This window comes from Vibrio sp. R10-SG3-ISO10, assembly GCF_059834185.1.
On the sequence record NZ_JCBDHG010000006.1, the window covers coordinates 1 to 49,331 of the forward strand.

General features: G+C 44.2%; 44 protein-coding genes and 1 pseudogene. 26 read left to right on the forward strand and 19 right to left on the reverse strand.

All coding sequences use genetic code 11. The features are described 5' to 3' along the window. Together AC6R16_RS03580 and AC6R16_RS03585 are read left to right on the forward strand one after the other, a co-directional pair. Window positions 1–577: SEL1-like repeat protein (locus tag AC6R16_RS03580; RefSeq protein ID WP_500673626.1), on the forward strand; the 577-nt coding region annotated here is incomplete at its 5' end. Window positions 578–801: 224 nt separating this feature from the next. Next, window positions 802–1,158, forward strand: coding sequence for a PilZ domain-containing protein (locus AC6R16_RS03585; RefSeq protein WP_425665836.1), 357 nt, complete (start codon window positions 802–804; stop codon window positions 1,156–1,158). A gap of 73 nt (window positions 1,159–1,231) precedes the next feature. Here the strand turns inward: AC6R16_RS03585 and AC6R16_RS03590 are convergent, their stop codons facing one another. Together AC6R16_RS03590 and AC6R16_RS03595 are read right to left on the reverse strand one after the other, a co-directional pair. Continuing rightward, a complete protein-coding gene (locus tag AC6R16_RS03590; protein ID WP_500673627.1) occupies window positions 1,232–3,565 on the reverse strand; it encodes an ATP-binding protein in 2,334 nt (777 codons plus the stop codon). Further along, window positions 3,552–4,526 (reverse strand): cytochrome-c peroxidase, encoded by a 975-nt coding sequence (locus tag AC6R16_RS03595; protein ID WP_500673628.1) that lies wholly within the window; start codon window positions 4,524–4,526, stop codon window positions 3,552–3,554. Before AC6R16_RS03595 ends, AC6R16_RS03590 begins: the two co-directional genes overlap by 14 nt. Window positions 4,527–4,711: 185 nt before the next feature. Here AC6R16_RS03595 and AC6R16_RS03600 point away from each other — a divergent pair, with 185 nt between their 5' ends. Both AC6R16_RS03600 and AC6R16_RS03605 read left to right on the forward strand, forming a co-directional pair. Further along, complete coding sequence (locus AC6R16_RS03600; RefSeq protein WP_500673629.1) at window positions 4,712–5,263, forward strand: sugar O-acetyltransferase; 552 nt, start codon at window positions 4,712–4,714, stop codon at window positions 5,261–5,263. A gap of 83 nt (window positions 5,264–5,346) precedes the next feature. Then, window positions 5,347–5,715, forward strand: a complete 369-nt coding sequence (locus AC6R16_RS03605) for a VOC family protein (protein WP_500673630.1) — start codon at window positions 5,347–5,349, stop codon at window positions 5,713–5,715. A 128-nt stretch (window positions 5,716–5,843) separates the two neighbouring features. On the opposite strand, the gene AC6R16_RS03610 is transcribed toward AC6R16_RS03605, so the two are convergent. After that, a complete protein-coding gene (locus tag AC6R16_RS03610) occupies window positions 5,844–7,742 on the reverse strand; it encodes a PLP-dependent aminotransferase family protein (RefSeq protein ID WP_500673631.1) in 1,899 nt (632 codons plus the stop codon). Between the two features lie 415 nt (window positions 7,743–8,157). On the opposite strand from AC6R16_RS03610, the gene AC6R16_RS03615 reads away from it, so the two are divergent. Further along, a complete protein-coding gene (locus AC6R16_RS03615; protein WP_500673654.1) occupies window positions 8,158–10,050 on the forward strand; it encodes a methyl-accepting chemotaxis protein in 1,893 nt (630 codons plus the stop codon). An 89-nt stretch (window positions 10,051–10,139) separates the two neighbouring features. Here AC6R16_RS03615 and azu read toward each other — a convergent pair whose 3' ends face one another. The 7 genes from azu to AC6R16_RS03650 all read right to left on the reverse strand — a co-directional run bounded on the left by azu (window position 10,140) and on the right by AC6R16_RS03650 (window position 16,209). Beyond that, entirely contained in the window at window positions 10,140–10,592 is a 453-nt protein-coding gene (azu, locus tag AC6R16_RS03620) for an azurin (RefSeq protein ID WP_500673632.1), read from the reverse strand. 129 nt (window positions 10,593–10,721) lie between these two features. After that, on the reverse strand, window positions 10,722–11,147 hold the full coding sequence (gene sufE / locus AC6R16_RS03625) for a cysteine desulfuration protein SufE (protein WP_500673633.1): 426 nt from the start codon (window positions 11,145–11,147) through the stop codon (window positions 10,722–10,724). A 5-nt stretch (window positions 11,148–11,152) separates the two neighbouring features. Then, entirely contained in the window at window positions 11,153–12,385 is a 1,233-nt protein-coding gene (locus AC6R16_RS03630; protein ID WP_500673634.1) for an aminotransferase class V-fold PLP-dependent enzyme, read from the reverse strand. Next, complete coding sequence (gene sufD / locus AC6R16_RS03635) at window positions 12,378–13,649, reverse strand: Fe-S cluster assembly protein SufD (protein WP_500673635.1); 1,272 nt, start codon at window positions 13,647–13,649, stop codon at window positions 12,378–12,380. The genes AC6R16_RS03630 and sufD overlap by 8 nt, the downstream gene beginning before the upstream one ends. After that, window positions 13,624–14,370 (reverse strand): Fe-S cluster assembly ATPase SufC, encoded by a 747-nt coding sequence (sufC, locus tag AC6R16_RS03640; RefSeq protein WP_500673636.1) that lies wholly within the window; start codon window positions 14,368–14,370, stop codon window positions 13,624–13,626. Before sufC ends, sufD begins: the two co-directional genes overlap by 26 nt. 4 nt (window positions 14,371–14,374) lie before the next feature. After that, window positions 14,375–15,838 carry a Fe-S cluster assembly protein SufB gene (gene sufB, locus AC6R16_RS03645; RefSeq protein ID WP_500673637.1) on the reverse strand — a complete coding sequence of 488 codons (1,464 nt, stop codon included), beginning with the start codon at window positions 15,836–15,838 and terminating at the stop codon, window positions 14,375–14,377. A gap of 2 nt (window positions 15,839–15,840) precedes the next feature. Further along, complete coding sequence (locus AC6R16_RS03650; protein ID WP_500673638.1) at window positions 15,841–16,209, reverse strand: HesB/IscA family protein; 369 nt, start codon at window positions 16,207–16,209, stop codon at window positions 15,841–15,843. 186 nt (window positions 16,210–16,395) lie between these two features. Between AC6R16_RS03650 and nrdH the strand changes: the two genes are divergently transcribed. The 6 genes from nrdH (at window position 16,396) to AC6R16_RS03680 (ending at window position 23,062) form a co-directional block, all read left to right on the forward strand. After that, a complete protein-coding gene (nrdH, locus tag AC6R16_RS03655; RefSeq protein WP_004746201.1) occupies window positions 16,396–16,617 on the forward strand; it encodes a glutaredoxin-like protein NrdH in 222 nt (73 codons plus the stop codon). Beyond that, on the forward strand, window positions 16,617–17,015 hold the full coding sequence (gene nrdI / locus AC6R16_RS03660; protein WP_500673655.1) for a class Ib ribonucleoside-diphosphate reductase assembly flavoprotein NrdI: 399 nt from the start codon (window positions 16,617–16,619) through the stop codon (window positions 17,013–17,015). Before nrdH ends, nrdI begins: the two co-directional genes overlap by 1 nt. After that, the gene (nrdE, locus tag AC6R16_RS03665) at window positions 17,008–19,140 is read left to right on the forward strand and encodes a class 1b ribonucleoside-diphosphate reductase subunit alpha (protein WP_500673639.1); all 2,133 of its coding nucleotides are present in this window, start codon (window positions 17,008–17,010) and stop codon (window positions 19,138–19,140) included. The genes nrdI and nrdE overlap by 8 nt, the downstream gene beginning before the upstream one ends. A gap of 13 nt (window positions 19,141–19,153) precedes the next feature. Continuing rightward, on the forward strand, window positions 19,154–20,125 hold the full coding sequence (nrdF, locus tag AC6R16_RS03670; protein WP_500673640.1) for a class 1b ribonucleoside-diphosphate reductase subunit beta: 972 nt from the start codon (window positions 19,154–19,156) through the stop codon (window positions 20,123–20,125). A 264-nt stretch (window positions 20,126–20,389) separates the two neighbouring features. Next, window positions 20,390–21,268 carry a 6-pyruvoyl trahydropterin synthase family protein gene (locus AC6R16_RS03675; RefSeq protein ID WP_500673641.1) on the forward strand — a complete coding sequence of 293 codons (879 nt, stop codon included), beginning with the start codon at window positions 20,390–20,392 and terminating at the stop codon, window positions 21,266–21,268. Between the two features lie 84 nt (window positions 21,269–21,352). Continuing rightward, complete coding sequence (locus AC6R16_RS03680; protein WP_500673642.1) at window positions 21,353–23,062, forward strand: protein adenylyltransferase SelO; 1,710 nt, start codon at window positions 21,353–21,355, stop codon at window positions 23,060–23,062. A gap of 62 nt (window positions 23,063–23,124) precedes the next feature. On the opposite strand, the gene accD is transcribed toward AC6R16_RS03680, so the two are convergent. Beyond that, on the reverse strand, window positions 23,125–23,994 hold the full coding sequence (gene accD, locus AC6R16_RS03685; RefSeq protein ID WP_239855633.1) for an acetyl-CoA carboxylase, carboxyltransferase subunit beta: 870 nt from the start codon (window positions 23,992–23,994) through the stop codon (window positions 23,125–23,127). A 100-nt stretch (window positions 23,995–24,094) separates the two neighbouring features. Between accD and AC6R16_RS03690 the strand changes: the two genes are divergently transcribed. Beyond that, window positions 24,095–25,033, forward strand: a complete 939-nt coding sequence (locus tag AC6R16_RS03690) for a LysR family transcriptional regulator (RefSeq protein WP_500673656.1) — start codon at window positions 24,095–24,097, stop codon at window positions 25,031–25,033. A 96-nt stretch (window positions 25,034–25,129) separates the two neighbouring features. Here the strand turns inward: AC6R16_RS03690 and AC6R16_RS03695 are convergent, their stop codons facing one another. Beyond that, the gene (locus AC6R16_RS03695; protein WP_500673643.1) at window positions 25,130–26,884 is read right to left on the reverse strand and encodes a Na/Pi cotransporter family protein; all 1,755 of its coding nucleotides are present in this window, start codon (window positions 26,882–26,884) and stop codon (window positions 25,130–25,132) included. Between the two features lie 332 nt (window positions 26,885–27,216). On the opposite strand from AC6R16_RS03695, the gene AC6R16_RS03700 reads away from it, so the two are divergent. The 13 genes and pseudogenes from AC6R16_RS03700 to AC6R16_RS03760 all read left to right on the forward strand — a co-directional run bounded on the left by AC6R16_RS03700 (window position 27,217) and on the right by AC6R16_RS03760 (window position 42,027). Then, a complete protein-coding gene (locus AC6R16_RS03700) occupies window positions 27,217–27,690 on the forward strand; it encodes a hypothetical protein (protein ID WP_500642015.1) in 474 nt (157 codons plus the stop codon). Window positions 27,691–28,287: 597 nt separating this feature from the next. Next, window positions 28,288–29,169 (forward strand): ubiquinol oxidase subunit II, encoded by an 882-nt coding sequence (gene cyoA, locus AC6R16_RS03705; protein ID WP_500673644.1) that lies wholly within the window; start codon window positions 28,288–28,290, stop codon window positions 29,167–29,169. A gap of 4 nt (window positions 29,170–29,173) precedes the next feature. After that, window positions 29,174–31,210 carry a cytochrome o ubiquinol oxidase subunit I gene (gene cyoB, locus AC6R16_RS03710; RefSeq protein WP_500673645.1) on the forward strand — a complete coding sequence of 679 codons (2,037 nt, stop codon included), beginning with the start codon at window positions 29,174–29,176 and terminating at the stop codon, window positions 31,208–31,210. Beyond that, complete coding sequence (gene cyoC, locus AC6R16_RS03715) at window positions 31,200–31,799, forward strand: cytochrome o ubiquinol oxidase subunit III (protein ID WP_500673646.1); 600 nt, start codon at window positions 31,200–31,202, stop codon at window positions 31,797–31,799. The genes cyoB and cyoC overlap by 11 nt, the downstream gene beginning before the upstream one ends. Next, the gene (gene cyoD, locus AC6R16_RS03720) at window positions 31,799–32,110 is read left to right on the forward strand and encodes a cytochrome o ubiquinol oxidase subunit IV (RefSeq protein WP_500673647.1); all 312 of its coding nucleotides are present in this window, start codon (window positions 31,799–31,801) and stop codon (window positions 32,108–32,110) included. The genes cyoC and cyoD overlap by 1 nt, the downstream gene beginning before the upstream one ends. Further along, on the forward strand, window positions 32,071–32,985 hold the full coding sequence (gene cyoE, locus AC6R16_RS03725; protein ID WP_500673648.1) for a heme o synthase: 915 nt from the start codon (window positions 32,071–32,073) through the stop codon (window positions 32,983–32,985). Before cyoD ends, cyoE begins: the two co-directional genes overlap by 40 nt. Window positions 32,986–33,802: 817 nt before the next feature. After that, window positions 33,803–35,059: a site-specific integrase gene (locus tag AC6R16_RS03730; protein WP_500673649.1), complete on the forward strand. Its 1,257-nt coding sequence runs from the start codon at window positions 33,803–33,805 to the stop codon at window positions 35,057–35,059. Window positions 35,060–35,077: 18 nt separating this feature from the next. Continuing rightward, on the forward strand, window positions 35,078–35,230 hold the full coding sequence (locus tag AC6R16_RS03735) for an EAL domain-containing protein (RefSeq protein ID WP_500673657.1): 153 nt from the start codon (window positions 35,078–35,080) through the stop codon (window positions 35,228–35,230). A gap of 191 nt (window positions 35,231–35,421) precedes the next feature. Beyond that, window positions 35,422–36,360, forward strand: coding sequence for a LysR family transcriptional regulator (locus tag AC6R16_RS03740; protein WP_457867456.1), 939 nt, complete (start codon window positions 35,422–35,424; stop codon window positions 36,358–36,360). A gap of 151 nt (window positions 36,361–36,511) precedes the next feature. Beyond that, window positions 36,512–38,449, forward strand: a complete 1,938-nt coding sequence (locus AC6R16_RS03745; RefSeq protein WP_500673650.1) for a TonB-dependent receptor domain-containing protein — start codon at window positions 36,512–36,514, stop codon at window positions 38,447–38,449. 31 nt (window positions 38,450–38,480) lie between these two features. Then, window positions 38,481–39,359, forward strand: a complete 879-nt coding sequence (locus AC6R16_RS03750) for an alpha/beta hydrolase fold domain-containing protein (protein WP_500673651.1) — start codon at window positions 38,481–38,483, stop codon at window positions 39,357–39,359. Between the two features lie 775 nt (window positions 39,360–40,134). Further along, window positions 40,135–40,999, forward strand: a pseudogene (locus AC6R16_RS03755) (phage integrase N-terminal domain-containing protein). Between the two features lie 410 nt (window positions 41,000–41,409). After that, the gene (locus tag AC6R16_RS03760) at window positions 41,410–42,027 is read left to right on the forward strand and encodes a LysE family translocator (RefSeq protein WP_172848862.1); all 618 of its coding nucleotides are present in this window, start codon (window positions 41,410–41,412) and stop codon (window positions 42,025–42,027) included. Window positions 42,028–42,244: 217 nt separating this feature from the next. Here the strand turns inward: AC6R16_RS03760 and AC6R16_RS03765 are convergent, their stop codons facing one another. Then, on the reverse strand, window positions 42,245–43,240 hold the full coding sequence (locus AC6R16_RS03765; protein ID WP_500673652.1) for a PstS family phosphate ABC transporter substrate-binding protein: 996 nt from the start codon (window positions 43,238–43,240) through the stop codon (window positions 42,245–42,247). A gap of 229 nt (window positions 43,241–43,469) precedes the next feature. Here AC6R16_RS03765 and AC6R16_RS03770 point away from each other — a divergent pair, with 229 nt between their 5' ends. Further along, window positions 43,470–45,467 (forward strand): putative bifunctional diguanylate cyclase/phosphodiesterase, encoded by a 1,998-nt coding sequence (locus AC6R16_RS03770; RefSeq protein ID WP_500642026.1) that lies wholly within the window; start codon window positions 43,470–43,472, stop codon window positions 45,465–45,467. Between the two features lie 148 nt (window positions 45,468–45,615). Here AC6R16_RS03770 and AC6R16_RS03775 read toward each other — a convergent pair whose 3' ends face one another. The 6 genes from AC6R16_RS03775 to pstA all read right to left on the reverse strand — a co-directional run. Next, a complete protein-coding gene (locus AC6R16_RS03775) occupies window positions 45,616–45,852 on the reverse strand; it encodes a hypothetical protein (protein WP_500642027.1) in 237 nt (78 codons plus the stop codon). A 191-nt stretch (window positions 45,853–46,043) separates the two neighbouring features. After that, a complete protein-coding gene (locus tag AC6R16_RS03780) occupies window positions 46,044–46,304 on the reverse strand; it encodes a hypothetical protein (protein ID WP_500642028.1) in 261 nt (86 codons plus the stop codon). An 80-nt stretch (window positions 46,305–46,384) separates the two neighbouring features. After that, entirely contained in the window at window positions 46,385–46,786 is a 402-nt protein-coding gene (locus tag AC6R16_RS03785) for a hypothetical protein (protein WP_172848857.1), read from the reverse strand. Between the two features lie 66 nt (window positions 46,787–46,852). Continuing rightward, window positions 46,853–47,329 (reverse strand): arsenate reductase/protein-tyrosine-phosphatase family protein, encoded by a 477-nt coding sequence (locus AC6R16_RS03790; RefSeq protein ID WP_172848856.1) that lies wholly within the window; start codon window positions 47,327–47,329, stop codon window positions 46,853–46,855. A gap of 31 nt (window positions 47,330–47,360) precedes the next feature. Then, window positions 47,361–48,101 (reverse strand): phosphate ABC transporter ATP-binding protein PstB, encoded by a 741-nt coding sequence (gene pstB / locus AC6R16_RS03795; RefSeq protein ID WP_500673658.1) that lies wholly within the window; start codon window positions 48,099–48,101, stop codon window positions 47,361–47,363. A 122-nt stretch (window positions 48,102–48,223) separates the two neighbouring features. After that, window positions 48,224–49,331, reverse strand: a 1,108-nt coding sequence (gene pstA, locus AC6R16_RS03800; protein WP_500673653.1) for a phosphate ABC transporter permease PstA, incomplete at its 5' end; no start/stop codon positions are given.

The following is a 49,331-nucleotide window of genomic DNA, read 5'->3' on the forward strand; positions in this document are numbered from 1 at the left end:
AGGTAAGCCTTGGTGGGAAGTCGTCCCAATTTATAGATATACGAAGTATCGAGAAATTTATTCTAAAGCTATTCCTGCTGGCGGTTATAGATTTTTGTTTTCGAATGTTGCTTGGGAGTCACAAGAAGAGAGAGTCAAATATCTAATTATGGCTGCGAAAAAAGGATATGCTCCTGCTATGGTAGACCTTTATTACAACTTAGTTGAGAGTAACCTTGAACTAGCTGATGAATGGGTAGATAAAGCTATCGACCTAGGTTATGCAAAGGCAGCTCAAACACAATATTTTACATATAGTTTAGGTCGAAAGAACATTGAGCCCGATGTGAAGAAAGCTTACTATTACAACAGGTTGTCAGGAGCCTTAGGAGGGGATGAAGACCCTGCTAATAGGATCACCCAAGAAAATGTTGTTGATGATTATGGTTATCCTATATCTGATGAAGAGGGTAATGCTGTAATGCGAGTACTGATTACACCAGAAGAGCAAGCTAAACTAGACCGCCAAGTAATTGAGCGTGTCAAAGACATAAAACCTAATATGTTCTTGGATGAAACATCTATAGATCTCTTCTAATCTAATCCATTATAAAGCCGCTCTCCCGAGCGGCTTTGTCAAAACTAACCAGCCTCACACTCTTACAACCTCAACCTAGCTGAAACCTTCAAAAAACCAATTCATTGCCGATATATTAAAGTGGAAGTAGAATAACGAGTGCTTATTTGCATCATTTTTTACGTAGAAAGGGTATACTTAAGGATTATACCTAGCTATGAGTAGCACGGAGCAGGATCAGGACCATGAGTAGCTATATACAGAAACGACAGTATTACCGTTTAAGATACCCGAAACGCGCTAGGCCTTTTGTTAGGCTCGGAGATGAGCTGTTTCAGGTAACGGAAGTTTCTGAAGGTGGTATTAGAATGGTGGTAGCCAACTCTAACACTATGTACAAAGGTCTTACGGTTAAAGGAATGCTTAACCTTAATGATGAGAGTCGCGTGGAAATTGAAGGGGCAGTCTTGCGATTTGATCGTGATGAAGTAATTGTTCAGTTACGTAAAGGCCCGACTTTCAAAATCATGGTTGATGAACAAAGAAAGATTCGAAGTAAATATCCCGTTTTCTTTGCTCGGTTAAGAGAAGCCGCAGCCTGATCTAACTAATAATATATAAACGGAGCCAGAAGGCTCCGTTTGTCGTTTTAAGGATACGTAGACCCTCAAAAGATTATGCATGTTTCGTTGATCGACTGAGCTCCATAGTAAGCCGCTGAGCTTGATGGAGATTCACCAACATACGATTGATCAGTTGCTGTAAGTGTTCGACGTTGGGTAGCTCATTGTTCTCACAACTCTCTTTAGCCAGGTTAGCCAGAGCCTGCACCTCTTCGAGTTCAAGCTCAGATGCAGATGTTTCTACTTGACGTAAAGCTTCAATTAATAACGGTAGATTTGAACTTGAGTAGGCATCAATGAGTTGGTCTGTGAGAGTATTGAGTTTTGCCTTTAACCCTATTAGCAACTCCAGCTTAGTAACGCGACTTAATGATGGGTCGTTGAAGGCAAAACTTGCAGATAACTCCTCTTCTGTCAGGGCGAGTTGACTCGCTGGGTGGCGAATCAAAGGTATGACAGTATCTCCGTTATTGTCATTATACGAACTTGCGATTATCTCCCTAGAAAACTGTTTTAGTGCTAGATCTAGGCTAGGTTTCTGAAGAGGTTTAGTCAGCACAAAATTAGCGCCAGCTGCGATAAGCGAGTCGTGAGCTTCTTTAAAGACATCAGCGGTGTAGGCGAAAATCACCGTATTGAGCTTTAGCGTTTCTCTGATTCGCTTGATGGTTTCAACACCGCTTAGGTTGGGCATGTGGTTATCAATAACAATAAGATCGAACTGTTCGTTCTCTAAAACCTCTAGTGCTTGCAATCCGTCTTCTGCCCAAGTGATATCTTGTGCGTAATCTTTAAGGAAACCTTTCGCGACGACGGCGTTAACGCGATTATCTTCAACCAAAAGTATGCGCTTTTTATGTAAAAGTTCAGAATCATTTAGAGCGGGTTCTCCGACGTTACCTAAATCCACAACGTCTTGTTGGACTTCCAAAGGCAAGAAAATATCGAACTTAGAACCGTAGCCAACTCGGCTTGAGACTGAAATATCGCCCTCCATTAAGTCGACCAATTTTTTCACAATAGAAAGACCAAGGCCTGTACCACCAAATTTTCGAGTAGTGGAAAGTTCGGCTTGCTCAAAAGGAATGAAAATATTGTTTAGCTTATCGTCCTCAATTCCTATGCCAGTGTCGCTTACGGTAAATAGTACGCCGATTGTGCCAGAATCGTTAACCTTGATGTCGACTTCGACTTTTCCTTGTTGAGTGAACTTAATCGCGTTTCCAATTAGGTTGAATAGCAATTGCCTTGTACGTGCGACATCCCCAACCAGTTTTAAATCATCGGACGGGTAATGCGGGATAGTCAGTGTGATATTCTTTTTTTGCGCCAAAGGTCGTAACGTGCTTTCCAAAGGTTGTACAAGCTCTCTCATTGAAAATGGAGTGTGTTCGAGTTCAAGCTTACCTTCCTCAACTTTAGAGAAGTCAAGAATGTCATTAAGCAGCGTGACCAAATGATTGCCTGAGTTAATAATTATGTCGGCGTGTTCTTTAGTTTTTAACTCTTTGGTGTCTTCACGAATCATCTGTGCGACACCGAGTACACCACTCATAGGTGTCCTTAGCTCATGGCTCATGGTGGCCAAGAAAATAGATTTAGCGTGATTAGCTTTTTCCGTTCGATCAATGGCCTCTTGATAAGCACGATTGTTTCTTCTTAATTCTTGTAGTCTGTGTATGTAGGTGTAAATGACGAACAAAAAAATCACGACGGCTAATACTGCGAGTAACTGAAACACTTTATTCTGAACACTGATCGCTTGTTGCCTTAGTTGTTTCTCGGTATGTTCGACAAACTCTGAATTTTGGGGCGATAGTAGTGCCGTAAAGAGTTCACGTCTTTGTGTGTCTACTTGTTTAAAGGTTGAAACCGTTGATTCCAATTTGGCGGGAATGTTATCCAGTTTCGAGTCTTGATGTATTTTCTTGGCCATGGCATCTCGCTCTAAACCAGAACTCTCGGTGCCGAGTTCTACATGTTCTAGAACTGATGTGAGTAAGGCATCTTTAACAATAATCAGCCCGACTACCTTATCTAGCGTTTCTGACAAACGCAGCAAAGACTGGTGGAACTGGGTCATGACTTCACTTGTTTGTTTTTTGTAGAGGCCAAATTTGGACGTTTCTTGGTAATGAGTGAGCAAATCTTTACTCTCCTTTTCCAGATTGACGATTTCAGCATTTAGAAAGTAAGGGTCTAGCTGGGGAGAGAGGGCATGATTGGTTACTGCGTCACGAACTTCAATGAGCTCATGACCTAAAGCGCTAACAGAGGAGGAGTATTGATTAATCTGCTTATGTTCTTGGTAGAGAAAGTACACTAGAGTGCCAATTGATAAAGACAATACTGAAGCGAGCGAAAACAAGATTTTAGTAAAGTTCATTTTCAAACTCCTCAAGGATGGCAGGCCGTTCGGCCGTCAAGGTATTTAAAAAAGCACTAATAGCGTCTACTTCTTTCGCTGTCAGTGAAAGTCCAAGCTGACTGCGCGCCATAATCTCAATAGCGTCTTCAAGGTTGTGTGTTTGCCCATCGTGAAAATAGGGTGGGGTTGTGGCGACGTTCCTTAGACTTGCTACCCTAAAGATATACATGTCTTCCGGCTTATTAGTATGCATATGACGGCCAGTATCAGCGGAACGCTCTTGTCCGTTGTACTCCTGTCCATACAAGCCAAATTTCATCACCATACCACCTCCGATATTGGTGCCACGATGGCAGCGAATACAGCCGTGCTGTTGGAAGAGTTTCCATCCTTCTATTTGCTGCGTGGTTAAGGCACTTTTATCGCCGGATAGATACTTGTCAAAAGGAGAGTCTGGTGTGACAAGGGCGTTCATAAACTCAACGAGCATAGATTTAATTGTCGCTTCATTGACTTCGACTTGCTGTTCATCAAAGAGTTGGGAATATTGAGGGGAGGTTGCAACATATTCGCTGATATCTTTCCAATTAGAGTTCATCTCAACGTTGCTGTGTATAGGGCCATCAATTTGGGCATTCAAAGAGTTAGCTCGTCCATCCCAAAAAAAGCGGTAGTTCAATGCTGCATTAAAAACGGTAAGAGAGTTTCTTTCTCCGCGCCCTTCGACACCAGTAGACACAGCGGTTGGCTCTGCCCCATTACTACTCAAATCATGGCATGATTCACAGCTGATTTGCCCATTGGAAGAGAGTCGCGGATCTTTGAATATCCGAATATTTGCTGAAAGAGTGTGATGTTGGTGCTCATCGTCATGGCTATGAGCGTTTTCTCCGCTATACAGTATTAGCCAAAATAGCGGAGCGATACCTACCAATGCTATGGCAAGTATTATGGCAACTGACCTTTGATTTTTTGTCATTTTTATTAGTCCGTACTTTCTAAGCCAAAGGTATTTTTTATGGTTATAGCTATAAATATAGTTTCATATTGGTATTGTGCTATAAATTTCGACTGAAAATAGGAAAGCTGTTTCTCTGTCTTTACTCTTTTTAAGCTTCTATAAAGCTGTTAGCTTCGCAGTGTCTTAATCAAAGAGTAGTTGTCATGTCTGAACTAGAAAAAATGATGTCAGGTCAGCGGTTTGATGGTGCTGATCAAGAAATCGATACGCTTCGAAATCATGCTTTAAATACATTGAAAAGCCTTAATCTAGAGATAGAGGCAAGCGAGAGGCAGAAGCTTCTTAAATCTCTATTTGCAGGCTTTGGTCATAGCGTTGTCCAATCTCCGTTTCATTGTGAATTTGGTAAAACCGTCGAAATAGGCGACAACACCTTTATCAACATGAATGTAGTTATGCTAGACGGGGCAAAAATTACTATTGGTGATAACGTACTGGTTGGCCCTAGCACGCAGTTTTACACAGCGTCACATTCGTTGGATTTTAATAAGCGAAGAGAGTGGGAAACGTACTGCAAACCGATTGTCGTTGAAGACGACGTTTGGATTGGTGGCAATTGCGTGATTAATCAGGGAGTAACAATAGGAGCTCGTTCGGTAATAGCGGCAAATTCAGTGGTGAACAGTGACGTGCCACCAGATTGCTTATATGGCGGAACGCCAGCAAAACTGATTCGGCGTTTAAATCAGGATTAATAATACTCGGCGGGTTTGACTCCTACTTGAACAAGTTCCAATATGCGAGAGGGGAAGTCGTAGTCTAATAATCGAGGGACCTTATGATTAGCCACATAGACCATATCGTTTTGACAGTTTCAGATATTGACGCGTCAGTGGCGTTTTACCAGCGCGTACTGCTAATGAAGGAGCTTACTTTTGCTGGTGGGCGTAAAGCCGTACAGTTTGGTAACCAAAAAATTAACTTTCAATTACTTGGACAAGAGCCAAGGAATAGGGCAAGGGCTGGCTCTGGAGATCTGTGTTTGATCTCTTCATGGACAATAGAAGAGGTCATCAATCATCTTAAAGCAGAGCAAGTAACCATCGTTGAAGGGCCTGTTGAGAAGTCGGGAGCGACAGGCGCGATTGAGTCTGTTTACTTTCTCGACCCTGACTCAAACCTGATTGAGGTCAGTATCTACCTGTAAATGTATAGATTAACAGCTGCTCAGTTTGGCGTTAATGTACTAAAGGAATCGACGAGAACGATTTTGTTTAGCTTAGCTCACTTTGTGTGAGCTAAGCATATTACTAATACTCCAATGCTTCTAGCTCTCTAACGAAAGGACCGCCCCTTAAGTGGCAGCTGAATTTGCCTCACAGCGTTCTTCACTCTCGGTTTATGCACAGTCGTATGTTTGATCTTTTTAAACAGTCGAGTATCAAATGCTCCTTCTTGCTTTAAGTCTTCACATAGACTGTCTATAAGTTGTTTATCGACATCCCACATCGTAAACAAGTGAACATAGTGTCGAACTTGATCAATCTCCTTACCGTCCTCGTAAGTCGTCACTGTGGTGCTTTCTTTTGCCAAAGAATAGCGGAAGATAATTTCTTCGTTCGGCTGGCAAAATATGAGTGACAACGAAAGCGGTGTACGTTGCAACCATAGCCCTTGAGGAAGAGGTGATCCTTTTTCGGCCCAATAATCAGCAACCAGCGCAAGTTGTTCCTGAGCGTATTGGGCGACTTCTTGAGCTTTCATTGTCAGCCTGATTTGCTCTTTGTAGCTATTGCGGGCGAAGTATTCCCATAACACTAATGGCGATAGCCCATTTCGCGAGCCTGCAAACGTCGTGTCTGGTGAACCAATATATTCTGGGTTATCCGGAGGAGAGACCATATACTGCTGCTTGGTCATATAGACACCCGTTGGCCACGGTGCTCCGGGAAATTTATGCCCACTGGTTACAATTGAATGCACCATTGGGTTAGTAAAGTCGAAATTAGGACCAGTATAGTCACCATGCTCTTTAAAGAACGATTGGTACTCATCACAATCTTTCGCCATTTTTATGAAGGGGACATAACTTCCTCCAAGCGCTCCGTCAATATGAAGCCAATAGCCAGTCCGAGTCTCATATCCATGAGTTAGGTCGTCTGGATCGATAGGTACTTCTCTTTTCCATAGTCCATTTCTTTCAAGGATTGGTTTTAGCCTGGCGGTAATTGTCGAAACATCATCGTATGCGCCTTTAAATGTTGTTCCGCAATTAAGGACTAGAAGTATTGGGTATCCTCTTTCAGCAAAGAAAGTGACGTATTGGATTAGTTTATCTACGTCTATTGCACCAGAGCCAGCAGGAAGCGCAGTAGTTGGTCCTTCTGATTCTACTTCAGCGGGCCAAGGCTTCCCCGGACTGACTGGGTTCTCATCAGGATAAAGCCGATTACCAAGTTCACCAAAGGTTTCTATTTTCTCTACAGCCATTGCTTTGACGATGGAGTAGTGAGTGTCTTCAGAGAAAAACGCCACCGGAGTGTATGCATGAGGAGTGTGGATTGGTGGAGAAGGGTGGTGCGCATACACTTGGCAATTTGAAATTGTTTCACCATCGTCGGTTTCAGCGCGTATTTCCTCTTCTAGCAGCATCACTCCGCTGAGATAATCTCGGGCATTTAACATGCCGTATAAATTGCCTTCCGTACTGCCCATAGTGAGTACATAGCCCCAATAGCTTTCGCCTACTCCTTTTTGGAAGTTGCCATCTTCATCTATGTATGGGCCTTGCGATGGCCACTGAGCGTTCCAAAGTGATGCGTAGTAATCAAGGACAGAGCGCTCGACGCACTTAGAGTTGATCGTATAGTTGCCATTGACGAATGGGTCTCCAACATTGTTTAAGCTGACGTTAAGAAAAGGCGCTAAGCGGTTTTTATAGCTAATATTCTCTTCCGTCTGATAGCCTAAAAACCTCTCTTTCTGTGAATCGACATAGGCTTGTATCTGTTCATAGACATTGTTTTGCTCACCGCAGTTTTGTCCTGTCGGTGGTAATTCGACGTCAAAGCCATTAATTGCCTGTTCGGTATAGTGAAAGTCATAGTTTCGTTCTGCGTATACCTCAATGGGATCAGCAGAAGGTGCGGTTATTTTACCTACAGCGAACTCTGGAACTTGCTCAACCCAAGGTGTTCGCTTCGGTCCATAGTTTATATTGTTATCGTTACTCATAATTTTGCTCCAAGATTTAAGTACTTAGTATCAGGAACAAGCAGCGAGAGTGTTTTTCGCTACCTAGCCAACACGAAAACTCGTGTATAGGTGAATATAGACACTGAGTAGGGGCTCTATATTTATAGATCTAAAAGTATCTATGAGATCTCATATATTCAGCATATAAATGAGCGAGTGGTAAATAAGAATGATTATTTATACATTTCGCTAGTTAAATATTGAAAATTCACTCATCTGCAACTAGATGTTCTATTGATAACTCAGTTGCATACTGTGCAGGAAAGTTATCGTTGGCTGGGTGATGGGTTGATTGCGCGCATACAATAACAATATGGCGCCGCTACATAACAACTAAAACAACCGAATGTCATTCATAATTCCATGTTAGCTCGCTTAGCAAGTGAGGTTTATGATGAACTTAGGCTTTAAATCAAGGATTTACATTGGCGTTGGCACTTTGGTTGCTGTGTCATTGATCGTATTAGGTACGCTGAACATCTTAGCGATGAGAGACAAGATGATTGGCGGCCTTGTTTCTAAAACATCAGACAAACTGAGTTTTCACGTATCAGAACTCGAGCAAATGATGCAATTCAAAACAAATGCCATTGCTCAAGGTGCCAAGAGCTTTAATTCCCGGCTTAGTGACACGGAAAACCAACACCTTGTTACTTTACTGGCAGAGAGCAGCTCTATTTCAAACGTCATTATGACTTATGATGATGGACGCACTTATATGTCATTAGATGGGACCAAGTTTGATTTTCGCACCCGAGACTGGTACCGAGCCGCAAAGAATGCTTCTGGTGTTTCACTAACCGATATCTACCAAGATCAAGTCACTAAGCAAAAAGTGGTGAGCGTAACCATGCCAGTGGTTGAGAGTGGTCAGTTTATTGGAGTTCTTCTGGGGGACGTCCAGTTAGGTGATGTTGTAACGGCAGTAAGTAACATGCGGTTTGCTGGTGGAGCGGCAACGCTCACCGATAGAAATGCAGTCTTTTTTGCCAGTGATGATCCTAATGATATTGGGCGAACGCCATCTCAAATTAGTCCGAACTTTCAGGAAATGGAGCAGATGTTCTTTGCCGAGCAGTCAGGACATTTAACTTTTCCATATTTAGGTATTCAGTTTGACGGCTACTTTGAGCGAGTGAATCTAGCTTCAGGCATGTACTGGACGTTAATGGTGTTTGTCGATCAGGAATCTGCCCTGACCGATGTTTACAGCGCTATGTACGAATCTTTCGCCACTGGTGGACTATTACTCCTCATAAGCTGTGGCGCTATTTTCCTCATTCTCCGTTACGCATATCGTCCGTTACTGAAGCTCAAATCAGCGGTTCTCGATCTTTCTCATGGTAATGGTGATTTGACTCAAAGATTGGATGTTAATGGCGATGATGACTTGGCGCAAATCAGTGCGGGATTCAATAAGTTTGTAGAAAACCTGCAACAAATGATGCTTCATATTTCTCATGCGAGTGAAAACATCTCTGTAAGTGTCGAGCAGCTTGGTTCTACAGCGAGAAGTAACGAGTCCAAGCTCATCTCTCATTCGAAAGAGACTGAGCAGGTCGTTACCGCGATTACAGAAATGAGTGAGAGTGCGCGAAATGTGGCAGAGAACGTTAATCAGTCAAATCGTATTACTGATGAAGCCAGTAAAGAAGCCATATCGTCTTTGAAAATAGTAAATAATGCGGTTGATACGGTAAGTGCACTCGTTTCAGAGGTTGATGAGATGTCCAACAGCATCATGCGCATGAATCAAGACGCAAACAAAATCAGCAATGTGCTCAATGTTATTGGTGAAATTTCAGAGCAAACAAATTTACTTGCCTTAAATGCCGCAATCGAGGCTGCTAGAGCTGGGGAGCAAGGGCGTGGGTTCGCCGTGGTGGCGGATGAGGTTAGGGCGCTTGCAGCAAGAACTCAGAACAGCACGATGGAAATCTCGGATATGCTCAGTCAGCTCCTAAGTGGAACGGAGAGTGTTGTTACTGCAATGGACGCGACTAAGAACCAATGCCAAGAAACGGCAGATAAAACGTCAGACGTTTCTCAAAGCCTCTCTATGATGAGTGACTCGGTCAAAGAAATTGATGATGTGAGTACTCAGATAGCCGCCGCAACAGAAGAGCAGAGTACCGTGGCTGAAGAGCTAAGCAGAAACATGTTGTCCATAAGGGATATTGTCGAGTCACTTGTCGATAGCGGACAAGAAACGGTACAGGCAGCAGAAAGGCTCAATGATACTAACGACGATCTTAAGCGTCAGGTAGCCAACTTCAAACTGAGTTAACTAAAAAATAAAGCTGGGAGAAGTACTCCCAGCTTTTTCCATATTACAGTTAGCTAAGCGAAATGTTCTAACAAAGCTTGAGTAGAGATTTACTTAAATTCGAATTTACCCTTCATGATTGCCCAGTGGCCAGGGAAAGAACAGAAGAATGAGTAGTCTCCACCAGCTTTCATTCTTTCTGTGCTAAAGGTAATGGTTGTTGACTCGCCACCACCGATGACTTTTGTATGGGCATAGACACGCTCGTCGTTTGGCTTAACATAGTCGTTGCTTGCTCCAGCAGACATACCTTCCGTACCAACTGCTTGAAGTGCAGCAGTGTCGGTGATAACGACGTTATGGCCCATTGATTGAGCTGGCAATTTACCCGTATGGTTGAGTGTCAACTTAACCTCTTTACATGTTGCTGGAACACTAAGAGTGCTTGTTGAAAACTGCATCATATCGTTGGCATCAACAGATACTTCACACTCGCTATTGGCTTGAGCTCCAAAACTTAAAGTCGCAAGGGCTAGGGCTGCAGTAAGTATACGAAAAGACATATTTAGATTCTCCATTATATTATGTTTTGTTTACATCCGACCTTTTCTCAAATAGCTCTTATTATCATCAATTGTCGATCGAAAAAGTGTGCGATTCTTTAAATAAATGTCTACAGATCTGGTTTAACTTCAAAGAGTTGGCACACCTTGTTGGTAAATGAAAGCTAGATTACGAACGGATTTTACAATCGCCTCTAAACCCTGAGTTCGCCCTGGAGTCAGATGCGATTTGATATCAAGTTGTTCGAACCAGTTGTGAATATCAAAACAAAGAACATCCTCAGCGCTTTGGTTGTTATAAGCCACTAAGACCAGTGACAGGACACCTTTAACAATAGAAGAATCACTGGTCGCATTAAGAGCAATTTTTCTGTGTTCATCTAACTTGCTACACACCCAAACTTGGCTTTGACACCCTGCTACTAAATGGTCGTCGTCTTGCTTTTCAGCGGGATATTCATCTAGTCGTTCACCAAGTTCGATAAGGTACAAGTAACGCTCTTCCCAATCTACGCAGCGGTTAAAGTTTCGGATCACTTTTTCAGGTGTCATCATATTAATCACCTTAGCAATTGGTTGATTCGACGCAGAGCTTGGCAGAGCTGGTCGATATCATGGGGTTGACTGTACATACCGATAGATGCACGACATACAGAAGATTGCCCAAGTCGTTTGATTAATGGCATCGCGCAATGGTGTCCGGTGCGAATGGCAATGCCATATCTATCTAAGAAGGCACCAACGTCAAATGAATGAAGCCCATTGAGGTTAAAAGAAACTAACCCTGAACGATTATTTGTGTCTCCGTAGATCTCGATGCCGGTAACTCGTGATAAGGAATGCTCCATGTACTGCATCAATTGCGCTTCATAGACAGCAATATTATCTAAGCCAATACTGTCTACGTATTCAATGGCAGCGCCTAAGCCTAATATACCTGCGATATTGGGCGTTCCTGCCTCAAACTTCCATGGAGCTTGACCATAAGATGTCCCAAGAGGCAAGGTTACTTGATCGATCATTGCACCACCGCCTTCCCAAGGGGCCATGCAGTCAAGGTGCTTTGATTTTGCGTATAAAACACCAGTCCCTGTAGGGCCGTAAAGTTTGTGAGCTGAGAAAGCATAAAAATCACAATCAAGGGCAGTCACATCGACTTGTTGGTGCATAACCGCTTGAGCGCCATCAACAAGCACAGGTACGTTCGCTTTATGTGCCAGTTTGACCACCTCTTTAATCGGGTTAATCTGGCCTAAGACATTTGATACATGGCTAATCGCAACCAAGCGAGTTTTGCGATTCAAAAGGGTCTTTAGTTCAGATAGATCAAGATGACCTTGGCTGTTCACTACCCAGACTCGAATTTTAACGCCGCAGATGTTAGAAAGAAGCTGCCATGGCACCAAGTTCGCGTGATGCTCCATCTCTGTGACGATGATTTCGTCTTCGGCATCCACTTTAGGTCTAAGGTAGCTGTTAGCCACTAGGTTAATCGCTTCGGTTGTCCCTTTAGTGAAGACAATATTGCTCGCCTCTTTTGCATGTAAAAAATCTGCGACTTGCTTGCGTACCAACTCCATATCTTCCGTTGCTTTAGCACTTAAGTAATGGGCTCCGCGGTGCACGCTGGCATAATCACGTTGATAGAATTGAGTCATGCGCTCGATAACAGAGTTTGGTGTTTGTGCTGTGGCTGCGGTATCTAAGTAGACGAGCGGTTTTCCATAGACTTCAGTTGTTAGAGCAGGAAAATCACTTGCCCATGGGCTTTCAAGATAGCGCAAATCAACCATGACGGATTTCTCCATGTAATGAGTTGTGTAGCTGAGAGATAACGTAATTTCGCAAGCTAGGATGGCGTATTTTTTCTGCCACTTCGCGAACGAACGCGGACATCAACATTTGCTCGGCATTAAAGCGATTGATGCCTCTCGCTCTCATATAGGCGATTTGGTTTGGGTCTAACTGACCAGTCGTTGCACCATGGCTACATTTCACATCGTCAGCATAAATTTCAAGTTGAGGTTTGCAGTTGACTTGTGCTTTGTCGCTGAGCAATAAACTATGTGTGTCCATTTGGCCATCGGTTTTCAATGCAGTTGGATCGACGTAAATCATCCCGTCAAATACGGCGTTGGATTGGTCACGACCAATAATCTTGTGCATTTGTTCACTTTGACAGTGAGGGGCGTTGTGCTTGAGGTAAGTCCTTGTATCAAAGGTTTGCTTATCGGTAGGCAGCGAGATACTGTTCATGGCAATGTCGCCATTGTCTCCACAAAGCTCACTGCTGGTTTGGGTTCTTAGCAATAGACCTGAAAGCAATAGCGAGGTTGAGGTAGCTTTTGCATCTCGCTGAAGGCGAATGTCGTTGTGCCCAAAATGATGCTGTTGAGGTGACTCTTCGATCAGCTTGGTGTGATGAAAACAAGCACCTTCTCCAACGTAGTTGGTTAAACGTGACAGCGTTACTCCACCACCTTGAGCGAGCGATATGTGATGCTCAATAACCTCAAGCTCTGAAAGTGGTCCCATTTCTATGTGATGACGATAACTGCACACTTCACCTTTCTGACCAGAGCTAATATGCAGTAGGTAGATCGGTTTATTGACTTGCGTATTGGGCTCAACTTCAATCAAGACTCCGCCAGTTGCGGTGGCATCGTTGAGATGAATGAATGCGTCTGGGCGAACTGATCGCGATAGCTCATACGTTTCCACTGAAGTCAGAACGTTGAGAGGAGTGACGCGAACTTTAGGTATCCAATCAGAGCACCTTGCAGAGAAATGTCCGTCGAAGAAGACGAGTCGGTAGGCGTCTAATCCTAAGCTTAATCCTTCATAAGAGATATTCTCGGCCGATTGAAGCATCGCTAATTGGAGTGGCAAGGCATTAAAATCATTGAGAGAAGTATATTTCCACGCCTCGTCTTTTGAACTAGGAATTCCTAATTCAACGGCCTTACCAAACTGCTTTTTTTGCCACTCTTGAGGTTGTACTAGATGCGCCAAAGAATCAAAACCGCGCTGGTTACTCTTCACCAGTAATCCACCCATAGCCTTTCTCCTCTAGTTCGTGTGCCAAAGTATGATCGCCAGATTTGACAATCTTTCCGTTATAAAGAACGTGCACATAGTCGGGCTTAATGTAGTTAAGAATGCGCTGATAATGAGTCACTAGAATAAAAGCACGTTTGCCATCTTGTAGGGCATTTACACCTGATGAGACTGCCTTTAGAGCGTCAATGTCTAGGCCAGAATCAGTTTCATCTAGAATACACAGGTCGGGAGAGAGCACTGCCATTTGCAAAATGTCATTACGCTTTTTCTCTCCTCCAGAGAAGCCTTCATTGACCGAGCGTTGAAGGAGGTCTGTTGGCATTTTCAGCAGTTGCGCTTTTTCCTCTAGCAAATCTTCAAAATCGAAGCGGTCTAGAGGAGGTTGGTCTCGATACTCACGGATTTCATTTAAGGCAGTATTAAGAAACAGCTTGTTACTTACTCCAGGTATTTCAACTGGGTATTGAAACGCGAGGAACACCCCTTCGCCAGCGCGTTCCTCCGGATCGAGTTCAGTCAGATCCTTGTCTTTAAAGACAATTTGTCCGGAGTCGACTCGGTAATCATCTTTACCTGAGAGTGTAGAAGAAAGGGTACTTTTACCCGAGCCGTTTGGCCCCATAATGGCATGTACTTCGCCTGGTTTTACCGACAGGCTAATGCCTTTTAGAATCGGGCTGTCTTCTACACTGACGTGCAAATCTTTAATTTCTAACATTGGATTATCCCACGCTATGTTCGAGGCTGATTGAAAGCAGTTTCTGTGCTTCAACAGCAAACTCAAGGGGTAGTTCTGAAAATACGTCTTTACAAAATCCGTTTACGATCATTGAAATAGCGTCATCTTCGCTGATGCCGCGTTGCACACAGTAAAAGAGCTGGTCTTCACCAATTCTTGATGTCGTGGCTTCGTGTTCAACTTGTGCTGATGGATTTTTTACTTCGATGTAAGGGAAGGTGTGAGCACCACAATCTGTACCAATTAACATGGAATCACATTGCGTGAAGTTTCTTGCGCCTTCTGCTGTGGGTAATATTTTTACCAAGCCTCGGTAACTGTTTTCGCTCTTACCCGCAGAGATCCCTTTGGAGATGATAGTTGAACGGGTATGCTTACCAATATGTATCATCTTGGTACCAGTATCGGCTTGTTGGCTCCCGTTGGTTAAAGCAACTGAGAAGAACTCACCAACGGAGTAGTCACCCTTAAGAATGACGCTTGGATATTTCCAAGTGATAGCGGAACCTGTCTCGGACTGAGTCCATGACATTTTGCTGTGTCGACCTTCACAAACCGCTCGCTTAGTGACAAAGTTTAAGATGCCACCTTGGCTATCTTCTTTGCCAGAGAACCAGTTTTGTACTGTTGAGTATTTCACTTCTGCTCGGGCATGGATAATTACTTCTACTACTGCGGCGTGTAGCTGATAGGTGTCGCGCATTGGGGCAGAGCAGCCTTCAATGTAGCTGACATACGCATCTTCATCGGCAATCAAAATGGTACGCTCGAATTGGCCTGTTTTGGCTTGGTTGATTCGAAAGTAAGTCGATAGCTCTCTCGGAGAACGTACCCCTTTAGGAATGTAAACAAAGGTACCATCAGAGGCGACAGCGGCGTTCAATGCAGCAAAGAAGTTATCTTCTGGTGGTACGACTGTGCCCAAATATTGCTGGACGAGTTCCGGGTGTTCTTGAATTGCTTCACTGAATGAACAGAAGATAATTCCGAGCTCTTTTAGCTCGTTCTTATAGGTGGTTGTGACTGAAACAGAGTCAAAAATGGCATCGACTGCAACTTCAGCCCCTTCACGAACTGGAACACCTAACTGCTCGAATGCGGTTTCAACTTCTTTGGTCAGGTATTCATTTGGTCCGTCATCATTACAGTCAGATTCACAGCTGCCGCAGCTTGGTGCTGAGTAATAGCTGTAGTCTTGATAATCGAGGTTAGGGTAGTCAGCTTTGAGCCAGTGCGGCTCCTCCATTTGTTGCCATTTCCTAAAGGCATCTAGCCTAAACTGAAGCATCCAATCTGGCTCATTGCGTTTGGCTGAAATAGCTTTAACAACTTGTTCGTTTATCCCCTTTGATAGCGTGTCGGAGGAAAGCTGTGTATAGAAACCTTCCTTATAGTGACGGCTTTGGAAGAGTTCTTCTACTTCAGGCTGTGTCTCAACTGCACACATGATTAAACTCCAAAACTTTCACCGCATCCGCAAAGATTTTTTACGTTGGGGTTGTTGTAAACAAAAGTGCTGTTTAAGCCCTGACGGACAAAATCGAGTTCTGTGCCGTCTAGCATTGGCATCGCGGACAGAGATACATAAAAAGGCGTGTCATGTGACTCAAATCTCAAATCTTCACTAGAAATCTCTTCTACCAACTTCACTTCATAGGCAAAACCAGTGCATCCAGACGGCCTAACGCTGAGGTAAAAGTGATGCCCATCTTGCGTCAAAAGCGCAACTCTTTTGGCTGCGTTTTCGGTCAGCGTGACACCTTGCCACTCCATGTCATGAATAGATATTTGAGTAGAATTTGAACTTGGAATACTCATTACAAAGTTCCTTTTGTTCTTAAATTTACGAGAATGATATTGATTATCATTTCATTATCAACCATGAATTTATTGTGGAGAATGCTAATCTGTACTACATATTGACAAAGTAAGATCTAGCAATACTATATATGGATGTAATTGATAATGGTTATCATTACAAAATTTAACAAAAGGTAATCAAATATGGATATCATCGTATACTCTAAGCCCCAGTGCGTTCAGTGCACCGCAACGGTTCGAGCACTACAAGCGAAGGGTATTGCTCATAGAGTTGTAGACCTAACATTAGATGACTCAGCGATGGAGTCGGTGCAATCCATGGGCTATAGGCAGGCGCCTGTCGTCGTAGCAGGTGAACGTCATTGGTCTGGTTTTCGCCCAGATATGATCAGCCAGATCGCGTAATGATTGTTTATTATTCCAGCGCTTCGGGTAATACCCAGAGATTTGTTGAGAGGTTAGATGTTGAAGCGATTCGACTTCCTATCAGCGAAGACGAACCCACGCTGCTTATCGGTCGGCCTTATGTTCTTATCTGCCCGACATATGCTGACGGGAAAGGGCGTGGTGCCGTACCAAAATCGGTGATCAAAGTACTCAATCAAGCGGAAAACCGTGCTCACCTAAAGGGTGTCATTGCTTCTGGTAATCGAAATTTTGGTGAGTTGTTTGCTCAGGCTGGAAAAATAATTGCGAATAAATGCCATGTCCCAGTGCTTTATCGCTTCGAACTTTCGGGAACCCAGCACGATGTCCAAGCCGTGCAGCAGGGATTAGAACAATTTTGGAAACACCATGGATAACCAATTCAGCACCGAGCCGTTGGACTACCACGCGCTCAATGCCATGCTTAATTTACTTGATGATCAAGGCGGTATTCAGTTTGATGCCGACCGACAGGCCGCTCGACAATTCTTCTTACAGCACGTCAACCAGAACACAGTCTTTTTTCACAATCTAGGTGAAAAGCTGGATTACCTCGTCAATGAGGGATATTACGAAAAAGAAGTCTTACAACAATACGATAGAGAGTTTTTGCAGCAAATATGGGATCGCGCTTATCAAGTTAAGTTCCGTTTCAGAACATTTCTTGGTGCCTACAAATTCTTTACTTCTTATGCACTGAAAACGCGCGATGGAAAACGTTATTTAGAGCGTTTTGAAGATCGTGTTGTGATGACGGCGCTGACACTTGCTCGGGGAGATAAAGAATTCGCTCTCGATCTCATGCAAGAGATCATTTCTCAGCGTTTTCAGCCAGCGACTCCTACTTTTATCAATTCGGGTAAGAAGAGTCGTGGCGAACTGATTTCCTGCTTTTTGCTGCGCATCGAAGACAATATGGAGAGCATCGGTAGGGCGATTAACTCTTCATTACAACTGTCCCGCCGAGGGGGAGGCGTTGCACTGTTATTAAGTAACCTGCGCGAGCAAGGGGCACCGATCAAAGGCATTCTTAATCAAAGTTCCGGTGTTGTGCCTGTTATGAAGTTGCTAGAAGATAGCTTCTCTTATGCGAATCAACTCGGGGCTCGCCAAGGTGCCGGAGCGGTGTATTTGAATGTGCACCATCCTGACATTATGCAGTTTCTGGACACCAAAAGAGAAAACGCAGACGAGAAAATCCGTATCAAAACACTAAGTCTAGGCGTTGTGATCCCGGATATTACTCTGGAGTTAGCTAAACAGAACAAAGATATGTATTTGTTCTCACCACATGATGTCGAGCGAGTCTATGGTATGCCTTTCTCTGAAATCAGCGTGAGCGAGAAATACCATGAAATGGTCGACGATCCACGCATTCGCAAGAGCAAAATTCCTGCGCGAGGCTTATTCCAAACGCTGGCCGAAATTCAGTTCGAATCTGGTTATCCTTACATCATGTTTGAGGATACGGTAAACGCTGCCAACCCGATTGAGGGACGCATTAACATGTCGAATCTTTGTTCCGAGATTTTGCAAGTTAACGAGGCTTCTTACTTTAATGATGATTTGAGCTACCAGCATTTAGGGCGGGACATCTCCTGCAACTTAGGTTCGGTTAATATTGCTAAAGCTCTAGATGGTGGGCAATTAGCTCATACGGTAGAGGTTTCAATTCGGGCACTCAATGCCGTTTCTGAAATGAGTGCGATAGACAGTGTGCCGTCGATACGCAAAGGGAATGATGAAAGTCATGCTATCGGTTTAGGTCAGATGAACCTGCACGGATTTCTAGCTAGAGAGCAGATTCATTATGACAGCGAAGAGGCGATCGACTTTACCAGTGCTTACTTCGCCGCCACTTTGTTCCACTGTTTAACGGCTTCAAACAAATTGGCTCAAGAGAAACAGCAAGTATTTGTTGGCTTTGAACAATCTCAATACGCTAACGGTGAGTTTTTCACCAAGTATGTGCAGAAAGACTATTCGCCTAAGACGGATACCGTCAGAGAGATGTTTGGGCGACTCGATATGCGCGTGCCTACCGTTGAAGAATGGCAACAACTGCAGGCCAAGGTTGTTGAGTTTGGATTGTACAATCGCAACCTTCAAGCGATTCCACCAACAGGGTCAATCAGTTACATCAACGATGCGACGGCTTCTATTCACCCGGTGACAGCGAAAGTTGAGATTCGTAAAGAGGGCAAGATTGGGCGCGTTTACTTCCCGGCACCATACCTCAATAACCAAAACCTCGAGTACTTCAAAGATGCTTATGAGATTGGTCCTAAAGCCATTATTGATGTTTACGCTGCAGCAACAGAGCATGTCGATCAGGGCTTATCTTTGACGCTCTTCTTCAGTGATGAAGTCACGACTCGTGATATCAATAAAGCGCAAATTTATGCGTGGACGAAGAAGATCAAAACGCTTTATTACATACGTATGCGCCAAAAAGCGCTCGAAGGTACGCAAATTGAAGGCTGCGTCTCTTGCTCTCTGTAAACAAGGAACAACCATGAGTACTACATACGCTGAACCGGTTCGCGCTATCAACTGGAACCGAATGCAAGATGATAAAGACCTTGAAATATGGAACCGATTAACGGTTAACTTTTGGCTTCCAGAAAAGGTGCCTTTATCCAATGATATTCAGACGTGGAAACAACTGACTGAAGAAGAGCAGACATTAACCATTCGAATTTTTACTGGCCTAACCTTGCTCGATACGATTCAGAATACGGTGGGCGCCCCAGCATTAATGGCAGATGCCAGAACGCCCCATGAAGAAGCTGTGCTAACGAATATTGCCTTTATGGAAGCTGTGCATGCTCGCAGCTATTCGTCGGTCTTCTCGACCTTGTGCACTACACCACAGATCGACGAAGCATTTCGTTGGGCTGAAGAGAATCCGTTACTGCAAAAGAAAGCTCAATTAGTGCTTGAAGACTATCTGGCTGAAGGCGATCCACTTAAGAAAAAAGTGGCGAGTGTATTTCTTGAGAGCTTTTTGTTCTACTCCGGTTTTTATCTACCGATGCACTGGTCGAGCCGAGCAAAGTTGACCAATACAGCAGATTTGATTCGCCTGATCATTCGTGACGAAGCCATTCACGGTTACTACATAGGTTATAAGTTCCAGTTAGCGTTTAACGAACTGACGGAACAAGAGCAAGCTAAGGTCAAAGACGAAGCCTACTCCTTAATGTTCTCTTTGTACGAAATTGAAAGCCAGTATACAGAGTCACTGTATGACCAAGTCGGTTTAACAGAAGATGTAAAACACTTTCTACACTACAACGCGAATAAGGCTTTGATGAACCTTGGATTTGAACCTCTATTCCCTGATGAGTTATGTCAGGTTAATCCTGCCATTATGGCAGCGTTGTCGCCAAATGCAGACGAGAACCATGACTTCTTCTCCGGTTCTGGCTCGTCTTACGTTATAGGCAAAGCTGTCGCTACTGAAGACGAAGATTGGGATTTTTAAGGCCTAAACTCAGTTTCGTTTCTTGCATTCATACGCTGTTTTCCATGCCCAATTTATGGCTATTTGCCGTATCTTGGGCTAGTTACAGTGGCAACTGTATAGACTTTGTTCTTTTCTTAATAGGTAGCAATGAAAAAGGTGGACTTTATATAGTCGTTGATACATTCTGCCACTCCATTTTATTCACCCTAAACAATGAGACGAAGTGCCTGCTGACATGATAATCAGCCTCCCGTATCTCATTAAAGCAGTAAGGAGTTCAACTTGAACCTATTTGTAAGAGATCTCACCGTTATCGATTCTTCATACATCTGTGAACAGAGAGGAGTCGTCGGAGACAGCTGGATAGTCGATGTCATCATGTCTGGTGAGCTTAATGAAATGAGTATGGTGTTGGATTTCGGTAGGGTGAAGAAGCAAATCAAACAACTCGTTGATGAGTTTGTCGATCATCGTTTGCTTATCCCAGTGCAAAACGCGGCTATCGTTTACAAACCAAGTAAATCGGGTTACTCCACACTTGACGTTCTGCGTGGTGAGAAGAGTATCCACCTAAACTGCCCGAATGAAGCGTATTGCTTGATTGATGCTGAAGCCGTCACCATCGAGAGCATTACTAAACACGTATACCAGATTCTGCGAAACAACCTGCCTAGCAATGTGACAGGGCTGGAAATTACCCTGCGTCATGAGAATATTGCAGGTGCCTTCTACCATTACACGCATGGTTTGAAAAAGCACGATGGTAACTGCCAACGTATCGCACACGGACACCGTTCACCAATCGAAATTATTGTCGATGGGGAGCGAGACAACGACAAAGAAGTGGCTTTTGCCAAACGCTGGGAAGATATCTATTTAGGTTCAAAGGAAGACCAGGTTTCTGTTTCAACGCTGAATCTAAGCGAAGGTGCTAAGGCAATTTCCGACGAAAGCCATTATGGTTTCCGATACACAGCGCCGCAGGGTGAGTTTGAGCTTGCCATCGCCAAAAGTGAAACTGAAATTCTGCCAACGGATACAACGGTTGAGCTATTAGCGGGTTACATTGCTGATGAAGTAAAACCAACGGTTGCAGAAGGTCAATCATTACAAGTTATCGCTTATGAAGGTGTAGGTAAAGGGGCGATGGCTTTTCGATAAAACCTTGAACTAGCGTTGATACTTTTTGCTAGTGATGGACGTATGACCACTTTTGGTCTTTAAAATACATGGAGTAGTAGCGCAATGAGTAATAAAGCAGGTACAGAAACTTCTGCACGCATTCTTGAACTGAATGACCTTGCGAAAGCCGCAGATTATTCGTTGTTGAATTCGCTTGTTCCTGATCCTGATGCAACGGAAGATGGCCTAGACTTTTATCCGAGACAAGTGTTCTCTGGGCATTATGTACCAGTGATGCCCACGCCAATTGCAGATCCTGTTTACATTGCTCACAACCAAAAGTTGTTTCGTGAGCTAGGTCTTGATGATCGTTTAGCTAAAACAGAAGCGTTCAAACAACTGTTCTCTGGAGACGTGACTAACGTGCCTGCACCGATGAGAACGATAGGGTGGGCGACGGGTTATGCGCTTTCCATATTTGGCAATGAATATATCGATCAGTGTCCTTTCAAAACGGGGAACGGTTATGGTGATGGTCGCGCTGTATCGGTTTTCGAAGGGGTATTGAACGGCAAGCGTTGGGAAATGCAGCTCAAAGGTGGCGGCCCAACACCGTATTGCCGCGGAGCTGATGGTAGAGCGGTATTGCGTTCAAGCGTTCGCGAGTTTTTAGCGCAAGAGTATATGAATGCTTTAGGGATCCCAACATCACGTTCATTGAGCCTATTTGCTTCACAAACGGAAACGGTTGATCGCCCTTGGTACAGTGAAGGTTCACGGTCAGAGAATCCAGATATTATGATCGCTAATCCGGTTGCTATCTCGACTCGGGTTGCGCCTTCATTTTTGCGGGTAGGGCAACTAGAGCTATTTAGCCGCAGAGCACGTGTGAACGAGCATCCGAACGCGTTGGTTGAGCTAGAGATGATGGTGTTGCATATCATCGAAAGAGAGTACAAACAGCAAATTGACTCCAGCTTACCATTGGCTGAAAAAATACTGATTCTAGCGACTGAGTTTAGAGACAGGCTTACTTCTCTAATCGCTAACTGGTTACGTGTCGGTTACTGTCAGGGTAATTTTAATAGTGATAACTGCTCAGTGGGCGGATTTACCCTAGACTATGGGCCTTTCGGATTCTGCGAGTACTTTGAACCATTTTTCCAACCTTGGACTGGTGGTGGTCGTCATTTCGCCTTTCTTAACCAATCTCAGGCCGCCGAGAAGAACTTCGAGACATTCTGTGGTGCCTTGAAACCTCTAATGCAATCGCAACCGGATGCGTTAGAAAAGCTGGAACAAATTGTTGAAGGTTTTTCTTCAGTTATGCAGGCGAAAGCGAGCCGTATGTGGGCATCTAAGCTCGGTTTAGAGGCACTAAACAGCGATCTATTTAACCAACTGCTCGCTTTGATGATCAAAAGCCATGTTGACTACACTATCTTCTTCCGCGAACTTTCTAAGATCCCAACAGAGGTGTCTGACTTATCTGCATGCTTCTATGCGCAATTAAGCGAGGAGTTAGAACTGGCGTGGAATCAGTGGCTTAAATCTTGGCGAGAGTTACTGAGCTCGGCTGGGGAGAAAAGCCTTGAGGATGTTTCGCGCCAAATGAAACAGGTGAACCCTAAGTATACTTGGCGAGAGTGGTTGATTGTTCCGGCTTATGAACAAGCGCAGAAAGGGGACTTTAGCCTAATCCAAGAACTGCAAAGCATTCTGGCTAACCCGTATGATGAGCAATCTGAAGAGGTTGAAGCAAAATACTATCAGCTCAGACCGATGGAGTATTTTGCCGCTGGTGGTGTGTCTCATTACAGCTGTTCATCATAGCCGTTTTGAATAGCGCTAGTTATAGCATAACTAGCGCTGTGGGAACTTTATCAATTACGAAGTTAAGAGAATTTTTCGCGGGCTGGATTATAGGTCATCTTGGCAAGCAGTCCTGCTATTTTCTCACGCATTTCTCGTCTATCAACAATCATATCTAGAGCACCGTGCTCTAGAAGAAACTCACTACGTTGAAAGCCTTCAGGCAGTTTCTCTCGAACCGTTTGCTCAATGACACGACGACCAGCAAAACCGATTCTGGCATTTGGTTCGCCGATATTAATATCGCCCAGCATCGCTAGGCTGGCGGAAACACCACCGAAAGTTTGATCAGTGAGGACAGAAATATAAGGTAGCCCCTTTTGGGCTAAGCGATCTAATGCGGCACTTGTTTTGGACATTTGCAGTAAAGCCATCAAAGATTCTTGCATTCTAGCGCCTCCGCAAGCGGAAAAACACACGAGTCCACAGTGGGCATTGATTGCCTCCTCAATAGCGCGAACGAAGCGTGCTCCCGTTACGCAGCCCATTGAGCCAGCCATAAAATTAAACTCGAAAGCACAGGCAACAACCGGCAAACCAACAAGAGTGCCTTTCATCGCGATCAACGAATCTTTTTCTCCCGTCTCTCTTTGCGCAAGGTCGAGACGTTCTTTGTAGCGCTTTCGATCTTTAAAACTGAGTATGTCTTTCGGTTCTAGTTCAACTCCAATTTCAGTGCTGCTCCCATTATCTAGAAATGTTTCTAATCTTCGTCGGGCGCTCATCCTCATGTGATGATGACACTTAGGGCAGACGTCCAAATTAGATTCTAGCGCTAAGTGGTAGAGAATCTGTTCGCACTCAGGGCACTTTTCCCAAACACCTTCTGGTATCGATGCTTTTTGCGCACCGATAATGCGTTTCTTATCGAGCAGCTTATCTAACCAATTCATAACCCATCTTATTAAGTATTAATCAAACTCGTATTGTATAAGCCCAAATATGGTAATAAAGTGGCTTATTTGGGATTGTAAATCCAACAAATTGGGATTGATGGTGTTTGGGGATATTGATCAGAAATGGCTAAAGAGCTTTCACTGTGTATATGAGAGCAATAGTTTCAAAAAAGCTGCTGAGTTTTTGGACTTACCAACATCAAATGTCAGCCGCCATATTGCTTTGCTTGAGGAAAAGCTCGCCACTCGATTGTTTGATCGAACGACACGTCGAAGTTTTCCTACCGAAGCGGGAGAAGCTCTCTACCTACGAACTCAACCACTCTTGGAGAAGTTGAACGATGCTTTATTCGAGGTTATGCAAACGTCTAATGATGTGATGGGGGAACTGAGAGTATTAATGCCAGATTCACCAATTTTATCCCAGGTGGTGGCATCGTTTTGTGCAGAGCATCCGGCTATTTCACTTTGTTGCGACACGAGCGTCAGCCCAAAAGAAGATTTGCTTGATGGCTTTGATATAGTGTTAACTTTTAATCGAGGAAAGCTTGCAGACAGCAGCTGGATAGCGAAGGAAATCAAACGTTGGTCAAGTGTCGTTGTTGCTTCGCCGAAGCTGTTACAGAGCTACACGAGGCCTAACAAAATCACAGACTTAAAACATGTGCCATGTATCAGTAGTTTGTCGGCTCTCAACGGGACGCCTTGGACTTTCAAAAAGGGTGACGGTGACTTGTTAACGCAAAAAGTCCAATCATCATTTAAGGTAAATAGTGGCAACCTCGCTAGAGCAGGGGCGTTGTCGGGGTTGGGTTTCGCGATACTCGCTGAAGAATCTTGTACGAGCGAGATCGAATCTGGAGCGCTTGAAGTTGTCGATCTAGAATACGAACCTGAAGATCTTGTGTTGTATGCATTCTACGCGTCTAGAAAACATGTCGCCAAAAAGATCCCTGTGTTTATAGAGTATATGCAACGACAAGCCAGACTCATTAGCGCTGGTAAATCCCTAAGTATACGTGACGAGAAGGGTTGATTGCTCCGGCATATTCGCAAGCTGACAACGCAAATCTTACCCATATCTATGAGCTGACAAGGTTTAAACGAATATTATCACTGAAGACAGATGGTGTTACTTTCTCAACTGTAATTTGGCAATACGTTTGCTCAAAGTGTAAATGCGTTTTAGTGCTTCTACCCACTCCATTTGTACACGGAAAATGTCCAACCTTTTCTCCGTAGCTTGAGAGAGTCTTTGTGCTTGAAGTTCGAGAATCGATTCAAGAAGTACATTAATTTCACGTTTAGCGTTGAGCACACTCTCGGCGAGCTGGGTGTCTTCTCGGCGTATCGCATTGACGCTATCGAGGAGTGCTTGATTGACTCTCGAATGGGTACGATCAAGTGTATCGCGCATTTCAGGGCTGGCTTGAATGTTGGCATCTAATGCCTTATAGCAAAGAGGTAGCATGTTGTTGACCACGAGATCAGCAATACTTTCCAATTGGTCTGTGATGCTGACTAACTTGATTTGATTGCGACTTTCATTCTGACTAAGTGGAGATTGGCGTAACTTACCCAAGTAAGAAAGGATCTTGGCGTGCAAGATATCTACTTCATCCTCTACTTTTTCAATCTCGCGTAGTGTTTGCCTAACAGCTTTTTTGTCGTTTTCATCTTTAGGTTGGTCTGCCAAAGGAGGAAGACGATTAACCATATTGGTCACGCGACGGCCAAGTCGACCAATTTCTAAGTGTGCTTGCTCTAGGGCGATATCAGGCGTTGCTAAGTATTCCTTTTTTATGTACTTAAGCTGGATTTTTTTGTGTTCCTTTTTTGCAGTGTGGTGCGGCACTAGCTTTTTAACAGCGGCAACAAATAAGGCGCTAAATGGGAGCATGATTAGTGTATTAGCGATATTAAACATGGTATTTGCATTAGCTATCTGACGCGGTGTCTCTGCGGCAAGGCGCTCTATACCATCCAAATCAAGGTGGCTGGGGGATATGGAGGTAGCCGCGAACGCGATAAGACTGATTACAGGTAGCCAAATAACAACGCCGATAAGGTTAAATAAAAGATGAATAGCAGAAGTTTGCTTTGCTTCTGTGCTTTTACCAATAGCTGCTAGTAGTGCTGTTACACATGTACCGATATTGGCTCCCATCGACATTGCGATGCCAGATTCAAGCGTAATAAAGCCTTGGCTCGCAAGGACTATGACAATACCTGTGGTCGCCGACGATGACTGGACTAAGGCAGTGAACGAAGCGGCCAGTAAAATCGCAAAAATTGGGTTGTCCATTCTTGCCATAAAGTCGATAAAGGGCTGAAAAACCCGCAGGGGAGACATGGCTTCACTCATCAGGTTCATACCCAAAAATAGTAATCCCAGTCCAAAAATAATATTGCCGTAGTTTTTGTTCTGTTGTCGTTTGGAGGTCATTTCTATTGCAAAACCAATCGCGATCATTGCCATGGCTGCTTTGGTGACTTTAAATGCAATAATCTGAGCAGTGACGGTGGTACCGATATTTGCGCCCATAATTACGCCAACTGCTTGGTTTAAGGACATCAAACCAGCACTGACAAAGCCGACGACCAACACGGTTGTTACTGAGGATGATTGAATAACGGCAGTCAGTCCGGCACCAGTTGCAACGGAACTCATTCGATTTGTAGTCAATGTACCAAGAACCTGCTTCATACGACTGCCTGCGGTTCTTTTTAAGGCATCAGACATTTTTTCCATGCCATACAGAAACATTGCCAAGCCACCAAATAGCCCCATAATCATGGAAAAGTAATCCAGTTGATCTGGCTCAGTGATGGATGCGTTAGATGAGAAAGGGAGTAATAGTAGAGTAAGCAGAATGCAGAATTTCATATCGACACTTATTATTGTTTTTTATAAGCATAGGTGAAATGCTGCTTTCCGTATGTACATCTCCTTTATCTTGTTTGTCCTATATCGGCTAATAAGAACTTCCAACTTGTGCCATCGTGGTAATTGAAAGTTATTGAATCAAAACAACATCTGTTTGTTGTTACCTAGCTTTGTGATAGAAACAGTGCTAGATAACTCAGAGATACTTGGAATAGCAAGTTAGTGTATATTAAACTTGTTTCTTATTGGCGGGTTGTTGGTTAACTCAGCTAGAAGTGCTGACAGACCTTTTACACCGCTTAAATCATTCGCAACAAGGAGACAAACAGCGTATGCGTATAGTCTATAGAGCTGATACTCGTCCCCCTTCAACCATCTTTTCCGTGGGCTTCAAGCCGCGCTTTAAAGGGGGGATTCAGATCCAAGATGGAGGGCAGATGATAGGGGGTATTTCAACTTCAAAAGATATTACGATAGCGATGAAGTATGCATCTTTGTATGGTGGGTACGTTTATGCTCTATACACCGACGATAAATCGGTCGATGTGGTAGAAGAACTCTACAAGAAAGGGAAGCATGCCGCTTTACCCAATGCTTACACACAAATGGAAATTGCTTGTAACGCTATTCCGCCCAATCAGATAGTTATGGCGCGAAAAGTAACGTGTGATGAGGATAAGAATATGACATGGGAAGGTGTGTTTGAAACCAATCCCAAGCATGAACAAAAGCAAGATAGCGACCCAATGTTTAAGACGGCAAACTATCTGTTTAACTTGAATATGTCTTTTAAAGCTCCGGAATAGAATCCTACCTCCAAGCTGTTGGTAATATTGAAAGCTTAGCCAACAGCTTTTAACACCTCCTCACCATCAGGGCGGCATTTATTATCTATGTCAATGAATGGTGGGCGTTTAGGCTTTCTCGCTTCAATACCATGTAATTACTGCGTGAATTCATTAATTTAAAACAGATCACACTTTTGCACCCACAGTGAACGTTAGCTAAGCGGAGTAAAGTGTGCCTACTTCCAACTTATCGGCTGTTAGGCAAGAGGTGGCTATCCCTTATTGGCTATGGCTTTACCTTGTAGCACGTCAATGTTGATCTGAAACTCGTACGACCTCATCACTGAGACTGTCTTTCATTCTTAGAAGATTAGATTCCAATTTCAGCGGGTGAGTTTCTTATTGGAGATCAGCATAATGCGCCGAATGTAACAATGTGTTTCAAAATGTAACAATTAATCCATATAAATCACAGGGCTTTTAACTCAGTGGTGTGATTGAAAACCCTACATTTTGCTCTTCACAATCTTACATCCTCAACACATAAGCATTCTAATGACTATAACAACCGACCTTTAGGTACTACCAAAAGTCGGAAAAATTTTGAGAAAGTGAATGGAAGTTTCAAGGTACACACGCCTCTTTGCGAGGATAAGTTTGCTTGGCACCATACTTATCCTCTCGGGGTGCAATTCTGCACTACTTGACCCGAAGGGCAGTATTGGCGTTCAAGAAAAAGAACTAATCATTACAGCACTACTGCTGATGTTAATTGTCGTTATCCCAGTGATTTTGATGACAATTTACTTCGCGTATCGCTATCGCGAGTCAAACACCAACGAAGAGTACGCACCAGAGTGGGCGCACTCAACAAAAATTGAAATCGTGGTGTGGACGATCCCCATTATCATTATCGCGATCCTTGCCACCATCACATGGCGCTCAACCCACGAACTCGAGCCCTCCAAGCCGATCGCCAGTGACGTTACTCCGATGACCATTGAGGTGGTGTCGCTTGATTGGAAATGGCTGTTCATCTATCCGGATGAGCACATTGCCACTGTCAACTACGTCGCGTTCCCAAAAAATGTGCCTGTTCAGTTTAAACTGACGTCCGACAACATCATGAACGCGTTCTTTATTCCTCGGCTTGGCACGCAAATTTACGCTATGCCGGGCATGGTGACCAAGCTCAACCTGATCGCCAACCATACAGGGGATTATAAAGGTTTTGGCTCAAGCTACAGCGGAGAAGGTTTTTCACACATGAAGTTCACCGCAACAGCCATGGAAGATCGCACTGCTTTCCTTAACTGGGTGCAGCAGGTGAAAGCCAGCCCTAATCGAATCGAAGACTGGGAGCAGTTTCGTGCATTGGCCGCGCCCTCGGTTGCAGAGCCGAAGACTCTGTTCTCGAGCGTGCCCCCATTTTTATTCACTGACATCGTGACCCAGCATCCGGGTTCCATGAACTGCTTGCCGGAAAACCAAGGATAATCGCATGTTTGGAAGACTAACACTTGATTCAATCCCTTATCACGAACCGATTATTGTCGTCACACTAGCGGTGATTGCCTTAGTGGGTTTAGCTATTGTGGCCGCTGTTACCAAAGCGGGTAAGTGGCAATATTTATGGCACGAATGGTTTACCTCAGTTGACCATAAAAAACTGGGCTTTATGTACATCGCGGTGGCGATGGTTATGTTGATCCGTGGTTTTGCTGATGCGGTGATGATGCGCAGTCAGCAGCTCCTATCTGCCGCTGGTGAGAGCGGTTATTTACCTCCTCATCACTACGATCAAATCTTTACCGCCCATGGCGTAATCATGATTTTTTTCGTCGCGATGCCGTTGGTTATTGGTCTGATGAACATTATTGTTCCTCTGCAAATAGGTGCCCGAGACGTAGCTTTTCCTTACTTGAATAACCTTAGCTTCTGGCTGTTTGTGGTCGGAGTGATCTTGACCAACATGTCGCTAGGTTTGGGTGAGTTTGGCCGAACTGGCTGGTTGGCTTACCCTCCGTTGTCTGGGATCGATGCCAGTCCGGGAGTCGGCGTAGACTACTGGATATGGGCTTTGCAAATCTCAGGAGTAGGGACCACACTGACTGGGGTGAACTTCTTTGCCACCATCTTGCGTATGCGTACGCCATCGATGCCAATGATGAAGATGCCGGTGTTCACTTGGGCATCCTTGTGTGCCAATATCCTGATCATCATTTCTTTCCCGATTCTGACAGTAACCATCGCGCTGTTAACGCTTGACCGCTACTTGGGCATGCACTTTTTCACCAACGATCTTGGTGGCAATGTCATGATGTATGTCAACCTGATTTGGGCATGGGGTCATCCGGAAGTGTATATTCTGATCTTGCCTATCTTTGGTGTGTTCTCTGAAGTGACCGCGACCTTCTCACGCAAGAAGTTATTTGGCTATACCTCGTTGGTTTGGGCAACGATAGTGATCACGATTTTAGCGTTTGTCGTTTGGCTTCATCACTTCTTCACCATGGGATCGGGCGCAAATGTGAATGCCTTCTTTGGAATTGCCACCATGATTATCTCCATCCCAACTGGCGTGAAGATCTTTAACTGGCTGTTCACGATGTATAAAGGTCGTATCCGTTTTACAACGCCAATGATGTGGACGGTGGGCTTCTTGATTACCTTTACCGTCGGTGGAATGACGGGCGTATTGATGGCGGTTCCGGGGGCTGACTTCGTGTTGCACAATTCAGTGTTCCTAATTGCCCACTTCCATAACGTTATTATTGGTGGCGTGGTATTTGGCTGTTTCGCCGCTATCACTTACTGGTTCCCGAAGGCGACTGGATTCACCCTTAACGAAACTTGGGGTAAACGCGCGTTTGTGTTGTGGATTGTTGGTTTCCTTATGGCCTTCTTACCACTATATGCTTTGGGTTTTATGGGGATGACACGTCGTTTAAGCCAAGACCTCAACCCTGAATACTTCCCGCTGTTGGCCGTGGCCGCTGCAGGTACTGCTGTGATCGCCTTAGGTGTGGTGTGTCAGTTTGTTCAGTTCTATGTCAGTGTGCGTGATCGTGAGCAGAATCGCGATTTAACGGGTGATCCGTGGGGAGGGCGTACATTCGAATGGGCGACTTCATCACCACCTCCGTTCTATAACTTTGCACATTTACCGAAAGGTGACGTGTTAGACGCGTTCTGGTACCAAAAACAGAACGGGGACTTTGACCCAACCAAAACAGTGGAATATGAGCGTATCCATATGCCGAAGAACACGCCAACTGGCATCTATGTGTCTGCCTGGGCACTGGCGTTTGGATTCGCAATGATTTGGTACATCTGGTGGCTTGCCGCTGCGAGCCTCGTCGGCATCATCGTGACGTGTATAGAACACAGTTACAACGAGGATGTGGATTACTACGTGGAAGTTGACGAGATAAAAGCGATTGAAGCACAGCGTCGAGAGCAATTGGATCAGGCGAAAAAGAAACAAGTGAAAGACAATGAAAACAACGATGATCTAGAGGTAACGTATGCAAACTAATGTTGCCGTTCATGGCCACGAACACCACCATGATGCTACAGGTAACAAGCTCTTTGGCTTCTGGGTGTACCTGATGAGCGACTGCGTATTGTTCGCGACGTTGTTTGCGACTTACGCCGTATTGGAAAGCGCATCGATTGCTGGTCCCACAGGTAAAGACATTTTCGAGTTGCCCTTCGTGTTTGTTGAAACCATATTGCTGCTCTTTAGCAGCATCACGTTTGGCTTTGGCATGATCGCCCTCAAACGCAATGATGTAACCGGGTTAAAACGTTGGTTAAAAGTAACCTTCTTACTTGGTTTGGGTTTTATTTGCATGGAAGTGTATGAGTTCCATCATCTGATTGTTGAAGGTTATGGTCCACAGCAAAGTGCGTTTCTATCGGCTTTCTTTACGTTGGTTGGGACGCACGGTTTACACGTGACCTTTGGTTTGATTTGGTTAGCGGTGTGTTATCACCAACTATCTACCAAAGGCTTGAATGAGAACATGTCGATGCGGTTCCAATGCCTGAGTTTGTTTTGGCATTTCCTCGATATCGTTTGGATTTGTGTATTCACCATCGTTTATCTCTTGGGGGGCATGTAATGGAACAGTATCTAGAAACCGGTGCATCGGATTACGTGAAAGGCTTTGTGGCATCGTTGATTCTAACCGTCATCCCGTTTTACTTTGTTTGGGCGCAATCTTTGCCTGATGGTGCAACCTATGTGCTCTTGTTTGGTTGTGCCATCGTGCAGATCTTTGTCCACTTTAAGTATTTCCTACATATGGAAGCCAGAACTTCCGACGGTCGCTGGAATTTGGTTTCATTGATGTTTACCACCATTGTAGTTTTGATCCTCATCGCTGGTTCGGTGTGGATCATCTACAACATGAACGTCAACATGAAGTTGTAGGCATGGGTATGCTGAAACGTTATATCTCCATTACCAAGCCTGGCATCATTGTTGGGAACTTAATTTCGGTCGCGGCTGGGTTCTTCCTAGCCGCTAAGACTGAGCCTGCCAGCTTTGTCCTATTAGCAGTAACACTATTGGGTGTTGGGCTGGTTATTGCGTCCGGCTGCGTAGTGAACAACATATTTGATCGAGATATTGACCAGAAGATGGCGCGAACTCGGCAACGTGATCTGGTTAAAGGTACCATCAATATTGATGTGGCGTTTGTCTACGCGCTAGCCCTGTTACTCAGTGGTACGGTGTTGCTTTATCAGCTTGCGAACCCATTAGCGGCGGTGGTGGTGCTACTGGGTTATGTGTTCTATGTGTTCTTCTACACCATGTGGTACAAGCGAACATCCGTATATGGCACTTTGGTTGGCAGCTTGTCGGGGGCAGTGCCTCCACTGGTTGGCTATTTAGCTGTGACCAACTACATCAGCCTTGAAGCTATGCTGCTGTTTACGATGTTTTGCCTATGGCAAATGCCGCACTCTTATGCAATTGCCATGTTCCGTATGCAGGACTATCGCGATGCCAACATACCTGTTTTGCCACTGCAAGCTGGTATCCATAAAGCTCAGCGCCATATGAAAGCTTACGTGGTGGCGTTTGGATTAGTTTCGCTCGCTTTGTTCCTACTCGGATCCGCCGGATACGAGTACTTGGCGGTCTCTGCCTTGGTGTGTTTGATGTGGACAAGAGTCACGTTTCGTCCAATCGACGAACGCAATTACGTCCATTGGTCGAAATCAGTGTTTAAGGTGTCTTTACTGGTCGTGATGAGTGTCAGTGGCGTACTCGGTCTTGAGCTGATCCCTCTGACTATATAACCTCAACCTTAGTGGTTGATACGGTGCTATATCAGATATCGACTAAGTAGTAGTGACGTTGTCGCTCACTTCGGTGACTGCACATCGAAGTAATCCCTATCGTTGCCGAATCCATTTGGGCCCTAAGTATCAAAACTTGCTGTGTGATAGAAGCGAGTCTTGTATCGCACAGCGAAACACTACCTTCTCAATACTCAAAGGGTATTCATCTAAAGGGATTTATTAGAGAAAGTGATTAGCTTCAGGCAGTTGAAGAGAATTGAGAGCGTTTTTGAGGGCTCAAAAACGGTGAAACCCCGATGTTGGTAGTAAGCAAAATTGTAGGGTATTGATTTTTAATGTTTTCATTGTTTTATAGAGCATTTCGTATCTTAAAGTGGCGTCTTAAATACGAAAATGCTCGAATTGGTAAAAGCTTATAAATCAATTGGTTGTAGATTCGCTACTACTGTATAAGTCCACCCTATAGCGACTGACATCGGCCCCTTTACGTATCTCTTCTTCATTTGCTTTTGTGGCCAATTGCCGCTCAAAACAAATCTTACCGAAAATTTCATGCATAGTTTTTCTTAAGCAATTTTCATTATTTGAAATGTGAGGAGAAGAACATGGCAATCCGATACTTAAGACCGAGTCAGTACATTGAGGAGTTTTATCCTGGATCTGGTATGTGCAGCGCCACGATCATTAATTGGATAAAAATTGGGAAGTTGGGCGGCACTCGAACCCCCACAGGCCGATACCTTGTCTGTATAGATGAGGATATAGGCAACCCAGCAGATCGTATTTCAGAATTAGTTAGATTTCTGGAGTCGTGATGGTAGGTCGAGCAAGAAGTAAAGAAACGGCTCACTACCCAGCATTTCTTGTGCGAATGAGCCACAGGGGAGAGCTTCGTTTTCGCTTTACAACAGTTGAAGGTGTTAAACGACTTTTCCCTAGTGGCACAACTGAGCAAGAGGCGATTCAAGCGGCTTATGTTTATAACATGCAGAACAGGCCGGAATTGACGCAAGACTTTGATCTTAATGAGCCAACCCAATTTCAAAGAGCGATCTCAAAAGGGCGTAGAGATAAGTTTAATAAGCCATTAAAAGATTGGCTCCCTGTCGTATTGGCCCGTGTTAAAGCGGAAGAAAAACTTTCAAAAGACGTCTTTAGAAACTTAGAACGTGACTGCGAAAGGTTGGAAGAGCACATGGGTAAGTGCTTAACAAAATCGCTGAAGTTACAGCATATCAATGAGCACATTGGTAAATACTATGCCGAACTTAATAATCGACAGCTAAATGGAAAAATCAGCAAATTGAAAAAGATATTTTCCTATTTGGCTGATGAGAGTGCGATAGAGAGTAACTTTGTTCTTAACAAGAAACAGAGGCGTTTGTCGAAAGAGGATTACACCAAAGCACGCCACAACTTAGATTACGAAAGCTATCTCCAGATCTATGAAGTAGCACCACTGTTCTTGAAAGTCGCAATGTCTTTAACCCTAGAAACGACTCATGCTGTGCGAGAAATTTACCGATTGCGTTATCGAATCAAGAAGCCTAGAGAAGGCGTATGTGGCATCCTTTGGAATCCAGAGGGCAGGGTAGATTACATTGACGGCCAACCCATCTATGGCACGCTTTATATCCATCGTCAAAAAGTCCAAAAGTCGGAGACTTCTGCGGTAGCGATTCCTGTCACACAGGCGATAAAAGACATTGTTGATCTGTCTAAAACCTCAAGGCTTCACTGCCCTTATGTGGTGCATAGAAAGCCTCGCCAATTACAGCGAGGTATCTCTAAGGAAACTGACCATCTTTATCAGGTTCACCATCACAATATAAGTAAAGAGTTCAGCAAAGTAAGAGACTCTTTGGGCCTATACGATCACCTTAAGAAATCTCTTCGACCAACCTATCATGAGATCCGAGGTTTATCGGCCAGAATGATTGAAGAGCAGGGCATAAGCGCAACTGAACGGATGGCCCATGCCAATACGGATACAACGAAGATATACACGAGAGAAAATGATATTCGCTGGAATCACGTATCGGCGATTGAGGTGAAGCCAAAAGTTGGTTAGTAGATTCAAAAAGTCCGGATTGTTAGGAGAGTCGTAGCAGAAGGAGTGGAAACAAAGGAACAGAAACTACTGCTCGACAAATATGGCTGTGACTTGTTTCAGGGGTACCTCTTCAGTAAGCCTTTAGATAAGGAGTCACTCAAACAATACATGGAAAGCCATTCAAATTAGCAGCTTCAATCACAGTGTAGCTTTGCTAAGTGACTAGTTGGGCAGCTTCGAGTTTAAATGCTGGACTGTAATGCCTCTTAGCACTTCTAGTCAGCTGGCCAAATTGACGATGCCACTACAAAAACACTTACCACAATCTCTCAAAGTTTATGTACTATTCCACTTACTGAAGCTTTGTGGGCCGTATTTACATGAACTTGTCTCAAATTGATTTGAATTTACTGTTTGTTTTAAAGCACCTTCTGGAAGAAAAGCATGTATCGAATACTGCTATGGCTTTAAACATGAGTCAGTCAGCAGTAAGTCGAGCATTGCAAAAAATGCGAGTTTTTTTTGATGACGAATTGTTGGTACGCAAGAAATACGGATATGAGCTGACGCCCAAAGCGGAGTCGGTAAAGCATGACATCAACAATGTCATTACAAGTTTAGAGAAACTTGCCCACAAAGACTCTTTTGACCCAAGCACCGTCACGAGCACGGTCAAGGTTTATGGGCTTCTTCCGCAGATAAATACTTTAATGCCTAAGGTGATTGCCAAGATTCGACAACAAGCTCCGAATCTTACGGTCAGCTTGGATTCAGCACCAAAACGTCATTTTGATGCCTTAGTGGCAGGGGATGTTCATTTCGCCCTGTCTTCTCACCAGCCGCCAAGTTCAGAGCAAAATATCTACCGAATGGTCGTTGCTAAGCGCACATTCCGCTTGTTAATGAACCGCGAACACCCATTGGCTGACCAAGAGCTTACCCCCGAAAAACTCGCTGATTTCGATTTTGGACAAGTTTCTTTGCAAGGTGAGAAACGGCTGTCTTTTGAACATAAGTACCAAGAGCTCGGGTTAGCGAACAAAAAACAACGCTTGTCAGCGCCAGTTCAGCTAAGCAATTTTAGTTCTGCCCCCAGCATCGCTGCGGAAACGGATATTATTTTTCATCTGCCGACGCCATTTGCTGAGGCAGCCTGCCAAGATCCTCGCTTAATCGTACGTGAAGTCCCCGCTGAGTTGCAGTTGGACTTCCAAGAGGTCTATCTATATTGGCATAAACGCTTTAACGATGACCCGATGTGTGAGTGGGTACGTGACATCTTTAAGCAGCTTTATGTTGGCAAAGATACCTTATCTTAAATGCTTTAGGCGGATAATCTAACCTTAACTATTCGTATTATGGATAGTGATATTCTGTTTTTACGATAGAGATTATCTTGTCAGTGATTGTTTGAATCGGGTTTAATTGAGAATAGTTATTAAATGCAATTACATTCTAAATTAGCTCAATATGAAACCTATATTCTCACATACTCTACTGTCTACATCCGTCGCTTGTGCTTGTCTTGCTGTACCTATGGCAAGTATTGCGGGTAACCATTCAGGTAACAACAATACAACGACCATGGAGACCATGGTTGTTACGGCCTCAGGCTACGAACAACTGGTTACAGAAGCGCCCGCAACAATTAGTGTTCTCACTCGAGAACAACTTGAAAACCGCTCTTATAAAGACCTTACCGATGCCCTAGCTGACATCCCTGGAGTCACAGTGACGGGTGGTGGTGATGGACAGGACATCTCAATCCGAGGTATGCCTGCCCAATATACAGCAATTCTTGTCGATGGCAGAAAGCAGTCTGGCCGAGAAACCCAAACCAACGGTAGTACATTTACCGAACAAGATTGGCTACCGCCACTGAGTGCGATTGAACGCATCGAAGTCGTACGTGGCCCTATGTCGACTTTGTATGGCTCAGATGCATTAGGTGGTGTGATTAACATCATTACTCGAAAAGACTATCAACAGTGGCACGGCAGTTTGCGAACTGAAATGACGCTTCAAGAAAACTCAAAATCAGGGAACAGCCATCAAGGACAGTTATACCTTGCGGGCCCAATTGTCGATGGTCTATTGAGTGCTTCTGTAACTGGCCTATATCAGGAAAGAAAAGAAGATGAGATAGAAGGCGGTTATGCGGGGAAAACGCTCGATAACTACCGAGCGTCTGTCTACCTCACTCCAACGACGGATGATACCTTTACGCTAGAATTTACGAATCACAACCAAGAGCGAGTGACGACCCTAGACAAATCAGTGGTGCGAGAATCTCAAGTCGCCGAGCGAGAATATGAGCGTCAATCTGTTGGTCTCGGTCACGATGGTGATTACGCATGGGGGACGAGCACTTCATTTATTAGCACTGAAACAGTCAAAAATATCGGTGCAGAGAAAGAGGTCAAAAATAGCCAAATCAATACTCAGCTAGGCCTGCCTATTGATGCTCATTATCTAACACTAGGCGCATCATTTGAGCAAAAGGATCTAACAGACAATAGTTTATCGCTGACTTCTAAAAACCAACAATGGGCAATATTTGCTGAAGATGAATGGTATCTGACGGATACATTCGCTCTCACTCTTGGTTTACGTTACGACGACAATGAGATCTTTGATGGGCAGCTTAGCCCAAGAGTCTACGGGGTTTGGTCCATTGATCCAAGCTGGACACTAAAAGGTGGTGTATCTACCGGCTATCGAGCTCCTAGCCTGACAGAAATGGATGAAGATTGGGTTCAAGAAAGCTGTCGAGGCCGTTGCGCAATTTATGGAAATTCAGATCTAACGCCAGAGACATCAGTCAACACGGAGATGGGGTTATATTACGTCGATGATAGAGATCTTTCTGCAAACGTTACTCTGTTTTACAGCGATTTCAAAAACAAAATAGAAAGTGAATTTGTCGATCCAACTTGTACAGATAGTAGGCGCTGTGACCGCACTTATATCAACATTGATGATGCGCTTAGCTATGGTGCGGAAAGCTCAGTATCTAAGGGCATTACCGAATCGATCACACTAAGTGCAACCTACACTTACACTCGCAGTGAAAAGAGCACCAGTGACGAAGATGATGGCTTACCACTTGTTCAAGCACCTGAACATCTAATCTCGATTAACGGTGATTGGGCAGTGCGTGACGATGTTGCTTCATGGCTGCGTGTGAACTATCAAGGCGAAGAGAAAAACAACATTACGAGCGATAGTACAAGAACATTAGCACCCTCTATTACTTACGTGGACCTTGGTGCGAACTGGCGTGTCACTAACAATGTGAAGTTAATGGCAGCGGTTTACAACCTGTTCGATGAACAAACTACAGAGGAAGAGTTTGGTTACATTGAAGATGGCCGACGTTACTGGTTAGCGGCTGAAGCGACTTTCTGATCGAGTTACCTTTTAGGCGAAGAACAAAACTATGAATACGAAAATTAAGTCTGTAATGACCTCCCTATTACTCATGCCTTTTGCCTGTTTCGCAGGGGAGTTCAATGTAGAGAAAGACATCTTGTTCAAAACCGTAGGTGAAAGAGAGATTAAGCTCGATCTTTATACACCCTCGGCTGAAGCAAATACGCAATACCCGCTGTTGGTTTGGGTGCATGGTGGCGCATGGAAACGTGGGAGCAAAGATGCAATCCCAGAAAAGAACCCATTATTACTCCAATCGGTATTGAATGAGGGCTATGCGTTAGCGTCGGTTGATTATCGTTTGAGTGGGGAGGCGACCTTTCCTAAGCCTGTTCAAGACATCAATGATGCACTGAACTATCTTCACGATAATGCTGAAAAGCTCGGTATCAAGGCGGATAATCTCGTGATGATGGGACGCTCGGCGGGTGGCCATTTGGCGGGCTTTATCGGTGCAACTAACTCGGCATACAATCAAGTGGATTTCTATGAACCGCCGAAATATAAGGTTTCTGCTGTGGTGAGTTTTTTCGGTCCTACTGATTTACTTGAGTTAGGCAATAAGGGGGGCAAGAAAACCAGCAAGAAGTCGTCAGTATCTCGCTTCTTAGGGGATATCCCTAGCAACATCCCAGAGATTGCCAAGCAAGCATCAACGACGACCTATGTTAACGAAAGCATGCCCCCATATATCCAGCTACACGGCACTTTGGATAAGCGAGTACCTTTATCTCAAAGTGAGATATTAAAAGCAAAGCTCGATGAATACAGGGTACCTAATCAACTGTTCATTGAGGAAGGTGTTGGGCATAGTGCTCCCGTCTTTGATACAGACAAATACGTCCCGCGTGTTTTGGGTTTCTTGAAGAAACATTTTCCGAATTAACAGGCTCGATCGATAAGCTGCTTAAAAAATTCTGACTGTTTCATACTAAGCCAATTGCAACAGCAATTGGCTTTTTCACACTCCTCTTATGGAGCTCTTATTTTAATAATTGATACGAGCCTTGCTTAGCAATAAACAATGGTTGAATCCTTAAAAGTCGCTATGTCTTTAACCTTCGAGACAACTCATGTTGTGCGAGACATCTACCGTTTACGTTATCGAATTATTCGGCCTTTTGTATTTGACTTAATTGTGAGCTAGTCCTGTCACTCCAAACATGGAGTGACAGGACGGACAGCGCCCGCCATTCCTACCTTCCGAGCGGATTCTCAGAATTATCAGCGAATGACGCCGAACCCAAACTGGCGCTGAGAGCGTCACTAAATTTGAATACTCAACACTCATCGCACACAATGAAATGGAAATAAATACGCAGCCATTGCTGCATAGCCTACTTGTAAAAGAAACCAATTAATTACCAGCGCATTCTTATCTCACCAGCCCAACGGGCTTCTGGGGATTAAGCAATTGCACATGGCTTACAGTCATTCAATTGTTCGGAATTTCTGACCGCACAGTAGTCTCACTCCATTACCTAATTACTTCATAGAAGTGATAGGCGTTCTGTCGAAATGAACGAGAGTAACAACACTAATCTTAAATCGCATTGATACCTAACTACTGCCCCCGTGAAATAAGAACCTTCGAATGACAAGAGAAAGAGCCGACAACACACGGCTCTTTATTTTTCATTTATCAAGAAGAGGGTTAGCGCATGGCTACTAATTTCTATTTCCAAATTACCCGTTTACTACACCGAAACCCAGATGGATCAAAAGCAACTCAAGCGGAGCGAAAGAAAGTGCTCAAGCTGGTGGACAGTCAACTAAAAGAGCTCAACGTACGAAATTTAGAGCTAAAGAATTTTGGCCGTCGACACATAGTAAAGTTATTAACTCACTGGCAATCGCAAGGCTTGTCGGCTGGTACAATCAAAAACCGAATGTCTCACCTAAGATGGCTATCAGAAAAAATTGGTAAGCCGGGGCTTATACCTGCTAACAATGCTTCTCTCGGTATAGAAAAACGTCACTACGTAACAAACATCAATCGATCCCGCCACATATCAAATGAGCAATTATCTAGGCTCAATAACCGCTATTTAGAAGCAAGCTTCAGATTACAGGCCGCCTTTGGCCTTCGCCGAGAAGAGTGCATGAAGATAATACTGCGCTTTTCAGACAAAGGTGATCACTTAGTCCTGACTAAAACGAAAGGCGCTAGACCCCGAACCGTACCAATCAGAACCCAAGCGCAGCGTGAACTCATCGATTTGATAAAAAAAGTGGGTGGGGGATGGCTCACTAATACCTAGAGAGGACACGTATAAAACTCATCTAGGTAGATACGAACGGGCGTGTATCAAGATGGGGCTCGATCGTGCACATGGCCTGAGACATGCGTATGCGCACCAGCGATACCTTGAGTTGACGGGTAATAGCGCTCCTGCTGCGGGAGGCCCGTCAACGAAAGGGTTGAGTGGTGCAGACAAGCAGCGTGACTATGAAGCCAGAATGATCATAAGCGAAGAGCTAGGGCATGGCCGAGAGGAAGTGACAGCGGTTTATCTAGGCCGTTGAATTAGAGGTTAGATCCCAACAACCGATCTAAAAAGTGTTCTAGGTTAGAACACTTTTTTCTTTTTCGGAGGAGCAAAATGTTCACAGTCAGAACATTTTTAGCTGTTTATCCGAGTTTTCCTAACTTGTTCTTGCCCCATTGCGTGTTTAGCACTTACGTCTCGTACTATAAATGTGAGCAGAAATTGCAGTACTTTCACTAATCAAAATCACCATTTGAGATGCCCAAAAGGACGAAAAGTGGAATAACTCTCGGTTTGTGTCACTATTACCTAAACTTGTTCATTACTGAGTTGTTTTATAATGGTTTTCATGTAGGCCCAAATTTCTACTCTGAGTCAGTCAGATGAATTATTCGTTGAGAAGGTTAGCCTTTCTGCCTGATAAGCTCCGTTTCAAAGGAAATAAATATGGATATCGATGTCTGGTTTACTTATGTTGTGACTGTGTTGGTGTTAATGAGTACACCAGGACCAAGTCAACTGCTTATGTTATCGAATAGTATGGGTAGTGGATTTCGACGATCAATCTATACCGCGATTGGTGACTTGACGGCGAACTTTTTTCAGATGGTCATTGCAGCACTTGGTTTAACCACCGTTATTGCAAATTCACAACATTTTTTTACCGCTGTAAAATGGGGTGGTGTAGCGTATTTGTTTTATCTAGGCATGAAATTATTGTTATCTAATCCCTCTAACACCATTGAGCAACAAGGACAACAACGCTCTAAGTCCTCTCTTTATTGGCAAGGTTTTATAACATCAGCTGCCAATCCGAAAGCTGTGGTTTTCTTTGCAGCCTTATTCCCTCAATTTATCAACCCTGAATCGGGGTTGTTGATGCAGTTTGTGGTTTTGAGTTCTACTTACTTAATAATGGACTGCGTATTCCTGTGCTTCTACGGCAAGTTTGCAGAGTCGATAGCACATAGACTTTATGGAAATATGAAGCATCAGTTGGATAGAGTGTCAGGTATTTTTTTGATGGTTGCAGCAGTACTGTTAGGTAATAAAGAGGTCAGTTAGCCAGAATGACGGCTTATATAACGTTTAAGGATTTAAAAGAATTTTTCTCATCGAAATTGTTTTTGTCCCCGATTGTCTCTGTGCATCCTGAACGCAAAGTCGCTTGTATGCATGTCGTGCTTGGCAACGATGACGTTGGGATTAAATGGAAGGGAATTTTCGATGCGATATTACACAACATCATCAGTCAGCCTTGCTCACATTAAATTGAACAATGCTAGTTTTGTTGAAGGAACTGCTCGAAGTTAGTTGTTGTGTCGTCGCTGGTAAACCTTGAGCCTGTAATCCCCTCGCCAATGATATTGCGCGCTTGGCTATACATTTTCTCAGATAAAGGAATATAACCCGCGGTACTTACTGAGCGCTCAATATTTCTTGGATGAAAGGTATGGGAAAGGAAACGGCGAACACTTGCTCTTTTCGAGATCGCGGCTTTGTTGACGTAAAGGAAGAGTGGTCGTGAAAGGTCACTATATTGACCACTGATGACATTCTCTACACTTGGTTTTATCGGTGTTCCGTGAGTATTGGTTATCGCGACTGCTTTGAGCTTATCTTGATTTTGTTGGTAGTAGGAGTAACCAAGATAGGCCATGGCATTTGTATCTGCCGCCACTTCCGCTGCCATTGCATTGTCATCTTCATTAGCAATGTAGTCTTGTCGGCTGTCTACCTTATTTAAAACCATATTAACAAAGTAGTCGTAAGTACCAGAATCAGCACCTGGCCCATGCAGTATAAGCGGATTTGAAGGGTAGGTTGTGTGGACTTCACTCCATAGTTGAATCTTCTGCTCTGATGAGGCTTGCCAAATTTTCGCCAGTTGGCTGATAGGCATAGCGTCGAGCCAGTGGTTGTTTCTATTTACGACTACGGTAATTGCATCGAGAGCGATGGGCAGCTCGATAAACTCGATACCATTGGCTTTACACAACTCTAATTCACTTGCTTTGATAGGGCGTGAGGCGTTAGAGATGTCGGTTCGCCCACGGCAAAATTTTCTAAACCCTCCACCAGTGCCCGTAATGCCGATCACAACGTGGGTTCGGCTGCCTTCTGCTAGCATATATTGTTGGGCGGATTGTTTAGTAATTGGATAGACCGTGCTAGAGCCTTCAATCTTAATCAAGTCTTTAGCTATCGCATGACCGGCGGAGAGAAAAAATACCAACCAGAAATAGTTCGTTAAGATCTTAATGACGTGTTTATTCATGATGCAAAAGCGTTAGTTAAACGCGAACGATGATTGTTTTGACTCGGAGAATATAGATTTTTTGTTGTTTATAAACAATGGAGCAGCGCTAGTTTCATTTAATGTTCATTAATAACTACTGCATAAGTTTTAATCTAGTAATCATTCATCGGTTTGCAATAAAACTTGGCTAGGTTAAGCCAAAGATACCGAAAAACTATTGAAAGAACACAATCCAATTGCAACTGTTATGAAACGTAAGTTCGTGTTTACCTCCTTTTTGGCTTTATTAGTCATTATCTCTACCTCTGCATTGGTTACACAAGCGAACTATTTGCTTCGTGATAAATCTCCTTTTGCTGAAGCGGCGGCGGAGATAAAAATCAATGGCACACTGGCATATCTTTGGTTTGATGAAATCATGTCGGGCGACACGGCACAGTCAATCCAAGAGGTATGGTATTACCTTGAAATTGCCGATTGGCACGTTGTTGCGTTGCTTGAAGGTGGCGAAAGCATCATGGGAAGTTACTTGGCTGTCGAGGATGAGGAGATACGCAGCCAATTGATTTCTCTTCGTGAGCTATTAGCTGAATTTAAGGCCAATGTTGAGACTCACTATCAACATGTTCAGTCGGATCGTATCAGCAACGTGAACTCTGTACGCAGGGATGAGCAGTTTCTAGAGTTTGCGAGTAAGGCCGATGAAATACAGCGTGTGATTAAGGCCAGCTATGAATCTGGTATTGAGACTTACACCCGCACCAGTATTGCTTTGATCATCGCTGTGATTATCATTGCTGCATACTCAATCCGTATTCAGCACAAATATGAACAAAACAGAGATACCTTGCTGCAGTCTTTAACTGACGCCAACAACGCTATCGAAGAGAAAAACGCTTTACTGCATAACCGTGCTTACTTTGACCCTTTAACCAATCTACCAAATCGAACGCTTTTCCTTGATCGGCTCAATCAATCGATCCTCAATGCCGAGCGATCTAAAAAGTCTTTTGCATTATTGTTTATCGACCTTGACCATTTTAAGGATGTGAATGACCAATACGGTCATGAGATTGGCGATCAGTTATTAAAAGGGGTTGCTAAGCGCATGAACCATTGTATTCGTGTGACTGACCTTTCTGCTCGTTTTAGTGGTGATGAGTTTGTGGTTGTTCTAGGGCATTTAAATGATGTTAGCTCGGCTATCAGTGTGGCTAATCGTATTGCTTCAAACCTGATTGAGTCGCTGTCCAGTCATTTCCAGTTAGACAGTCATAGCGTTCAGATTTCAGCCAGCATTGGTGTCTCTATCTACCCAGAAGACAGCAGCACTCAAGACACCTTGATTCGATATGCGGACAACGCGATGTACCATGCGAAGTCTATGGGCAAAAACAACTTCCAGTTCTATTCCAAAGAGCTTAACCGTATCGCGCTGTCACAAAAAGAAACCGAAAATGCCCTTGACGTGGCGATTGAGCAAGATCAGCTGGAGCTGCACTATTTACCCAAGTGGAACTTAAGCAACGAAGAAATTGAAGGTGTCGAGGCGCTTGTGCGCTGGAGGCATCCGCACAAAGGCTTGCTATACCCGAATGATTTTATTCCGGTGGCAGAATCGACAGGACAAATTCGCTTACTTGATTTGTTGGTTACCCAAAAAGCCCTCGAGCAACAGACGAAGTGGCTTGAGCAGGGTATCGATTTCGGAGTGATGGGCATTAACATCTCGGCTCGCAGCCTAAAACACCCTGAGTTTTACGACGCACTCAAAGGCACTATATTATCTTCGCGTGTACCGACCGAAAAGATAGAAATTGAGATCACTGAAACGGTAATGGTTGAGAATGTAGAAGTGGCGCAGAGATTGTTTGCTGAGCTTAAGTCACTTGGCGTTCGCATTGCTCTGGATGACTTTGGGACAGGTTTTTCCTCTCTCTCATATCTTAAAGATTTCGAGTTCGAAACGCTCAAAATTGATCGCAGCTTTGTTATGAACTATTCAACCAGTAACAAATCCTTGGTGCTCTTAAAGAACATAGTCCAGCTTGGCAATGAATTGGGGGTATCCGTTGTAGCAGAAGGAGTTGAGACCGCTCAGCAACAGTCGGATCTTTACCAGATGGGGTGTTTAACCGGGCAAGGTTATTACCTGACGAAGCCTATGCCAGCTCAGCAGCTAGTCTCTAAACTGATCGAACGCAAATCCGATGATAATGTGTTTGAGCTAGAGCGCCGCGCTTAAGCTAATTCTTTAGACAAAAAAATGCACCTCACTAAGAGGTGCAAAACTAGAATGGAGTTTAACATGGACTGTAAACAGCGCGTCACTTGATTCACAACCCACGTTAATGCTAACGTGCTCAGATGTCGCTTTGATGAAACAACAGAAATTACTCCACTTCAACGTTGTTTTGTTGAACGAGTTGGATCAAGTCGAATTTAGATTGTGTGCCTTTGACCACATCTAACATGGTCTGGGCAATTCTTTCATCACCGCCAAAGGCTTTCATGACGCTGTTTTTTATTTTATAGGCAGAGTAGCCTTCACTGAGCATCCAGCTTATCCAAAAATATTCGGGGCTATCAGAATCCAGTAGCGTTTTATCACTGAGTGTAAAGCGAACCATCGACCAGCATCCTTGCATTGGAATTGACCTCAGAATGGTAACAGTTTATGCAATAGTTCTGTAACAAAATGTTTTGCACTGGCTTGCATTTTCGGATGAAACAGGATGCATTTGATAATGAAAGTGCTGGCGCTGTAATTCGCCGATAACAAAAAGTAACTCGCTAAAATAGTGTGACAAGGAACAGAGCCCTAAGCTGGATCTATCTCATCGGCCAGTCGTTGGTATTTTCCCAGAAGTGATTCACGACGCAATTCGAGGATTTCATCGATCAGCTTCTCTTTCGCCGTCATTCCAAAGTGCTGTGCGTAGTTATTGATTTTAGTGACATCACTTTTGCATAAGCGGTAGATATTATCCTTTATTAACTCTTGGGCTTCCTTCTTTATCAGTCCTTGTTTCTGCATTAGTTGAATGATCTGTTGATCTTTTTCAAGTGCTTTCCGTTTCATAGGTTCTATTCGGTGCTGCGAAGGATAACGCGGGGTACTTTAGCGACAGGATGTGACAGTTTTATTGCTGTAGGTTTGATTTAATTGACAATCATTTGGCGGAGAATTGGTTGCTCATGGTGCAAAACGATGTAGTATTTTTCGCCCATCTCGTAACCAACAACGCTGTGGTTTTGCGGGGTCATAAACAACAGGTTGTCTGCGCGATGCAAGCCAATCAGGTTAACCACTTGGACAAAACCAAGTCTCGGCAATTTACGACCAAGTATGGCATCGAGTGAGATAACACCTCCAAATGGCTTAAACAGTTTGGTTCCATTGGGTTGAACAGTACAGACATGATCAAAGTTTGGGTACGAGCGAAGGTAGCTAGGTAGTTGAAAAATACACTTCCGCTTGGCTTTATCTTCTAACGTAACATAGCTGTTGGTCTGCAAATAAGTGTCCCTATTTAACCATGATGACTCTAACGATAAATCCATCTTATGACATCCGTGTGACAGGTATTCAGACTGATGAAATCAGAATGAGTGAGCTATCTAAACGGCTTACATCGCGTTGAGCTTTGCAAGCTCATCCTTGAGGTCTTGATCATTGAGATCCGCTTGTTGAAGTATGCCGCTCATCGCAATGATTCTTCGCTGCAGGGATTCATAGAGTAGATCACAATGGGCGGAAAGTTGCTGTTCGTCGCCTTGCTGGGGAAAAGCGTCAGCCTGCCAGTGAACTCTAATCCCCCCAGATAACCACAAAGGCGTCGGTTCATTGTGTAAAGAATCACAAAGGGTAATCACTATGTCTGGCAGAAATGCCGTCCTTTCTTCCCAAGAATGCGCGTAATTGTGTGGAACCGGGAGACTTTTGTTTTGCAGAAAGTGTTTAACCACAGGGTTGATAGAACCGGTTGGGTGAGAGCCGCCACTCGCGACGGCAAACTGTGAAGGCAAATACTGTTTGGCCAACGACTCGGCGATAACACTGCGTCCTGCGTTATGTCTACATATAAATAGTATCTTCTGATTCATCGACGTTTCCTTTAAATACTAATGCAGAGTTTCAACCGAATTGACCCTGAAGGTATCCTCTGGTCAGTTCATGCTCCGGTTGAGTGAAAATCTGTTCAGTTGGATTGACTTCAACCAATTTGCCCAAATGAAAGTAGGCTGTTCGCTGAGAAACACGTCTGGCTTGTTGCATTGAATGGGTCACAATGGCAATCGAAAAATTTTCTCTCAGTTCATGTATCAGTTTTTCAATATGGGCGGTCGCAATTGGGTCTAAAGCTGAGCATGGTTCATCCATTAAAATGACTTCAGGGCTGATCGAAATCGCTCTGGCAATACATAATCGCTGTTGTTGCCCACCAGATAGTCCGGTTGCGGGTGAGTCTAGTCTCGAACACACCTCATTCCACAGCCCGGCCTTTCTGAGCGAGCTTTCGACAATATGATCAAGCTCCAACTTGGATTCAACCAGACCGTGGAGTTTGGGCCCGTAACAGATGTTTTCATAGATTGATTTGGGAAAAGGGTTAGGTTTTTGAAACACCATCCCGACCCGAGCACGCAGCTCTTCAGGCTCCAAGAAAAAGACATCTTGGCCGTCGAGGGTCATATCACCGATAACCTGACAATGTGGTATGGAGTCGTTCATGCGATTTAAGCAGCGTAAGAAGGTCGATTTACCACAACCTGACGGGCCAACTAACGCAAGAACCTCATTGCGGCCTAGGTCTAAATTCACATCAAATAAAGCCTGAACGCCAGAGTAATAAACACTAAGATCTTTGGTCGTCATGCTCGCGTTTTGCGATTGATAGACCCCTAGGCTTGAGCGATTGTGTTGCGACTGGAGTCTCTCATCTGGCGCTGTCTTTTTTATCTCTGAGGTAAAGGGCCCCAATGTATTCACGTCTCTCATCACCATCTCCTTTCTAACTTTCGCCTCAGATATAACGCGATGCCATTCATCAGAAACAAAAAGAACAGCAGTACCATGATGGCCGCTGACGTTAACTCTGCGAACCCGCGTTCTGGGTTTTCAGACCAGAGAAAAATTTGCACAGGCAGAGCGGTGGCAGCGTCGAGAAATCCTTGGGGTATGTCGACGATGAACGCCACCATACCTATCATTAATAGCGGCGCTGTTTCACCGAGCGCTTGCGCCATACCGATGATTGAGCCGGTTAACATTCCAGGCAGGGCAAGCGGTACCACATGGTGGAAAACCACTTGAGTGTTAGAGGCTCCCATTGCCATAGCACCGTCTCGTATCGACGGGGGGACCGACTTTAAAGACGCTCGACTGGAAATGATGATTGTCGGCAATGTCATCAGAGTAAGCACTAAGCCACCAACCAAAGGAGTAGAGCGCGGTAAACCTAAAACATTCAGGAAAATGGCTAAACCGAGCAGGCCAAAAACGATCGAAGGAACGGCAGCCAGATTGTTAATGTTGATCTCTATAATGTCTGTCACCTTGTTCTTTGGGGCAAACTCTTCAAGATAAATCGCCGCCCCAACGCCGATGGGGAAACTCAGTAGTAACGCGGTGATAATGGTGAAGGCAGATCCCATAAATGCACCGGCGATACCCGCAACTTCAGGGTTTCGACTATCGCCATTGCTAAAGAAGAACTTGTTAAAGCTGGTTCTGATTCGCTGTTGTTGAGCGAGTTTCCTGATCCAGGATTGCTCTAAATCAGAGAGGTTCGAATTATTCTGATTCTTATAGAATTGGTTCACCGCATCGCCAGCGGGTAACCAAATTGTGATGCGGCCAGATGAGGAGGCCTGCTGCTCAATGGCGGATTGCAGGATGTATTCAGATTCCGGCGACAGTAGCTGATACAACTTGCGTCGCTCTGAGCGACTCTCAACCGAACTAAAATCTGCCTTAAGTCTGTCTCTAATGAGTTTGGTGGGGGAGTCAGACTGCGTCTTATCATTGATCACATAGCTCATCTTGATCTCGGTGATTGTGAAAGCCCCAAGACCTGCTGTGACGATGGCGACAAACAGGATGGCG

What these genes read in the sequence shown, in the direction of transcription:
- AC6R16_RS03585 (WP_425665836.1), top strand. Translation starts at nt 802, where the DNA reads ATGAGTAGCTATATACAGAAACGACAGTATTACCGTTTAAGATACCCG.
- AC6R16_RS03590 (WP_500673627.1), bottom strand. Translation starts at nt 3,565, where the DNA reads ATGAACTTTACTAAAATCTTGTTTTCGCTCGCTTCAGTATTGTCTTTA.
- AC6R16_RS03595 (WP_500673628.1), bottom strand. Translation starts at nt 4,526, where the DNA reads ATGACAAAAAATCAAAGGTCAGTTGCCATAATACTTGCCATAGCATTG.
- AC6R16_RS03600 (WP_500673629.1), top strand. Translation starts at nt 4,712, where the DNA reads ATGTCTGAACTAGAAAAAATGATGTCAGGTCAGCGGTTTGATGGTGCT.
- AC6R16_RS03605 (WP_500673630.1), top strand. Translation starts at nt 5,347, where the DNA reads ATGATTAGCCACATAGACCATATCGTTTTGACAGTTTCAGATATTGAC.
- AC6R16_RS03610 (WP_500673631.1), bottom strand. Translation starts at nt 7,742, where the DNA reads ATGAGTAACGATAACAATATAAACTATGGACCGAAGCGAACACCTTGG.
- AC6R16_RS03615 (WP_500673654.1), top strand. Translation starts at nt 8,158, where the DNA reads ATGAACTTAGGCTTTAAATCAAGGATTTACATTGGCGTTGGCACTTTG.
- azu (WP_500673632.1), bottom strand. Translation starts at nt 10,592, where the DNA reads ATGTCTTTTCGTATACTTACTGCAGCCCTAGCCCTTGCGACTTTAAGT.
- sufE (WP_500673633.1), bottom strand. Translation starts at nt 11,147, where the DNA reads ATGATGACACCTGAAAAAGTGATCCGAAACTTTAACCGCTGCGTAGAT.
- AC6R16_RS03630 (WP_500673634.1), bottom strand. Translation starts at nt 12,385, where the DNA reads ATGGTTGATTTGCGCTATCTTGAAAGCCCATGGGCAAGTGATTTTCCT.
- sufD (WP_500673635.1), bottom strand. Translation starts at nt 13,649, where the DNA reads ATGGGTGGATTACTGGTGAAGAGTAACCAGCGCGGTTTTGATTCTTTG.
- sufC (WP_500673636.1), bottom strand. Translation starts at nt 14,370, where the DNA reads ATGTTAGAAATTAAAGATTTGCACGTCAGTGTAGAAGACAGCCCGATT.
- sufB (WP_500673637.1), bottom strand. Translation starts at nt 15,838, where the DNA reads ATGTGTGCAGTTGAGACACAGCCTGAAGTAGAAGAACTCTTCCAAAGC.
- AC6R16_RS03650 (WP_500673638.1), bottom strand. Translation starts at nt 16,209, where the DNA reads ATGAGTATTCCAAGTTCAAATTCTACTCAAATATCTATTCATGACATG.
- nrdH (WP_004746201.1), top strand. Translation starts at nt 16,396, where the DNA reads ATGGATATCATCGTATACTCTAAGCCCCAGTGCGTTCAGTGCACCGCA.
- nrdI (WP_500673655.1), top strand. Translation starts at nt 16,617, where the DNA reads ATGATTGTTTATTATTCCAGCGCTTCGGGTAATACCCAGAGATTTGTT.
- nrdE (WP_500673639.1), top strand. Translation starts at nt 17,008, where the DNA reads ATGGATAACCAATTCAGCACCGAGCCGTTGGACTACCACGCGCTCAAT.
- nrdF (WP_500673640.1), top strand. Translation starts at nt 19,154, where the DNA reads ATGAGTACTACATACGCTGAACCGGTTCGCGCTATCAACTGGAACCGA.
- AC6R16_RS03680 (WP_500673642.1), top strand. Translation starts at nt 21,353, where the DNA reads ATGAGTAATAAAGCAGGTACAGAAACTTCTGCACGCATTCTTGAACTG.
- accD (WP_239855633.1), bottom strand. Translation starts at nt 23,994, where the DNA reads ATGAATTGGTTAGATAAGCTGCTCGATAAGAAACGCATTATCGGTGCG.
- AC6R16_RS03690 (WP_500673656.1), top strand. Translation starts at nt 24,095, where the DNA reads ATGGTGTTTGGGGATATTGATCAGAAATGGCTAAAGAGCTTTCACTGT.
- AC6R16_RS03695 (WP_500673643.1), bottom strand. Translation starts at nt 26,884, where the DNA reads ATGAAATTCTGCATTCTGCTTACTCTACTATTACTCCCTTTCTCATCT.
- AC6R16_RS03700 (WP_500642015.1), top strand. Translation starts at nt 27,217, where the DNA reads ATGCGTATAGTCTATAGAGCTGATACTCGTCCCCCTTCAACCATCTTT.
- cyoA (WP_500673644.1), top strand. Translation starts at nt 28,288, where the DNA reads ATGGAAGTTTCAAGGTACACACGCCTCTTTGCGAGGATAAGTTTGCTT.
- cyoB (WP_500673645.1), top strand. Translation starts at nt 29,174, where the DNA reads ATGTTTGGAAGACTAACACTTGATTCAATCCCTTATCACGAACCGATT.
- cyoC (WP_500673646.1), top strand. Translation starts at nt 31,200, where the DNA reads ATGCAAACTAATGTTGCCGTTCATGGCCACGAACACCACCATGATGCT.
- cyoD (WP_500673647.1), top strand. Translation starts at nt 31,799, where the DNA reads ATGGAACAGTATCTAGAAACCGGTGCATCGGATTACGTGAAAGGCTTT.
- AC6R16_RS03730 (WP_500673649.1), top strand. Translation starts at nt 33,803, where the DNA reads ATGGTAGGTCGAGCAAGAAGTAAAGAAACGGCTCACTACCCAGCATTT.
- AC6R16_RS03740 (WP_457867456.1), top strand. Translation starts at nt 35,422, where the DNA reads ATGAACTTGTCTCAAATTGATTTGAATTTACTGTTTGTTTTAAAGCAC.
- AC6R16_RS03745 (WP_500673650.1), top strand. Translation starts at nt 36,512, where the DNA reads ATGAAACCTATATTCTCACATACTCTACTGTCTACATCCGTCGCTTGT.
- AC6R16_RS03750 (WP_500673651.1), top strand. Translation starts at nt 38,481, where the DNA reads ATGAATACGAAAATTAAGTCTGTAATGACCTCCCTATTACTCATGCCT.
- AC6R16_RS03760 (WP_172848862.1), top strand. Translation starts at nt 41,410, where the DNA reads ATGGATATCGATGTCTGGTTTACTTATGTTGTGACTGTGTTGGTGTTA.
- AC6R16_RS03765 (WP_500673652.1), bottom strand. Translation starts at nt 43,240, where the DNA reads ATGAATAAACACGTCATTAAGATCTTAACGAACTATTTCTGGTTGGTA.
- AC6R16_RS03770 (WP_500642026.1), top strand. Translation starts at nt 43,470, where the DNA reads ATGAAACGTAAGTTCGTGTTTACCTCCTTTTTGGCTTTATTAGTCATT.
- AC6R16_RS03775 (WP_500642027.1), bottom strand. Translation starts at nt 45,852, where the DNA reads ATGGTTCGCTTTACACTCAGTGATAAAACGCTACTGGATTCTGATAGC.
- AC6R16_RS03780 (WP_500642028.1), bottom strand. Translation starts at nt 46,304, where the DNA reads ATGAAACGGAAAGCACTTGAAAAAGATCAACAGATCATTCAACTAATG.
- AC6R16_RS03785 (WP_172848857.1), bottom strand. Translation starts at nt 46,786, where the DNA reads ATGGATTTATCGTTAGAGTCATCATGGTTAAATAGGGACACTTATTTG.
- AC6R16_RS03790 (WP_172848856.1), bottom strand. Translation starts at nt 47,329, where the DNA reads ATGAATCAGAAGATACTATTTATATGTAGACATAACGCAGGACGCAGT.
- pstB (WP_500673658.1), bottom strand. Translation starts at nt 48,101, where the DNA reads ATGACGACCAAAGATCTTAGTGTTTATTACTCTGGCGTTCAGGCTTTA.